This is a genomic window from Aquabacterium sp. (assembly GCF_036273115.1).
Lineage (GTDB): Bacteria > Pseudomonadota > Gammaproteobacteria > Burkholderiales > Burkholderiaceae_C > Aquabacterium.
The window spans coordinates 56,995-113,786 of record NZ_DASUIN010000002.1 but is presented as its reverse complement, the minus strand read 5'-3'; the positions used below and the strand labels follow the sequence as shown (position 1 = coordinate 113,786).

Below are 56,792 nucleotides of genomic sequence, written 5' to 3'. Positions count from 1 at the left end.
TGCGCTGCGTGGCGCTTTGTCCAATCAGACATCGACCTTCAGGAAGGTCTCATCTGCCACCAGCGCAGCCAGATCCAGCTCGTACCAGGCGCGCCCTTGAGAATCGACCAGTTGCTGGCCGACAAAATGGGGTTTGTCACCCGAAGCATTCGGGTTGGGCTGAAGGCTGGCGGGGTTACGCAAGCCTTGCAGTTTGTCGATCAGCAGCGCTGCATTCGATTGCAGGCCGGAGTTCAGGGAAACCAAGCGCCCAGCGTCCTTGACGCCGGCTTCAACTGGCCTGCGCCCTGCTCTCTCTGTCAGCCCAAGGAACGCCCCCAGGTCGACGACACCGTGCAATTGCCCCCGGAGATTGGCCACCCCTAAAAACCAGGGCTGGCTGTGCGGCGCCACCTGAATCACGCTCAGGGGAAAAATTTCGCCGATTTGGTCCAGAGGCAACAAAAAACCGTAACCGGCCACGTCAACAGCCAGCCAATTACGCGTTGGCGCCTGTTCGCGAACCTTTTGAAGCCGCTCAGCCAGACGCTGTTGCAACTCCCTCAGGGCTTCCTTGTTGGCCATCAGAGTGTGTGTTTGGTTGAACCCAACCTGCGCTCATGTCAGCACAGGCATCGACGTGACTGCCAAATTCAGGCTTCTTGAAACCCGAATCAGCCAAACGCCTTTATTTTCGACATCAATTCGTCAGGATTAACAGGTTTCACGACGTAATCTTTTGCGCCCTGTCGCATTCCCCATACGCGGTCGGTTTCCTGGTTCTTGCTGGTGCAAATGATCACAGGCACGTCGGCGAATTGAGGATCACGCGTAATGGCGCGCGTCAACTGGAAGCCATTTTGCCCCGGCATGACGACGTCCATCAGGATCAGATCCGGCTTTTCTTCCTGCAGGCGACGCCAGGCGTCTTCACCATTCTCGGCTGTGCGCACCTGATAGCCACGCTTGGTCAGCATCTCCGACAGAGCGTGCAACTCGGTTTTGGAATCGTCAACAAGCAGAATTTTCTGGATAGGCATATTGAACCTCGATGCGAACCGAATAGAGCCGCCTCAGCGCGACCCCCAGGTAATCCCTGACTGATTTATTTATTGACTGCCAAAGCGCTGTACTGCGCTACGGCTTGCAGCAACTGATCTTTGGTAAATGGCTTGGTGAGGTAATCCTGCGACCCCACCATGCGACCCCGAGCCTTGTCAAACAAACCGTCTTTGGAAGACAGCATGATGACGGGCGTGGTCGTGAATCTTGGATTGCGTTTGATGATGGCGCAAGTCTGATAACCATCGAGACGCGGCATCAATATGTCGCAAAAAATCACATCAGGATCATGATCATTGACTTTGGAGAGGGCATCAAACCCATCCTCGGCCAAAACAACCTCATATCCCCCCTGCTTCAGGAAGATTTCCGCGCTACGGCGAATGGTGTTGCTGTCATCGATGACCAGGACCTTTTTGGTCGCTGGATTGGCGGAAGCGTCAGCTGCAGTCACAGACCCGTCCCTTCAACAAAAAAGTCAGACTTGAACCATTTCAAAGTCTTCTTTGCGGGCACCACACTCTGGGCAAACCCAGTTCATGGGGACATCTTCCCAGCGGGTACCGGGAGGAATGCCCTCTTCCGGCAGTCCAGCTGCCTCGTCATATATCCAACCACAAATCAGGCACATCCAAGAGCGGAAAGTGTTCACGATGGTATCTAGCGAGCTTGAATACAATGGGGCGATTGTAGCCACCGCCCGATCGGCAAACCCGCGGGTTTGCAGGCAACGGCTGCCCCTTTTCACGGTTTCACCACATGAATCAGCCCGTCAAAGGCTTGTCGCCAGACCAAGCGACCCCAGAGGACCAGGAAGCCGCTTCGCCTGCCTGCGTGTTGAGTTTCAACACCAATGACCCCAGCGGCGCCAGTGGCATTGGTGCCGACATTGCCACGATTTCAGCCATGGGCGCACACGCCTTGCCCGTGGTCACCAGCCTGCTGATCCGCGACACCGCCGAGGTATTCGAGTCACACGAGATCGAGGCCGACGCCATTGCAGAGCAGGCGCGCTCCATTTTGGAAGACATCACCATCGCGGCCTGGAAGGTCGGTTTCCTGGGTGGCGCCGACGGTATCAGCGCCGTGGCAGAGATTCTGTCCGACTACCCCGATACCCCGCTGGTGTCGTATTTGCCCAATTTATCCTGGCTGGATGATGAAGCCCAGATGTCCTATTTGGATGCCTTCAAAGAGCTGATATTGCCAGCCACGTATTTGTTGGTCGGAAACCACAAAACACTGACCGATTTCCTTTTGCCGGATTGGGATTCGGAGCGCGCGCCCTCAGCCCGCGAATTGGCGATTGCCGCCAGTGAGGCCGGCGTGGAATATGTGCTGGTGACCAGCATGCCTCTGCCCGACCAGTTCATCGACAACGTGCTGGCCTCCCCCCAAGGCGCTGTGGCTGGGGAACGGTTCGAGCGATTTGAAGCCAGTTTCGTGGGGGCGGGCGACACCTTGTCAGCCTCCATCGCAGCCATTCTGGCCAGCGGCACCGCCATCGAGGTGGCCGTGACCGAAGCGCTGAGCTTCCTGGATCAGTCTCTCGACGCTGGTTTCCGGCCCGGCATGGGCAACGTGATCCCCGATCGCTTCTTCTGGGCCTTGCCCCCCGGTGAGCAACCAGAGGGAGGCGAAGAGGCCTCCGACAGCGCCGCCCCGTCTGACGACACCCCTCCTGCACCCACTTCTCGCCATGTCCACTAACGCAGCCCTGTTCGAGCGCGCTCAGCGCACCATCCCCGGCGGCGTGAACTCTCCGGTTCGCGCCTTCCGTGCCGTTGGCGGCACCCCCCGTTTCATCAGCAAGGCGCAAGGCGCCTACATCTGGGATGCCGAGGGCCAGCAATACATTGATTACATCGGTTCCTGGGGCCCGATGATCGTCGGCCACGGGCACCCCGAGGTGCTGGAAGCGGTGCAGAAGGCCGTGGTCGATGGCTTTTCGTTTGGCGCCCCCACCGAGCGCGAGGTCGAACTGGCCGAGGAAATTCTGAAGTTGGTGCCCAGCGCCGAGCAGGTTCGTCTGGTCAGCTCGGGCACGGAAGCCGGCATGAGCGCCATTCGCCTGGCTCGCGGCTACACCGGTCGCAGCAAACTGATCAAGTTCGAAGGCTGCTATCACGGCCACGCCGATGCCCTGCTGGTGAAAGCAGGCTCGGGTCTGGCCACCTTTGGCCACCCCACCAGCGCCGGCGTGCCCCCTGAGGTGGTGCAGCACACCATCGTGCTCGAATACAACAACATCGAGCAGCTGGAGCAGGCGTTCGTCGAGCACGGACACCATCTGGCCTGCGTGATGATTGAAGCCATTGCCGGCAACATGAACTTCGTGCGGGCCTCGGTGCCTTTCATGAAGCGCTTGCGCGAGCTGTGCACCGAATACGGCGCCTTGCTGGTGTTTGACGAGGTCATGACCGGCTTCCGCGTGGCCCTGGGCGGCGCACAAAGCCTGTTTGCGCAATGGATTCCAGGCTTCAAGCCCGACCTGAGCGTGTTCGGCAAGGTCATTGGCGGCGGCATGCCCCTGGCGGCTTTTGCCGGCCCGGCTGAGATCATGGCGCAGTTGGCGCCGCTAGGCCCGGTCTACCAGGCGGGTACCTTGTCGGGCAACCCGGTGGCCACCGCCTGCGGCTTGGCCACGCTGAAAATCATCCAACGCCCCGGTTTTTACGAGACCCTGGGCCAGCGCACCCAGTCGCTGATGAGCGGTCTGGTTGACACCGCCAAGGGTTGCGGTGTCGAGCTGTGTGCCGACAGCCTGGGCGGCATGTTCGGCTTTTTCTTTGCCGACCAACTGCCGCAGAACTACGGACAAGTCATGGCCAAGGGCAGTGAGCGTTTCAATCGGTTCTTCCACGCCATGCTGGATCGCGGCGTGTACCTGGCCCCAGCCATGTATGAAGCCGGCTTCGTCAGCGCGGCGCACACCGAGCAAGACATCGCCCGCACCCTCGAAGCCGCCAAACAGGCCTTCACCGAGCTGTAATCCAGGCGATCACCATGCACATTCACATTCTTGGCATTTGCGGCACCTTCATGGGTGGCGTGGCCGCTCTAGCTCGGGAAGCGGGCCACAAGGTCACCGGTTGCGACGCGGGCGTTTACCCCCCCATGAGCGACCAGTTGCGCGCTCTGGGCATTGAGCTCATCGAAGGCTATGACGCCGAGCAGATCCAGCTCAAACCCGATCTGTTCGTCGTGGGCAACGTCGTGTCTCGCGGCAACGCCCTGATGGAAGCGATTCTGGATGCAGGTCTGCCCTACACCAGCGGCCCCCAGTGGTTGAGCGAAAACGTGCTGCAGGGTCGTCATGTGCTGGCTGTAGCTGGCACCCACGGCAAAACCACCACCACCTCCATGCTGACCTGGATTCTCGAAGCCTGCGGTCTGGAGCCCGGCTTCCTGGTCGGAGGGGTGCCTCAGAACTTTGGTGTTTCAGCTCGATTGGGCCTGACCGCGGCCGAAGGTGCCCCGGCCTCAGGTCGCCCCTTCGTGATCGAAGCCGATGAGTACGACACCGCGTTTTTCGACAAGCGCAGCAAGTTCGTGCACTACCGCCCTCGCACGGCCGTGCTCAACAACCTCGAGTTCGACCATGCCGACATCTTTGTCGACCTGGCCGCCATCGAAACCCAGTTCCACCACTTGGTGCGCACCGTGCCCCGTTCGGGTCGACTGGTGATCAACGCCCGCGAAGACAGCCTGCAGCGCGTACTGGAGCGTGGCTGCTGGAGCGACACCGTGCGCTTTGGCGTGCGCGGCGACACCCCAGGCTTCCGTGCCCGAGGCGAACCCCACGCCTTTGACGTTTTGAAGGCTGGCGTGCTGGTGGGCCGTGTGGAGTGGAGCCTGCTGGGCGAACACAACCAGATGAACGCGCTGGCTGCCATTGCCGCAGCAGAACACGTGGGCGTGACGCCCCAGGCTGCCTGCGAGGCCCTGGGCCGCTTTGCCAACGTGAAGCGTCGCCTTGAATTACGCGGCGAGGTGCGAGGCATGACGGTGTACGACGATTTCGCCCACCACCCCACCGCCATTCGCACCACCGTGGACGGCCTGCGGCGCAAGGTGGGCCCCGAACACCGCATCCTGGCCGTGTTTGAACCACGCTCGAACACCATGAAGTTAGGGACCATGAAGGCGCAACTGCCTTGGTCTCTCGAGGAAGCCGATCTGGCCTTCTGCCACAGCGGCGGACTGGGCTGGGATGCCCACGAGGCCTTGCTGCCCATGGGTGATCGCGCGGTGGTGGCAGACAACATCGATGCGCTGGTCACCAAAGTGGTCAAGGCCGCTCGCCCAGGCGATCAGATCTTGTGCATGAGCAACGGCGGCTTTGGCGGCATTCACGACAAGCTGCTCAAGGCGCTGGCCTGACCCAACGTCACGGCCCGAGACGCTCTCGGGCCGCCCGCACGCTTTCCGCGCTATCGCTACTTACCTGACCTGCTCGCGCGCCGCCGCTCCGAACAGATCGACGCGATCAGTGATCAAGCCATCCAGCCCCGCAGCAGACAAGGCTTGAGCGCGATCAGAATCATTGACCGTGTAAGTCAAGGCCTTGAGCCCTTCTGCGTGAATGGCGGCAATGCGTTGGGCATCGAGATGAGTGTGGTTGACCACCAAGGCCACACACCCAAGATCCCTCGCCAGCGCCAAGCCGTTGTCGATCCAGCTGTCTAGCAACAAGGCTCGGGGCAAATCAGGCTGGGCCGACTGCGCGGCCCGAAGCGAGTCGACCTCGAATGAACTCAGCAAAGGCGGCACGGCCGCCCCCAACCACAGGCGCGCCGCCTCGTTGGCCACGACTTCGCCGCAGCGCACCGCATCTCCCGGCCCCGGCTTGATTTCCAGGTTGACAGTGCATCCGTTGGCCTGCAACCAAGCTGCCAGTGTGGCCAAACGCAACAAGGGCTCGCCGGTGTAGATGGGACTGTGCCAACCGCCGGCATCGAGTTGCGCCAATACGCTCCAGGGATGCTCAACCGCCACGCCCTGGCCATTGGTCGTTCGCTCCAACGTGGCGTCGTGCAACAGGTAGGCTTCCCCGTCGGCACTGAGGGTGGCGTCACACTCGAACATCACAAAACCTCGGGACGCCCCCTCCCGAAATGCCGCCAAAGTGTTTTCCGGCGCCAGCTTGCCGGCGCCGCGGTGGGCAATCCAGAAGGGATAGGGCCAGCCCTCGGCCCACGGATTGGTGTGCTGCGTCATGCCCATGAGCATAGGCCAGAACCAGCCGCGGGAACCCCCAGCCGCGATCAGGGCATCCCCCTGTTTGGTAACATCCCCCCTCAGGCGCGAAATACCAATCCCTGTCCGCGCCGGGCCCGTTTTGCACGAACCCGGCGCCATGACCATTTGTTCACCGGCCTTTTCGCGTCTGGCGCACTCATGAACGCACCCACCGAGCTGACTCACGTGACCGCCCAGGCCGCTGCCCATCTGCACGACGGCCAGCCCCGCCTGCGCGAGATTCCCTACAACTACACCTCGTTCTCAGACCGCGAAATCGTCCAGCGTCTGCTGGGCCAGCGCGCCTGGGAAGTGCTGAGCCTGCTGCGCACCGAGCGCCAAACCGGTCGCTCCGCCCGCATGTTGTACGAAGTACTGGGCGATGTCTGGGTTGTGCAGCGCAACCCCTACCTGCAAGACGACCTGCTCGACAACCCCAAGCGTCGTGCCATGTTGATCGACGCCCTGCACCATCGCCTGGGTGAAGTCGACAAACGCCGCACCCCAGGCAGCGACGCCTCTCGCGATTCCCTGGTGGGCGAGTTGCTGACCGCAGCCCGGGCCGCAGTCGACCGTTTTGCGAAGGCGTTTGACCAGATGGGCGCGCTGCGCGTGCGCACCACCAAGGTCTTGGGCAAGGTCACCAAGTCAGACAACATCAAGTTCGATGGCCTGAGCCGCGTGTCTCACGTCACCGACGCGACCGACTGGCGTGTCGAGTACCCCTTCGTGGTCCTGACCCCCGATACGGAAGAAGAAATGGCGGCCCTGGTCAAGGGTTGCGTCGAACTGGGCCTGACCATCATTCCCCGTGGGGGCGGAACCGGCTACACCGGTGGCGCCGTGCCGTTGACCTGGAAGAGCGCGGTGATCAACACCGAAAAGCTCGAACAGATGACCGAAGTCGAGATGGTGACGCTGCCCGGTGTGGACAAGCCCGTGGCCACCATCTGGACGGGTGCCGGCGTGGTCACCCAGCGGGTGGCCGATGCCGCTGAGCGCGGCGGTTTTGTGTTCGCGGTCGACCCCACCTCGGCAGAAGCCTCTTGCGTGGGTGGCAACATCGCCATGAACGCTGGCGGCAAGAAGGCAGTGCTGTGGGGCACGGCGCTTGACAACCTGGCTTCGTGGCGCATGGTCACCCCCAACGCCGAATGGCTGGAGGTGGTGCGCCTGAACCACAACCTGGGCAAGATCCACGACGTCGAGGTGGCCAGCTTTGAGTTGCGTTACTTCGCAGCCGATGGCAAGACACCGCTGCGCACCGAACGCCTGGACATCCCTGGCCGCACCTTCCGCAAAGAAGGCCTGGGCAAGGACGTGACCGACAAGTTCTTGGCTGGCCTGCCCGGCATCCAGAAAGAAGGCTGCGACGGCCTCATCACCAGCGCGCGTTGGGTGGTGCACCGCATGCCCAAGCACGTGCGCACCGTGTGTCTCGAGTTCTTTGGCAACCCAACCGAAGGCGTGCCTTCGATTGTGGAAATCAAGGACTTCATGTTCGAGGAAATGAAGCAACCAGGCGGCGCCATTCTGGCTGGCCTGGAGCACCTCGACGACCGCTACCTGCGCGCCGTGGGCTATGCCACCAAGAGCAAGCGTGGCACCCTGCCGAAGATGGTGCTGGTGGGCGACATCGTGGGCGATGACGAAGACCGTGTGGCCCGCGCCACCAGCGAAGTCATTCGTCTGGCCAATGGTCGCTCGGGTGAAGGCTTCGTTGCCGTGAGCGCCGACGCCCGTAAGAAGTTCTGGGCCGACCGCAAGCGCACTGCCGCGATTGCCAAGCACACCAACGCCTTCAAGGTGAACGAAGACGTGGTGATTCCGCTGCCGCGCATGGGTGAGTACACCCTGGGCATCGAGCGCATCAACATCGAACTGAGCCTGCGCAACAAACTGGCCTTGGTCGACGCGTTGCGCGCCTTTGTGGCCAGCGGCAACCTGCCCATGGGCAAAGTGGAAGACGCGGAAGACCTGCCCAGCCCAGAGCAACTCACCGAAAAGGTGAACGCGGCCCTGGCTCGCCTGGACACGGTACGCGGCCGCTGGCAGTTCCTGTACGACAACATCGACGTGCCTTTGACCTCGGTGTCGGACCAGCTGGCTGCATTGGGCTACGAACAGCATCGCAACGGCACCTATACGCCCGCTGAAGGCGACACGGTGTTCAACCTGCTGCAGACCTGGTCGATTCGGGCCAGCTGGAAGAGGGAAATCCGCGACGAGCTGGCCAAGATCTTCAACGGTGGCGCCCTCAGCCCCATCGTCGACGAACTCAAGCGCATCCACAAGCAAGTGCTGCGTGGCCGCGTGTGGGTGGCGCTGCACATGCACGCCGGCGACGGCAATGTGCACACCAACATCCCGGTCAACAGCGACAACTACGAGATGCTGCAAACGGCGCACGAAGCCGTGGCTCGCATCATGAAGCTGGCGCGCAGCCTGGACGGCGTGATCTCTGGCGAGCACGGCATCGGCATCACCAAGCTGGAATTTCTGTCAGACGACGAAATTGCCAACTTTGCGGCCTACAAGGCCAAGGTCGACCCAGAAGGCCGCTTCAACAAGGGCAAGCTGCTGCGCGGCGCCGCCCTGAAGGCACTGGGCGATGACGTCCACGCCGCCGACCTGACCGAAGCCTACACGCCTTCGTTCGGCCTGATGGGCCACGAATCGCTGATCATGCAGCAGTCGGACATTGGCGACATTGCTGCCTCGGTGAAAGACTGCTTGCGCTGCGGCAAGTGCAAACCGGTGTGCGCCACCCACGTGCCACGCGCCAACTTGCTGTACAGCCCTCGCAACAAAATTCTGGCCACCTCGTTGCTGGTCGAAGCCTTCCTGTACGAAGAGCAGACCCGCCGCGGCGTGTCGATCAAGCACTGGGAAGAGTTCGAGGACGTGGCCGACCACTGCACGGTCTGCCACAAGTGCCACACCCCCTGCCCGGTCAAGATTGACTTTGGCGACGTGTCGATGAACATGCGCAACTTGTTGACCAAGTTGGGCAAGAAGAGCTTCCGCCCAGCCGGTGCTGCCGGCATGGCCATGCTCAACACGAATAACCCGCAGACCATCAAACTCATCCGCTCCGCTCTGGTCGATGTGGCCATGCCGCTGCAGCGCTTGGGCAACGATGTGCTGAAGGTGGTGGCCCGCAAGCAAACCAGCGCACCGCCGGCCTCCGTGGGACGAGCCTCGTTGAAGGAAGAGGTGATCCACTTCGTCAACAAGAAGATGCCGGGTGGCCTGCCCAAGAAGACCGCCCGCGCCTTGCTGGACATCGAAGACAAGGACTACGTGCCCATCATCCGCGATCCGAAGAAGACCACGGCCGACACCGAAGCCGTCTTCTACTTCCCGGGTTGCGGCTCGGAACGCTTGTTCAGCCAGGTCGGTCTGGCTACCCAGGCCATGCTGTGGCATGCCGGCGTGCAAACCGTGCTGCCTCCGGGCTATCTGTGCTGCGGTTACCCACAGCGCGGCTCGGGCCAGTTCGACAAGGCCGAGAAGATGATCACCGACAACCGGGTGCTGTTCCACCGCGTGGCCAACACGCTGAATTACCTGGACATCAAGACGGTGGTGGTGAGCTGTGGCACCTGCTATGACCAGTTGCAGGGCTACCAGTTCGACAAGATCTTCCCGGGCTGCCGCATCATCGACATCCATGAGTACCTGCTGGAAAAGGGCATCACTCTGCCCAAGCAAGGCGCTTATCTGTATCACGACCCCTGCCATACGCCAATGAAGCAGCAGGATCCGATGAAGACCGTCAAAGCCCTGCTGGGCGATGCCGTGATGAAGTCGGACCGTTGCTGCGGCGAAGCCGGCACCCTGGCCGTGAGCCGCCCGGATGTCTCGACCCAGATCCGCTTCCGCAAGGAAGAGGAAATTCGCAAGGGTGAAGCCGCTTTGCGTGACCAGGGCCTGATCGGGGCCAAGGACAACGTGAAGATCCTGACGTCCTGCCCTGCCTGCTTGCAAGGCCTGAGCCGCTACGGCGAAGACTTGCAGAACGGCCTGCTCGAAGCCGACTACATCGTCATCGAGATGGCCAATCAGATCCTGGGTGAGAACTGGATGCGCGAGTACGTGGACCGTGCCAATGCCGGCGGCATTGAACGCGTACTGGTCTAAGCTGGTCTAAGCGGAACAGGAAACCCCCACATGGATCAGAACCAGACCACGCCCAGCAAGCAGCCTCACTGCGAGCTATGCCAGCAAGACGGTGGCATGTTGGTGGCACGCACCGACAAGCTGCGGGTCATCCGTGTCCTCGACGCGGATTACCCCGGCTTTTACCGTGTGATCTGGAATGACCATGTGGCCGAGTTCACCGACCTGGTTCCGACCGACCGCAGCCACCTGATGCAAACCGTGGCCAAGGTGGAAACTGTGGTGCGGGCCGCTCTGCAACCCACCAAAGTGAACCTGGCCACGTTGGGCAATGTGGTGCCCCACTTGCACTGGCATGTCATTGCCCGCTTTGCGGACGATCGCCACTTCCCGCAGCCCATCTGGGGGCAGCCCCAACGTGAAGTGGCCGCCGACCGCTGGCAGGCGCTGATCAGCCGCCTACCCGAAGTCGATCGCGCGATTGAACAGGCCTTGTCGGCCTGAGGACTCGGCTCTCAGCGACCTCACTGGGTCAGCTGAAAGCGCTCGACGACCTCGGCCAGCGTGCGTGCCTGTTGCTTGAGGCTTTCCGCAGCGGCGGCCGACTGTTCGACCAAGGCGGCGTTCTGTTGGGTCATCTGATCAAGTTGCGTCACAGCCAGGTTGATCTGGCCAATGCCATGCGACTCTTGCTCAGCGCCACGTGAAATCTCGCTGATGATTTGCGTGACATGCTCAACGCCATTGACGATGTCGCGCATCGACTCACCGGCCTCCTGAACCAGTCGCGTGCCAGCTTCCACTCGCTCGCTGGAGGCGCCGATCAGGGTCTTGATCTCTCGAGCAGCATTGGCGCTACGCTGCGCCAAAGAACGAACCTCACCCGCCACCACGGCAAAGCCTCGGCCCTGCTCGCCAGCACGCGCAGCCTCCACCGCCGCATTGAGCGCCAGAATATTGGTCTGGAAAGCAATGCCATCAATCACGCCAATGATTTCATTGATGCGACGTGAGGCGGAGTCGATTTCAGCCATGTTCGACACCACATGCTGCATGACCTCTCCGCCCTTGCGAGCCGATTCAGCGGCACTGGAGGCCAGGCTGTCAGCCGAACGGGCCGCATCGGCGGTATGCCGAACGGTGGTGGTCAGCTGAACCATCGACGAGGCTGTTTCCTGCAGACTGGAGGCCGTGCTCTCGGTGCGTTGGCTCAGGTCGTGATTGCCCGAAGCAATCTCCACCGAGGCAGTGCCGATGGACTGCGCGGCTTGTTTGACCGTGTTGATCGACTGAGACAGTTGTTGCGCCATGCGTGCCAGTGCATTGAGCAACTGGCCGACCTCGTCATTCTGATGCGAAGCATGCACCCGGTCAAAACGACCTTCTGCCACTTCGTTGGCCGCGTCAACGGCCTGAGCGATGTCAGCTACGACTCGTCGCTGCGTGATCCAGGCCAGGCCCAGGCCAGCGCCTGCTGCCAGCAGCCCCACCAAGGCCATGCCCGCCTGAGTCCAACGCGTATCGCGCTCCAGCTTATCCAGATCGGCGTCCACACCCTCCTGAATCATGCCAACCAGGGTGGTCAACTGACCTACCAGTTTGCGGTAGTTGTCATCCGCAGTCTGCAACGCGGCAATGCCGGTGTTGGGATCCATGGCAGCCATGTCCAGCGCATCGTCTGCGGACTTCACATAGGCCGCCAGGGACTGCGTGAATCCGGCCTTGATCGATTCTGACTTGTCCGCCTTGCTCAGGCTGGCGTCGAGCATTTGCCGAACTTTGGCCGCATCATTTTGCAGGCGCGTGCGTACGTCCTGGATTTGCTGCTCACTCATCGAGTTGATGATGGTGATCGACTTGTAGAGCGTCACGTGGGCATTCGAGATGTTTTCCCGAATGCCAGCAACCGCCAACTGAGTCATGCCACTGGTTTCGTTGGCCTGCTGCGTCCGATCACGGTACGCACTGAGGGTAAAAACAAAACCTGCCAGCGCTAAAAACAAAGCCGCGCAGGCAAAACCTGGTGCGGCCATCAGTTTGGTCCGTAGCTTCACGCCAAACTCCTCAGTGGGTCAACATCATTTGTAGATGCCACCGCAAACGACACTGTCATCCAGGCGTTCGCAGTACATGGACTTGGGCTCGATCTTCTTGTTCTCCGGATTGGTGAACTTGTAGTCTTGCCAGAACGAGGCGTTGGTCTTGGCCAGATCCACACGCTCTTTGACGAAAGCCTTGCCGTCCACGTCTTTGAGCTCGATGAGGTTCTTGCCAATCATCTTGGCGTTGGCGCCATGGGCCCGCACCGTGCCGTCCAGCCCATAGACGACCAGATAAAGATCCTGGTTGTGCCAGGCCTTGTTGTCCTTGTCACTGAACTCGGCATAGGCCTTGTCATGCGAGTTGGCCTTCACATAGGCCACACCCTTCTTCACCATGGCGACCGCGTCGTCTTTGGTCGCGCCACCCTCGGCCGCATAAGCCCAGGCAAAAGCGACCGACATGAACAAGGGTACTGCGTTGGCAAAACGAATCTTCATGGATCGCTCCTGTTGAGGTGTCAATCGATCAAGCACATTTCAGGGCTGAGCAGCAGGCTTTCGATGTCCAGCAGGATCACCATGCGCTCACCCACTTGCGCCAGCCCACGGATGTAGGTAGCGTCAATCGCCGAGTTCAGTTCCGGAGCAGGCCGAACGGCCTCAGCCGGAATTTCCATCACATCACTCACCGAGTCAACCACCGCGCCAATGGTGCGGGTACCAATGTGCAGCACGATGCTGACGGTGAAGGCGTTGTACTCGGACGAATCACAACCGAAGCGCAAGCGCAGATCCACGATCGGCACGATGGTGCCGCGCAGATTGATCACCCCCTTGAGGAAGTGAGGGGCGTTGGCGATGCGCGTGGGGTTCTCGTAGCCACGAATTTCCTGCACCTTCAGGATGTCGATGCCGTACTCTTCGTCGCCCAGGCGGAAGGTGAGGTACTCACGTGCCAGCGTGGTTTGCACGTCCAGCGTTTCCATCATGCCCATTGCTTTGCTCTCCTAGTTTTCCTGGCCGGCTCAGTGGCGCGAACGACGCACCAGGCTGCCGACGTCCAGAATCAGCGCGACGCGGCCATCACCCATGATGGTGGCACCCGATACGTCGCTGACCTTGCGGTAGTTGCTTTCCAGGTTCTTGACCACAACCTGTTGTTGGCCCAGCAGTTCGTCGACAAGCATGGCCACTCGGCCCACTTCAGACTCGACCACCACCATGATTCCGGAGTTGTGCTCCCAGTCGAATCGCGGCACCTGGAAGACCTTCTCCAGCTCGATGACCGGCATGTATTCGTCGCGCACCTCGACCACCCGGCCAGAGCCACCGACGGTCTTGATCATGTCGGGGCTGACCTGGAAGGACTCGACCACCGACGACAGCGGCAGGATGTAGACCTCTTCGCCCACGCCCACACTCATGCCGTCCATGATGGCCAGGGTCAGCGGCAATCGAACTGCCACACGCATGCCGTAGCCTTCGGCCGAATCGATTTCGACCGTGCCACCCAGCGAGGTGATGTTCTTCTTGACCACGTCCATGCCCACGCCACGACCCGACACGTCTGTGATGGTCTCGGCGGTGGAGAAGCCGGGGGCAAAGATCAGGTTCCAGCATTCGGAATCGGTCATCGAGTCGGGCGCATCAATGCCACGCTCGCGAGCCTTCTTGATCAGCTTTTCACGCGACAGGCCACGGCCGTCGTCGCGCACTTCGATCACGATCGAGCCACCTTGGTGCGAAGCAGCCAGGGTGATGGTGCCGGTTTCGGGCTTGCCCTTGGCAATGCGATCGGCAGGCATTTCGACGCCGTGGTCGCAAGAGTTGCGCACCAGGTGGGTCAGTGGGTCGGTGATCTTTTCAACCAGACCCTTGTCCAGCTCGGTGGCTTCACCTTGCGTGACCAGTTCGACCTTCTTGCCCAGCTTGTTGGCCAAGTCGCGCAACATGCGGGGGAAGCGGCTGAACACGGTCGACATTGGAATCATCCGGATCGACATCACCGCTTCTTGCAGATCGCGGGTGTTGCGGTCCAGATCGGTCAAGCCGGTGACCAGTTGCTGGTAGACCACGGGGTCCAGCCCACGGCTGTTTTGCGCCAGCATGGCCTGGGTGATCACCAGTTCGCCCACCAGGTTGATGAGCTGGTCGACCTTTTCCACCGACACACGGATGGTGGAAGCTTCCAGCGTCGCTGCCTGAGGCTTTTCCGCCCGTGCGGCAGCAGGCTTTGCAGCCGCTGGTTTAGCAGCGACAGGCGCTGGGGTCGCAGCAACGGCCTCTGCCGCCTTGGCTGCAGGCGCACCAGGTGCATCATCAAAGAAGCCGTAGCCAGATGCCTTTTCAGCAGGGGCAGCAGCCGCCGGGGCAGGTGCCTGAGGCGCAGCTTGAGCTGCTGCTTCGGGTGCGCCAGGGGCATCATCAAAGAAGCCAAAGCCGGCATCTGCCGCAGGCGCAGCCGCCGCCACGGGGGTAGCCGGTTGCGCGGCAGCCGCGGGGGCTTCCAGAGAGAAGAAAGCGACTTGTTCACGCGCCACATGGAAGGTGAACAGATCCAGCAGTTCGGACTCGGCTGTCGCGGTGGTGACCTTGAAGCGGCGCACGCCAGCGAGGGAAGGATGATCCGGCAAGGCCTCGATGGTGCCCAGATCGGTGATTTCCTTGAACAACTCGGCCAGGTTGTCTGCCACAGCGGGGTCATTCAGTGGCCCCACCCGCAGTTCAACCACCCGTTGACCCGAAGTCGGTGCCACGGTCGTTGACAGTGCCCCTGCATCGCTTGCACCCGCTGCTGCGGGGGCAGCAACGGGCTGCGCGGCAGGTTCGGGTGCAGCCATCACAGGCTGAGCGGCGGCCACAGCACCCTCGCCTGCGACAAAAGCACGAATGTTGAACAAGAGTTCGGTGGTGTCGACTTCGTCACCACCCGCGCCAGCATGACGCGCTAACATGGCTTTGAGCGAATCGCCCGAAGACAACAGCACATCGACCATCGGTGCGGTGGGCTGCAACTCGTGTCGACGCAGCTTGTCCAGCAGCGTCTCCATCTGGTGGGTCAGTTCGGCCACATCGCTGAAGCCGAACGTCGCTGCCCCACCCTTGATCGAGTGAGCACAACGGAAGATCGCATTGAGCTCTTCGTCGTCAGCCGCCTCGATATCCAGCTTCATCAGAAGCTGTTCCATGTTCTCCAGATTCTCACCAGCTTCTTCAAAGAAGACCTGGTAGAACTGACTGAGGTCAATGCCTGCGGATTGGCTGTTGTCTGTGCTTGTCTCTGCCATGACTGGCTCCCGAATCTTGTCGTGAGGGAGGTGTCGGAAAGTTCCGAACTGAAATCAGCGGATCACTTTCTGAATCACTTCGATCAGCTTGTTGGGGTCGAAGGGCTTGACCAACCAACCCGTGGCGCCAGCAGCGCGGCCGGCCTGCTTCATCTGGTCACTGGACTCGGTGGTCAGAATCAGGATCGGTGTGGACTTGAACTGAGGGTTCTCGCGCAGCTTCTTGGTCAGGCTGATACCGTCCATGCGGGGCATGTTCTGGTCGGTCAGAACCAGGTCAAAACTGCGGCCACCGGCCTTTTCCCAGGCGTCTTGGCCATCAACGGCTTCGACGACGTTGTAGCCAGCACTCTTGAGAGTGAAGGCCACCATTTGACGCATGGATGCAGAATCGTCGACGGCAAGGATCGAATGCATGTCGCTCTCCGGGCTTAAAAACAGGGCTAGTTAGCAGGCAATGAAAAAAGTACCAATCGCAGGCGAACGGTATTTCGGCTGATGGAACATAAGCTTTAGAACAACTCCACCGAGCCGGCGTCCACCTCGTCCTGGGTCACAGGGTTGGGCTTCATCGGACCGTCTTCGACCACGGCCGCACCGTCCGGATCGTCGTCCCCGAGGGCATCTCGGGCGATCTGGTCGGCGCAGTTACGCAACCGTTTGTTCGTGTGAGCTATCAACTGGGTCGCCATGTCCTGGAATTGCAGGGCAGTGACGGCCTGGTACAGAGTCTTGAGGGTTTCCTGCAGATGGGGCGACAACTCGTGCCCGCCATCAATCGCGTCCCCCAGTTGGGCGGCAGCGCCATGAAATCCGCCCATGAGCACCTCACAGGCATGATCGAGCAGACGCTGCAAGCGCTCGAGATCGTTGGTCGCTGTCATCAGGTGATCTTGCAGCTCTGCAGCCAGAAGCAGCGGCATTTCGCTTCCGGGGAATTTGGAGTACGGGTCTCCATTCATCTCCGGAACCGGAACATCGCCGGGCGGCGGTGCGACGGGATCGTCGTTGGTCAGCATCGTGGCTCCACTCAACCTAGTTTCACAGGCCCCGGACAGCAGGGGCGCGTTGGCAAACAAATTCGCCATTTACACAGTTCAGTTGTGTCATTCGGCATTTCCTTCAAACTGTGTAGGCGGTTGATAGAATTTTTCTCGTTTCCCGTGCCAGAGTGAGCACAATCACACAGGTAAACGTGGTGTAAATCGTTCGATTGAAAGTGGCATGTGACCGATCCAGCCCTGCAAAGTGACTCCGTTGACTGCGGCAAAGCGACCGAAACAGCCGTTCGGCTGCGAGTCCTGCATATCGAAGACAGTGAAGAAGATCACGCATTGGTGTCCATCCATTTGCGGCGGGGCGGCATTGACGCCGACATCTACCGTATCGACACTGAGGATGCTTTGATTGAGGCATTAGATGAGGATTGGGACCTCATCTTGTCGGACTACAACATTCCCGGCTTTGGCGGCCTGCAGGCCCTGGAGAAGGTGCGCGGCTCAGGCAAGCTGGTGCCGTTCATCCTGGTTTCGGGCGAAATCGGGGAAGACATCGCGGTGCAGGCCATGCGCAATGGCGCCAACGACTACCTGCTCAAAAGCAATCTGGCCCGTCTGGCACCTGCGGCCATGCTGGCCATGGAAGCCAACCGCACCCGCATTGAAAAGCGCAAGGCCGATCTGGCTTTGAGCCGCTCCCGCCAGCAATTGCGCGAACTGGCGCAGCACCTTCAGGCCAGCATCGAGCGCGAGCGCGCAGCCATTGCCCGCGAAGTGCACGACGACGTGGGGGGCTCGCTGACGGCCGTGAAGCTCGATCTGGCGTGGATTGCACGCCACACCGACAACACCAAGATTGCTGAACGCGTGCAGCAGGCGCTGGAAACCGTTCAGCACGCCCACGAGGCCAGCCAGCGCATCATGCACAACCTGCGTCCTGCCATTCTGGAGCAGGGGCTGGTACCGGCACTGCACTGGATGACCGACCGCTTCGGCAAGCGCACTGGCATCGAGGCCACATTCCGCACCAGCCAGGAGTCGTATGACCTGCCTGCTGGCGTGCCCTTGGTGGCCTACCGTTTTGCCCAGGAAGCGCTCACCAATGTCTCCAAACACGCACAGGCCAGCAAGGTGTCGGTCGACATCACCCAGGCTGGCGGCGTGTTGTCCATCGAAGTCACCGACAATGGCAAAGGGCTGAGTCCAGAAGACTTGGCCAAGGCCCGCTCGTTCGGCATTCGCGGCCTGCATGAGCGCGCCGAAACGGCTGGCGGCTGGGTGGACATCAGCAGCAACCCTGACGGCACCACCCTGATCCTGTCGGTACCCTTGTCGGGCCCGGAAAATGGTTTCATTGACCCGCTCATGCCCTTGACGGGCGAGCCCGCAGCCGAGACAGACCCAGACGACCCCACCAAATGGGGCACCCTATGATCAAAGTCATTCTTTGCGACGACCACGCCCTGATTCGCCGGGGCATTCGAGACACACTGGCCGATGCGGCCGATATCGAAGTCATTGGCGAGGCAGGCGACTACGGCGAGCTGCGCTCCCTGCTGCGCGACCGCACACCCGACGTGCTGGTGCTCGACATCAACCTGCCCGGCCGCAGCGGTCTGGACGTGCTGCACGTACTGAAGGAAGAAGGTGCCACGTTCAAGGTGCTGGTGGTCTCGATGTACCCAGAAGACCAGTACGCCATGCGAGCCCTGAAAGCTGGCGCGTCGGGCTACCTGAACAAGGGCAGCGATGCCGCCCAAATCGTGGCCGCCGTTCGCACGGTGTCGCAAGGCAAAAAGTACGTGACTCCGGAGACGGCGCAGATGCTGGTCGACAACCTGACGGCCCCGGCCCAGGAAGACGCCCACCAGAAACTGTCAGACCGCGAACTGCAGACCCTGGTGATGATCGCGTCAGGCAAACGCCTCTCGGACATTGCCGAGCAATTGCTGCTCAGCCCCAAGACCGTGAGCGTGTACCGTGCCCGGGTGCTGGAAAAACTGGGCCTGACGAACAACTCGGAATTGACCGTTTACGCCATTCGCAACGGTCTGGTTTGACCCAGGTGCCGCCAAGAGGGCACCCGCGCGTCATTCGATGGGCGTGAGCTTGGCCACGCTCAGCATGAGCCACTTGGTGCCATGGCGCCCGAAGTTCACTTGCACGCGGGCGTCAGGCCCATTGCCCTCCAGGGTCAGCACCACGCCCTCGCCAAACTTGTTGTGAAACACGCTTTGGCCCACGCGCAGGCCACCTTCGGTCTTGGCTTGGGCCATGGCCTTCGGAATTGGCGCGGTCAGGTCCTTGAAGGACTCTTCCTTACGACCGCCGCCGTAGTACTGCCCTGAACCACGTTGGCCATGGCCGCCACTGGCGCCACCGTAGCCCGAACCACCTTGGGAACGATAAGGCTGAGCCCCAGCGCCCACCATCGATCCCATGCCCTTGCCGCTGGCCCAACTGTCCTGGTAAGCCTTGGCAAAACCCGAGCCAAAACCCTGGTTCTGAGGTGTCAGCCATTTCAAGCACGACTCGGGCAGCTCTTCCAGGAAACGGCTCTTGATGTTGTAGCGGGTCTGGCCGTGCAACATGCGAGTCTGGCTGAAGGTCAAATGCAGGCGCTTGCGAGCACGGGTGATGGCCACATACATCAGGCGGCGCTCTTCTTCCAGGCCCTCGGTGTCGGTCAGGGAGTTTTCATGGGGGAACAGCCCCTCTTCCAGCCCCGTGATGAACACGTTATTGAATTCCAGCCCCTTGGCCGCGTGGATGGTCATCAACTGCACGGCGTCCTGGCCAGCCTGGGCCTGGTTGTCGCCGGCCTCGAGCGAAGCGTGGGTCAAAAAAGCCAGCAGAGGCGAGATGATTTCACCCGTCTCGGCATCGGGCAGCGTGTCGACCCGGGCCACCGCCGCAGGCAAGCCCTCCGCCAAGGACCCAGCCAACTCATCGACCGGCAAGGCCACAGCGTCTTTGCCAAAGCCTTCCTGAGTCACAAAGGCTTCGGCGGCGTTCACCAATTCAGCCAAGTTCTCCAGCCGCTCCTGGCCTTCTTTTTCAGTGCGATAGAAATCAGCCAGACCTGAGGCCTCCACCACGTGCTCGATGATCTCGCGCAAGGTCAGGCCGCGGGTGGCCTCGCGCATGGCATCAACCAAGGCGTTGAAGGCCTGCAAATTGCTGCCCGCCTTGCCAGGCACCGCCGTCACACTTTGCGACAGGCTGCGGCCGCTCGCTCGCGCGGCGTCCTGCAACTGTTCGATGGTGCGAGCTCCAATGCCGCGGGCCGGAAAGTTCACCACCCGCAGGAAGCTGGTGTCGTCGTTGGGGTTCTCGATCAGGCGCAAATAGGCCAGCGCGTGTTTCACTTCAGCGCGCTCGAAAAAGCGCAGGCCGCCATACACCTTGTAAGGCACCCCAGCATTGAACAAAGCCGATTCGATCACCCGCGACTGCGCATTGCTGCGGTACAGCACGGCCACTTCGCGCAACTCCTGCCCGTCGCGGCGGAACTGCTTGGTTTCGTCCACGATCCATTGGGCTTCGGCGTAATCGCTGCTGGCTTCATACACACGAATGGGCTCGCCCTGACCCGCGTCGGTGCGCAAGTTCTTGCCCAGTCGTTTGCTGTTCTGGGCGATCAAGGTGTTGGCCGCATCCAGGATGTTGCCAAAGCTGCGGTAGTTCTGCTCCAACTTGATGACTTTCTGAACACGAAACTCGCGTTCGAAATCAGCCATGTTGCCCACCTGGGCCCCCCGGAAGGCATAGATACTCTGGTCATCGTCGCCCACCGCAAACACGCTGTGCCCGGGCTGGTGGGGGTTGCCCACGAACATCTTCAACCAGGCGTATTGCAAGCGGTTGGTGTCCTGGAATTCGTCAACCAGAATGTGCTGGAAGCGGCGCTGATAGTGATCACGCACCTCAGGGTGGTCACGCAAGATTTCGTAGGTGCGCAGCATCAGCTCGGCAAAGTCGACCACGCCTTCGCGCTGGCACTGGTCTTCATAGGCCTGGTAGACCGCCAATTGCATGCGGCCCAGCTCGTCGCGCGGCTGCAGGTCTTGCGGGCGCTGGCCATTTTCCTTGGCGTTGGCAATGAACCAGGTGGTCTGCTTGGGCACGCACTTTTCTTCGTCGAACTTCAGCGCCTTGATGACGCGCTTGACGGCTGACAACTGGTCTTGCGTATCCAGAATCTGGAAGGCCTGCGGCAAACCTGCGACCTTGTAATGGGCGCGAAGGAAACGGTTGCACAAACCGTGGAAAGTGCCAATCCACATCGAGCGCGTGTTCACCGGCAGCATGGCCGACAAACGCGCCTGCATTTCCTTGGCAGCCTTGTTGGTGAAGGTGACCGCCATGATGCCGGCGGGCGAGGCCTGACCGGTCTGCAACAACCACGCGATCCGGGTGGTCAACACGCGGGTCTTGCCCGACCCTGCTCCCGCCAGAACCAATGACGGGCCATCAGGCGCCGTCACAGCAGCCAGCTGCTCGGGGTTGAGCCCCACCAGCATGGGGGAATTGCCGGCAGAGGACGATTGGGAGAACAATTCCGGAGTTGCAGAGTAAGCAGTCATTGAAAAATTGTAGGGCTCCTGGCGGCTCTCGCCCCGGGCCCGGCCTGCGGCACCCCTAAAAAGTCGCTCAATAAAAAAACCCAAGCAGGGAGCTTGTCATCATGTCCGCTCACAAAGCGGCGCACCCGGAACTGGGGGCACCTACCGTGCCCTCGGTGTCTCGGCTATTGCACCACCCCAGCCACGCCCACCCTTCTGGCGCCAGAGTCACGCGCCACAAGGTGGTGTTCACTACCAGCCTGCGCGAGTACTACCCAATCTGGTTGAGAGGGCTGCTGCTGTGTGTGTTCACCTGTGGGCTGTACTACCCCTGGGCCCGCGCCCACAGGTTGCGGTACCTGCTTGGTCACACGGTCATCGCCGGCGGCTCGCTGATCCTGCACCTGGGCACGCCCGCCATGGCGCGCCTGCGTCTGATGCAAACCCTCTTGGCCGGGCTGGCGTTGGGCTCGGTCGGGCTGCATGGCCTGTCGCGTCTGGTTGCGCTGGCGGTGCTGCTGGTTTTGCTTCCTGTCATCTTGTTCCTGAGTCAACAAACCCGGCTGGCGCACACGTCGTGGCAAGGGCATGCGCTGCGATTCACCGGAACACTGGGACAGGCTGCACGCCTGATCTGGGCACCTCTGGGAGGGCTCGCTACGGTGGCGGGCCTCAGCCTCTCAGCTGCCAGGCACTGGGGGGCAGGCCATCCGCGCATCGCGGGCATGATCGCCACCATTCCTGTCGCGGTGGCACTGTATGCCTTGCTGCCCTATGTATGGTGGCGTCTGCGGCGCTATCAACAAGGCCATCTGGCCTGGGGAGCACTGCACGCGCGCTTCAGAGTCAGCCCTTTGGCCGCGGGCACCCTGTTTGTCAAAACGGGCTTGGTTGCAGTAGCCAGCATGACGCTGGCCTCGGGCCTGTTTCTGGTTCTGCTGCTGTTGGCGATCAGCAGCCTACCCGCCGGCAGCCCCATGAGCACGCGCCAGGTCTATCAAGGACTCTGGCCAGCACTGGCTTTGTTTGTCGGCCTGTCAGGGCTGATTCCTCATGCTTATTTCGTCTCGCGCGCGCAGAATCTGGTCTGGACGGAAACGGGCAATGAGTGGCTTCGGTTCAAAAGCGCTCTGGGTGTGAAACCCCTTCTCGCCCTGTCGCTGAAGAACACGGTGTTGACGGCGCTCACCCTGGGGCTTTACTGGCCCGCAGCACAGCTGGCCTGGTGGCAACTCAGGCTGTCCACTGTGCAGGTTCACACACGGCTGGCGCCGCCGCAATGGCAGCCAGCAGCCGAGATCATGGCGAAGGCGGCCTGAGGCCGCCGTAGCTCAAGCAGCCAAGCCTTCAGGCTCACCACTGAGCAAACGATCCATCAAGTCACGAACGCTGCGAATCTGATCACCAAATGGCAAGGCGCCTACCCCACGGAAGAACAGACCTTTCTTCAGGTCACCTCGCATGGCGGCCGCCAACTGATTGTCGATACAGAACTGCCCCCAACCCGCCAGGCCATCACGCAAACCACACTGCGCCAGGCAATCAAATGCCTTGGTGCAACGGTTCTTCACGTGAGCCACAGCCTGCAGCTTTTGCTCGATCTTCAAGTACGCCTTCAGCCAAGGCGTCGCAACGGCACGGGCAGGCAAACCCGCCACGCTGGTGAACTCGACCATGTCTTCGTCACGAGCTGAGGCCAGTACGCGCTTGAATTCGGGGTGGGCATCGCCCTCTTCGGTCACGGCAAAGGGCGTACCCAGTTGCACGCCAGCTGCGCCGAGGCTCTGCACACGCTGAATGTCGGCATGACTGCGAATGCCACCCGCAGCAATCAGGGGAATCTCTTTTTCGATCCCGGCTGAACGCAGAAACGCCAGCGATTCGGGAATGACACGCTCAAAATCAAAACGCGGATCGTTGAGATCGGCGATCTTGGCGGCTCCCAAGTGTCCCCCGGCCAAACGGGGATGTTCGATCACGATGGCATCAGGCAAGCGCTTCTTGCGTTCCCACTTGCGCACGATGAGCTGCACGCCGCGTGCGTCCGACAGAATGGGCACCAGCAAAGCTCGGGGATGGTCTTGGGCCAGATCAGGCAGATCCAGAGGCAGCCCCGCCCCCACGACCACCGCGTCGATGCCGGCTTCCAACGAGCGCTTCACATAACCAGCGTAGTCGCTGACAGCGCGCATCACATTCATGGCCAGCAGACCACGCCCCCCCGACAGCTGACGTGCTGCTTGAATCTCACGAGCCACGGCTTCCAGGTTGGCCGCGTCGATGGCTGCGCGCGTGTCGGCATCCTGACCCACGCGAGACGCCAAACCCTGGGTGCGCGCCATCAAGTCTGGATGATGGCGGCGCAGGTCGACCGCAGACAAGGTCCCGACCCCGCCAGTAGCCGCCACAGCCCCCGCCAGTCGATGCGCCGACACCCCAATGCCCATGCCGCCTTGAACAATGGGCAGCAACTGACGCCCGCCCAGGTTCAATGGCTTCAGCCCGCTGCGCTGCAGTTTGCTGGCGAGTGCGGCATCAACGTGAGAGGCATCAACGTGAGAAGAATCAGGCGAGGAAGCAGACATGAACAGGATCCACGAAAACGAGAATCCCGACGGTAACGGCCTGACGTCTGCAGGGCTTTGCGTCAGATCAAGCGCTGCCCAGCTTGAAGGTTTCGCGGTAGTCAGGCACTCGTGCCTTCCACCCCCACCGTTCCTGAACACGCAACCGCAAGGTGTCAGCCGCTTGTGGCTCGCCATGCGTCACAAACACCTGAGACGGCGGCTGGCCCAAAGCACCCAGCCAGTCGAGCAAGCCCGTTTGGTCGGCGTGAGCCGACAGTCCATCGATCTGCACCACCTCGGCACGAATCGGCACGTACTCGCCAAACATCTTCAGAGAGGTCGCCCCAGCCGCGAGCGACGCGCCCCGAGTCCCCCCCGCCTGGAACCCGCTCAGCACAATCGAATGCCGGGCATGGGGCCCAAAGTGCGCGATATGGTGCAAGACACGCCCACCGGTCACCATGCCACTGCCGGCCACAACGACCATGGGATAGCGTTGTTGCATCAGGGCTTTCGAGTCTTCTACGTCGCGCACGAAACGGGTCATGCCGTGAATGCCACGGCACTCTTCGTCAGTCAGGCGGTGCTCGCTTCGATAGCGGTCGTAGATCCCTGACGCCGCCACAGCCATGGGGCTGTCAAGAACCACAGGCAGATCAGGAATGGCCCCTGCTTTCTTGAGCCGATACAGGGCATACAGCAAAGCCTGTGTCCGGCCCACGGCAAATGCTGGGATCACCACCGTACCGCCACGTGCTGCGGTTCGACGAATGACATCGCCCAAGCGCTCGATCGGGTCCAGATCGGGGTGAAGTCGGTCGCCATAGGTGGACTCGACGACCACCCAGTCGGCCTTCTGCCCGGTGACAGGCGGGTACATCACCAGATCGTCCGACCGCCCCAGATCGCCCGAGAACAACACCGACTTGCCGGCATGCTCAATGTGCACACTGGCCGCCCCCAAAATGTGTCCGGCCCCGGTGAAGCGCGCTCGAACCCCATGGCCCAGTTCGATCACCCCGTCCGCAGGAACGCGGTGCATCTGGCTCACACAAGCCTGCACGTCGTGCACGGTGTACAGGGGCTCGGCCGGATCATGACGCGTGGCGCGGTGTCGATTGCGGTAGCGCGCCTCTTCCTCCTGCAGGTGAGCCGTGTCCTGCAAGAGCACTTCGCATAGGTCAAGGGAAGCCGCCGTGGTCCAGACCTTGCCCTTGAAGCCCTGACGAGTCAGCAAAGGCAGTGCACCACTGTGATCAATGTGTGCATGGGTCAGCAGCACTGCATCCAGACTGGCGGGGTCGAACGGCAAAGGCGCCCAGTTGCGCTCGCGCAAAGCCTTGAAACCCTGAAACAGGCCGCAGTCGACCAACAGGCGCAAGCCCCCTACTTCGACCAGCGTTTTCGAACCGGTCACGGTTCCGGTGGCGCCGTAAAACGTCAGCTCCATGGTTCACCTCGTACTTCTATGGGCTATCGACCCTTGGACGGTGCGGACTTCTCTGTTGGTTCAGCGGAGGGCATCGATTCGGTCTCTGAATCAGAGCCTGCGCCAGAAGCGCTGCGCGCCTCAGCCTGCGCCATCCACCGCGACACCAAGGGCGCGACGCGTTGCCAGGTCCTCCACAAACCCCAGCCTCGGCTCAACAGAGAGACAGCCCCCTGTGGCCGCCACACCAGCAAAGCGGCGGCCGCCAGGCCCACCAAAATGGGATGCTTGCGCAACCAGCGCCCACCCTCTTGTGCCTTGTTGGCCGCCTGATTCACTGGAGCCAAGGTTCTTTCCAGTTGAACGGCCAACACTTCTCGCAGCACCGCACTGCGCTGTTGCAACAACAGCTTGCGGGTGCGCAGATCAACTTCTGGGGGCAAAGGCTTCATGCCTTGCTCCTGGGCATCATGGCCTCCCGATCGGCTTCCAGCTCCGCCAAAGTCGCCGCCAGCAAGCCATCCGAAGCGCGCGACAAGCGCCGCATTTGCCAGATGGACCCCGCACTCAATGCCGCGAACAGCAACGTCAGGCAACTCAGCACCAAGAGGCGGTGGGAATCCCAGAACACCACGGCCACCAGCACGGCAGCCGAAGCCAGAGCAAAAATGCCCAGCAAAATGGCCAGCGCCCCCCAGGCCATGGTGGCCAAAAGGCGCTGCTTTTCCTCTTCCAGTTCGGTTGCGGCCAGCGCCAACCGGGTTTGGAAAATCGCCATCAGGGTGGCCAGCAAAGCCCTCAATGAGGCCTGCATGCCAGCCAGTCCCGATGGCGGCGACGATGCAGCCTTGTCGCTCGTGTCAGTCATGCGCGAAAAAGATGATCATCGACGGCCAATGAGCATGCCCAGCAGCAAGCCCACCCCGGCGGCGATGCCGACCGATTTCCAGGGGTTCTCATGCACATAGCCATCGGTGGCCTTGGCAGCCGCTTTGGCACGGTCAATCACGGCTGCCTGGGTTTCCAGCAAACCGTTTTTGGCTCGCGACAGGCTGGCCGCCACACGATGGCGCAACTCCGAAACACCGGCGGAGGCGTCGTCGGCTGTGGCAGACAGCAACGCTTCGGCATCGGCCATCACCAACTGGAGATCGGCCATCAGCTTGTCCTTTTGGGCAGAAGTCAGCTCGCTCATGTCTCTTCCTTTCAACGTGGGTCAGTGAACAATCAGCAAGGGCAACTGGCTGTGCGCCAGCACGCTCTTGGTCAGGGAACCGTGAATCAGGGCGTCCAGACCATGGCGACCATGGGTGGCCATCACAATCAGGTCGCACTTCTGTCTTTGGGCCACATCGACAATCGACTGCTGAATGTTGTCGGTGATCATGAACTGCCCATCAAAGGTCACACCCGCCTGGGTGGCCTGCTGAGCGAACTTCTCCAGCACGGCACGGGCATGCTGTTCGCAACGCTTTTCGTGGTCTCGGAAGGTTTCCACATCGTACGCCACAGCAGCCTGATCCACCACCAGAACCGGCAGCGGAGGTTCGGCCATGAACCCGGTAATGGACGCCCCCAACATCTTGGCCAGACCAATGCTGTGGGTCATGGCGCGGTCAGACAACTCGCTGCCATCCACCGGCACCAGCAAATGTTCGTACATGGTCTCCGTCTCCTGAAAAGTCAATTGACTAAGTTCATCCTAGGCTTGGTGCGCCCCCCTTACAAGCCCCACATTCACAAAATTTGATCCACCGCAGGCTTTGAACAAGTGCAGATTCCTGTCTGCCACAGTGCCGACGCCCTCTAAAATCGAGGGTTCACGCTGAAATGACTGCGCACAGGGCGCGGCCAGAACGCCACACCATGACCGAACTCGCCAAATCTTTCGAACCCGGCCCCATTGAAGCCAAATATGGCCCCCAGTGGGAGCAACGTGGCCTGTACAAGCCCACGCTCGACGAGTCCAAGCCCTCTTTCTGCATCCAGCTGCCGCCACCCAACGTGACCGGCACGCTGCACATGGGCCACGCCTTCAACCAGACCATCATGGACTCGTTGACGCGCTACCACCGCATGAAGGGCCACAACACGCTGTGGATTCCGGGCACTGACCACGCCGGCATCGCCACCCAGATCGTGGTGGAACGCCAGCTGCAGGAAAAGGGCCAAACCCGCCATGACCTGGGCCGCAAGAATTTCGTGGCCAAGATCTGGGAATGGAAAGAGCAATCCGGCTCCACCATCACCCAACAGATGCGCCGCATGGGTGACTCGGTTTCGTGGGAGCACGAGTACTTCACCATGGACGACAAGCTGTCCAAGGTCGTGTCCGAAACCTTCGTGCGCCTGTACGAAGAAGGCCTGATCTACCGCGGCAAGCGCCTGGTGAGCTGGGACCCGATCCTCAAATCCGCCGTGTCTGACCTCGAAGTCGAAAGCGAGGAAGAAGACGGCTCGATGTGGCACATCCGTTACCCCATCGAAGGCAGCGATGAGACCTTGGTCGTGGCCACCACCCGGCCCGAGACCATGCTGGGCGACACCGCCGTCATGGTCCACCCCGAAGACGAACGCTACAAGCATTTGATCGGCAAGCTGGTCAAGCTGCCCATCACCGGCCGCCTGGTGCCTGTGATCGCTGACGAACATGTCGACAAGGAATTCGGCACCGGCGTCGTGAAGGTCACCCCGGCCCACGACACCAACGACTATCAGGTCGGCCAACGCCACAGCCTGCCCATGATCACCATCTTCACGCTGGAAGCGAAGGTGGTATCGCACTTGACCGAGATCCCCGAGGCCTACCGTGGTCTGGACCGCTTCGTGGCTCGCAAGGCCCTGGTGGCCCAACTGGAAGCAGAAGGCCTGCTGGTCGAGGTCAAGAAGCACAAGCTGATGGTGCCCCGTTGCGCCCGCACCGGCCAGATCATCGAGCCCATGCTGACCGACCAATGGTTCGTCGCCATGACCAAGCCTGGCGCGCAAGGCAAGTCCATTGCCGAGCAAGCCATTGAAGCCGTGGAATCGGGCGATGTGAAGTTCGTGCCCGAGAACTGGGTCAACACCTACAACCAGTGGATGAAGAACATCCAGGACTGGTGCATCAGCCGTCAACTGTGGTGGGGTCATCAGATTCCCGCTTGGTACGGCAGCAACGGCGAAATCTTCGTTGCTCGCAATGAAGACGAAGCCCGCACCCGCGCCAAGGCCGCCGGTTACGAGGGCGAGCTGACCCGCGACGAAGATGTGCTGGACACCTGGTACTCGTCGGCACTGGTGCCCTTCTCCACCCTGGGCTGGCCTGAGCAGACCAAGGAAATGGACTTGTTCCTGCCTTCGTCCGTGCTGGTCACCGGCTACGACATCATCTTCTTCTGGGTCGCCCGGATGATCATGATGACCAAGCACTTCACCGGCAAGGTGCCGTTCAAGCACGTCTACATCCACGGCCTGGTGCGCGATGCGCAAGGCAACAAGATGTCGAAGTCCGAAGGCAATGTGCTGGACCCAGTTGACCTGATCGACGGCATTGCCCTGGCCCCGCTGCTGGACAAGCGCACCACCGGCCTGCGCAAGCCCGAAACCGCACCCAAGGTGCGCAAGGCCACTGAAAAGGAATTCCCAGAAGGCATTCCTGGCTACGGCGCCGATGCCCTGCGCTTTACATTTGCGGCGCTGGCCAGCCTGGGCCGCGCGGTGAACTTCGACAGCAAGCGCTGCGAGGGCTACCGCAACTTCTGCAACAAGCTTTGGAACGCCACCAAGTTCGTGCTGATGAACACTGAAGGTCAGGACTGTGGCCTGGATTCGCACGTGCCCGGCCAATGCGCCGCCAATGGCTATCTGGACTTCAGCCCCGCTGACCGCTGGATCGTGTCGGAACTGCAGCGCGTGGAAGCCGCCGTGGAACAGGGCTTTGCCGAGTTCCGCCTGGACAACGTGGCCAACAGCATCTACCAGTTCGTGTGGGACGAGTACTGCGACTGGTACATCGAAATCGCCAAGGCCCAGATCAATGCGGCCAAGGACACCGGCAACGAAGCGGCTGCCCGTGCCACCCGCCGTACCCTGATCCGCGTGCTGGAAACCGTGCTGCGCCTGCTGCACCCCATCACCCCCTTCATCACCGAAGAGCTGTGGCAGGTCGTGGCGCCTGTGGCGGGCCGCAAGGCAGCCGGATCTGACGACACCATCGTGGTGGCGGCCTACCCTCAAGCCGACCTGAGCAAGGTCTGCGCCGAGTCGGATGCCTGGATGGCCAAGCTCAAGGCCATGGTGGGCACTGCACGTAACCTGCGTGCAGAGATGAGCTTGTCACCCGCCGAACGCGTGCCTTTGCTGACCACCGGTGACGCGGAGTTCGTCACCAAGGCGGCTCCCATCCTGAAGGCGCTGGGCAAGCTCAGCGAGGTCAAGGTGTTGGATGAGGCCGCCTTCGCAGAAGCCACCGCCATGGCTCCTGTGGCCGTGCAAGGCGATGCCCGCTTGGCCCTGCACGTCGAGATCGACGTGGAAGCCGAGAAGGCCCGCCTGAGCAAGGAAGTGGCCCGCCTGGAGGGCGAGATCGCCAAAGCCAATGCCAAGCTGGGCAACGAGAGCTTCGTGGCCCGCGCACCGGCCGCCGTGGTCGAACAAGAGAAGGCCCGCGTGGCCGACTTTGGTGCCACGCTGGCTCGCGTGAAGGAACAACTTCAGCGTCTGGGCTAAGGCACCGATGGGCCCAACATCGGTTGGGCCGCGAACAAAAAAGGGGATTCAACGAATCCCCTTTTTTTTACGCCTCAGCGGTCATTCCTCAGTGGCTATCCTCAGCGGTCATTCGCTGGCACCGCCATTGAATGGAGCCCCACCGCCAGATGGGCGCATAGCCGGCACCAAGCCCGCCATTTCGAGCTGCATCAAAATCATGTTGACCAAGGTTCCCACCGACGGGCGCCCCGTATCGACACTGTAGTGTGCCGTTTCCTCGTAAAGCGGATGGCGCTGCTGATACAGCTCTCGCAGCTTCGCCAAGGGGTCTGCCACCTGCAGTAAGGGACGCTGCGTGTCATGCCGCAAACGACGGTACAACTCATCGGGCGTCGAGCGCAAATAGACCACTGTGGTCCGGTCTTTCAGATGCCGACGGTTATTGGGTCGCAACACAGCGCCACCGCCGGTGGCCAATACGATCAACCCACCCGTGTGTGCCGTGAGTTCGTCGATCACGGCTTCTTCGTGGTCACGAAAGGCCGCCTCACCAAACTGCTCGAAATACGCGCGAATGGGCATGCCCAATCGCTCTTCCAGCACGGTGTCGGAATCAATGAAACGCGCGCTCAGGCGCTTGGCAAGCTGACGCCCGACGGTGGATTTTCCACCGCCGGGCAGTCCGACTAAAGCAACAACAGATGGCAAAGGTCTCTTACCCCATCAACGCAGGGCAGCTTTTTCAGATACCACCTTCGGCGTCAGGAAAATCAGCAACTCGGAACGCTTCGAGCTACGGATGTTGTTCTTGAACAAGTGCCCCATGACCGGGATGTCACCCAGCAAGGGAATCTTCTGCTCGGTCTGGTTTTCAGACTGCTGGAAGATACCACCAATGACCACGGTACCGCCGTTCTCCACCAGCACCTGGGTCTTCACGTGCTTGGTATCGATGGCGTAACCGGCAGTGGTCACCTGGCCGACACTGTCCTTGTTCACATCCACATCCAGAATGATGCTGCCCTCTGGCGTGATCTGAGGCGTGACTTCCAGCTTCAGGTTGGCCTTGCGGAAGGCAATCGAGGTCGCACCACTGGAGGTGGCCACCTGGTAGGGCAATTCGGTACCTTGTTCGATCAGCGCCTTGATCTGGTCAGCCGTGATCACACGAGGGCTGGAGACGATCTTGCCTCGGCCATCGGCTTCCAGAGCAGACAGTTCCAGGTTCAGTGCGTGGTTCACGCTGGACGTGAACAGCGAAATGCCCACGGTGGCCGGGTTGTAACCATTCAGGTTCGAGCCTGGCAGGTTCACGAAGTAGCTGTTGGGCACGTTGGCCGTGGCACCACTCAAAGGCTGACCGGTTTGCGCCACCACGCCTTCGTAGTTCCCACTGACACCCAGGTTCAGCTTGCCAGCGCCGCCGACCGAAGTCGCATTCGATGCCCCCAGGCGCACACCCAGAGTGCGACCGAAGGAATCTTCAGCCTCGACGATGCGCGCTTCGATCATGACCTGACGCGCAGCGATGTCGATCTTGGCGATCATCTGCTGGATTTCCTCCAGCTTGGAGGGGATGTCGTTGACGAACAGCTGATTGGTACGGGTTTCGTAGATCACGCTGCCACGCGGCGACAAAATGCGAGCATTCTGACCACCACCGCCACCGCCACCAGTTGTCGTCCCAGTGAGCCCCTTGGCAATTTCTTCGGCCTTGGTGTAGTTCAACTGGAAGGACTGGGTGCGCAAAGGCTCCAGCGAAGCCACCTGAGCCTTGGCTTCCAGATCGATCTTTTCCTTGGCGTTGATTTCATCCTTGGGCGCAATCCACAGCACGTTGCCGGACTTGCGCACGCCCAGACCCTTGGCCTGCAAGATGATGTCCAGTGCCTGATCCCATGGCACATCTTTCAAGCGCAGCGTGACGTTGCCCGTCACGGTATCGCTGGTCACCACGTTGAAGTTGGTGAAGTCTGCGATGACCTGCAGCAGCGCACGCACTTCGATATTCTGGAAGTTCAGCGACAACTTCTCGCCAGCGTAGCCTGGGCCTTGGGTCAGCTTGTTGGGGTCGACCTTGCGGGCGCGCAGTTCGAGCACGAACTGGTTATCACTCTGATAGGCCGAGTGCTCCCACTCACCATGGGGGTCCACCACCAGGCGAACGCGGTCGCCACTCTGGCTGACGGACACGGTATCGACCGGGGTACCAAAATCGGTCACGTCGAAGCGACGACGCAGGCGCTCGGGCAGAGTGGCGCGCACAAACTCAACCACCAGATTCTGGCCCTGCTGCTTGATGTCCACGCCGACCTGATTGTTGGGCAGATCGACGACGATGCGACCAGCCCCGTCTTGACCGCGACGGAAATCAATGTCTTTCAGCGCCAGGGGGTTGACATTCTGGTTCTCAGCGAACCGCACCGTGTTGTCGGCTGGCGCGGGCGACACCGCCGGCGCAGGAGCGGGAGCCGGCGCAGCGGCTGCTTTGGGCATCACAACCCCACCTGTGGAGGGAGCCACAACGCCACCACCGGCCACCACGCCACCGGTCGCGGCGGGAGCAGGCTGCGGCGCGGGCGCTGCCACACTGGGCATGGCCTTGGACGGCGACACCGCGGGGTCGAGCACAAGCAACAGTGCCTTGCCTTGCAGCTGAGCTTTGTAGTTGGTGGCTTGCCGCAAGTTCAACACCAGACGCGTCCGATCTCCGGCCTGCACCACATTCACGCTGCGCAGATTGCCTTGGTTGATCTCGACCGCAGGCTTTTTCAGCTGGCTGGTCACGCCGGGCAGATCAATGGCGATACGCGGGGGCGCTTGCACCACAAACCCAGCAGGAACGACTGGCAGAGCCTCACTGAGGTCAATGCGAATCACGTCCGACCCAGCCTGTTGTGAGCTGGTGATCGATTGGATGGCGGCAGCTGCCCAGGTCAGCGGCGATACCAACGACAAGGACAGGCCGGCCAAGGCAACTCGCCATACGTTCTTCATGCTGTACTCCTGCTTGATATTCATCGACCACTCTCCTGCAGCTGCAACGTGGTCGGGCGCTCGATCCATTCACCTGAAGCGTCCTGCACGATCTCGCGCAAAGTAATTTCCGTCTCGGAGATCTTCATGATCTTCCCGTAGTTCTGACCCAGATACTCGCCAGCCTTGACCTGATACAACAGGCCATCGACCTTGAGCAGCGCGTACTGAGTGCCCTGCTTGGACACACTGCCCACCATCGACATGCTGTCGAGGGGGAAAGCTTCCAACGGCTCTTTGCGCCGATTCAGCTCGCTGGCTACAGCAGAATTCGGCTGCCTGGCCTCTTGCTTGAGGGCTCCAGCCAATTTTTGTGAGCTGAAAGGCTCAACGCCATCCATGCCGGTATAGGCCTGAGGGTTGAACTTCAGGGGCAAAGACAAGGGGGTCACACTGGGTTGAACCTCATGCCGTTGCTGCTCCATCCAGGCGCGCAGCTCTTCCTGCTCGCCACCACAACCTGCCAGCGCCATGGTCGCCAGGGCGGCCACCAGCCAACGAGAACCATTGAGGGATTTCATCATTTGCTATCCCCTTTCTTCTTCTTGGCCTTCTCGGCTCGCATGGCATCGACTTCGGACTGATCCAGATACCGGTAGGTCCGCGCCGTGGCCTCCATGAACAGAACCCCGGTCGGGCCTGCATCCTTGCCCGACACATTGCCAACAACCAGGTTGTGCAAGGTCACGATACGTGACAGGTTTGCAATATCGGCTGTGAAGGCACCGATGTCGTGATACCGACCAGTGACGCGCACCGCGATGGGAAGCTCGGCGTAGTAGTCCTTGACCGACACCGACCCCGGACGGAACAACTCGAAATCCAGTCCTCGGCCCAAGCCTGCCTGGTTGATGTCGGACAGCAGCGCATCCATTTCGGCCTTGCCTGGCAACTGCTTCTCGAGTTGCTTGACGTACTCTTCGACCTGAATGCGTTGTTTGCGCAACTCACCCAGGTTGACGGCCTGGGCCACCTTGCTGCGATATTCTTCCTTGAGCTGTGGCTCACGGTCACGCTGCGCTTGCAGTTCGTCGTTCTGACCGGAAAGAAGCAGGAACCAGCCGGCCGCCACCACAGCAACCGCTGTGAAGAAGAAAGCTGTCAGCTTGGGCAGGATCGGCCATTGGCCGGGCTCGTTCGGGTTCAGCCCTCTGAACTGGTCCTGTGCCTCTGCGGCCCAGGCGTTCAAATCGAAGTTGATGTTCTTCATTGCCATGTCCGCCCCCTCAGGACTTCACCGCAGACGCGGCAGGGTTGGGTCCAGACGCAGCGCCTGCAGGACCGGACGCGGCCTTGCCGGGCGCCGACAGCTCCTGAGGACGCTTCAAGCTCAGACGCACGGAGAAGTCGAACAGACGTTTGGGGTCTCGCGCATCTTTGGACTGCAATGCTCGGGCCTTGATTTCCTGCAACTCAGGGCGTTCCAGCCACTCCGACTTGTATGCCGTGTTGCGGAGGAACTCAGACACGCGCTCGTTGGTCTGCGCTACCCCCGACACGAACACCGACTGGCCTTCTTGGCGAATCGAGCTCAGGTACATGCCCTCAGGCGTCTGGCGAACCAGTTCGTTGAGCAGGTAGACCGGCATATTGCGATCGGTTTGCAGGTCTTCCACCGAACGCTGACGAGCCTTCAAGGATTCGATTTCCGCCTTCAGAGACGACACGTCCTTGATCTGGTCTTCCAGCTTGTGGATTTCACCGCTCAGGAACTCGTTGCGCTCCGTTTGCGACGAAATCATCTGTTGCTGGACCATGTAACCCAGCGCCAGCACCACGACACCCACGGCCGCCGACGCACCCAAGCCAACAAAGAAGGCCTGCTTGCGCAGTCGGCGCTTTTCCTCGCGGTGAGGTAAGAGGTTGATCAAAATCATGCGAGGAACCTCCGCATGGCCAGACCGCAGGCCGTCAGGTAGGACGGCGCCTCACGGCGCAGCTTGCTTTCACGCACGGCAGAACCCAGCTTCATGCCGTCAAAGGGATTGACCACCATCGCTGCAAATCCAGTCAATTCGGTCACGCGGTCTTTCAACCCCGGCAACGTAGCGGTACCACCTGCCAGCATCACGTAGTGCACCTTGTGGTGAGGGGTACTGGTGAAGAAGTACTGCAGCGCACGGCCAATTTCCTGCGAGAGGCTGTCTACGAACGGCCCCAGGATGGTTTCCTGGAAGTCTTCGGGCAAGTCGCCTGCCAGCTTCTTCGTCTCAGCTTCCTCGAACGAGAAACCATACTGACGGGAAATCAGCTGGGTCAATTGCGCTCCACCGAAGGCCTGATCGCGGTCGTACAACAGCTCATTGTCGCGAAGCACCTTCAAGCTGGTCGTCTCAGCCCCGATTTCAAACAAGGCGATCAGCGCATCTTTGCCCTCGCCCGGCAAGCCCTGAACCAGGCGCTCCACGGCCAATCGAGACGCATACGATTCGATGTCCAGGATGGCAGGCTTGAGCCCGGCCGCTTCAGCCAAGCCCTGGCGATCTTGTACGCGGTCCTTGCGAGACGCAGCGATCATGACCTCGACATCCCCTGCCGAAGTGGTGCTGGGGCCAATCACGCAAAAGTCCAGGCTCACCTCGTCCAGAGAGAACGGAATGTACTGGTTGGCCTCCGCCTCCACCTGCATTTCCATTTCCTCTTCACGCAAGCCGGCCGGCAGCATGATCTTTTTGGTGATCACCGCAGACTGAGGCATCGCCATGGCGACGTGCTTAGTCCGGGTTCCGCTCTTTTGAACCACCTTGCGAACGGCCTCGGCCACTTCATCGAACTTTTCGATCTGGCCCTCCACAATCCAGCCCTTTTCAAAGGGCTCGGACGCAAAACGGTCCACCACGTATTCGCCAGACGCCGTCTGACTGAGTTCGACCAGCTTCACGCTCGATGAACTGATATCCAGTCCAATCATCGGCGGATGCCCTCGGCCCAAAAGCGTGTCAATAAAGCTCACACCATCCTCCATGCGCCCCACAAGACGCAGGAACGTTAATAAATCGGTTCAATGCTATCAGCAAAGGTTTTGTGTCAGAAGCCGAGTAAAGCCGGATAAATCCAGCCTACGTTGCGCCTTCCACACGGGTTACAAGGAGTTTCAATACAACCCGCCAAGACCTCAGGCACGTCACCACTCCACGTATTGCGACGTAGATTCAGGCAGTATCGGCACTTGGGTTTCTATAATTAACCCTTCATTTTTCCCGACCCCTCATGAGCGACGCCAACCCAGCCCACAGCACCAAGAAGTCCTCCCGCTTTGCTGCCTGGGGAGCCCAGCACTGGTGGATGCGATGGGTGGTCAAACCCCTGATCGTCCTCATGGGGCTTGCCGTCGCTGGCGCAGCCGCGATTGTGCTGATTGCCGGCATTGGACTGTCTGTGGCGTACCCCAACCTGCCTGAGGTCAACGGACTGACAGACTATCAACCGAAAATGCCGCTGCGGGTTTACTCGGCAGATCAGGTATTAATTGGCGAATTTGGGGAAGAAAAACGTCAGTTTTTACCCATTCGACAGATCCCGAAAGTGATGCGGGATGCCGTTCTGGCGATTGAAGACGCCCGTTTTTACAAGCACGGCGGGGTTGACTACATCGGGGTGCTGCGCGCCGGGCTGGCCAACTTTGGCGAGTCGCGCAGCCAGGGTGCCTCCACCATCACCATGCAGGTGGCGCGCAATTTCTATTTGCCAACCGAGAAAACATTTACCCGCAAGATCTACGAGATCCTGCTGGCCATGAAGATCGAGAGCCTGCTGAGCAAGGACCAGATTCTCGAGCTTTACATGAACCAGATTTACCTGGGGCAACGCGCCTACGGGTTTGCAGCCGCAGCAGACACCTACTTTGGCAAACCACTGAAAGACATCAGCGTGGCGGAAGCCGCGATGCTCGCCGGCTTGCCAAAGGCGCCATCTGCCTACAACCCGATTCGCAACCCCAAGCGGGCCACCGTTCGTCAGCAGTACATCATCGACCGGATGTTCGAAAACGGCTTCATCACGGCCGAGCAGCGTGATGCAGCGAAAGCCGAGCAATTGAGCTATCGAACCAAGGCCCCCATCCCCATTCACGCCGAATATGCCGCCGAAGCCGCCCGTTTGCTGATGCACGAGCAGTATGGCGCTGACGCCTACACCCGCGGCATCAACGCCTACACCTCGATCAACATGACCGAGCAAATGGCTGCTTACAAAGCCTTGCGCAAAGGCCTGCTCGACTTCGATCGTCGCCAGGCCTGGCGCGGACCGGAAGCCTACATCGACCTGCCGACCGATGCCCGTCAGATGGACATCCGCATCGCGGAAGCCCTCGAAGACCACCCCGACAGCGACAACATCATTGCTGCCGTGGTAATCGACACCGACCCGAAAAGGCTGGTGGCCACACTGCAATCGGGCGAGCAGATCGTGCTGACCGGCGACGGCCTCAAGGCCGTTGGCAATGCGCTGACCGACAAGGCACCACCGAAGCAGCAGATCCGCCGCGGAGCCATCATCCGCGTCATGCTCGACAAGGAAAAAGGCAAATGGCAGGTCGTGCAGATGCCTGAAGTCGAGGGGGCGTTCGTGTCGATGGACCCCCGCACTGGCTTGATCCGTGCCATGGTGGGTGGGTTTGATTTCTATCGAAACAAGTTCAACCATGTGACGCAAGCCTGGCGTCAACCCGGTTCGAGCTTCAAGCCATTCATTTACTCGGCTGCGCTCGAAAAAGGCTTCACTCCTGCCACCGTGGTCAACGATGCTCCCCTGTTTTTTGATGCCGGCACCACGGGCGGACAACCTTGGGAGCCCAAGAACTACGATGGCAAGTTCGAGGGCCCCATGCCTCTTCGCAAGGCCCTGGCCAAATCAAAGAACATGATCTCGATCCGAATCCTGCGCTCGATCGGCGCAAAGTATGGCCAGGAGTGGATCACGCACTTTGGCTTCGAAGCAGATAAGCACCCCGCCTACCTGCCCATGGCCCTGGGTGCCGGCTCGGTCACCCCCCTGCAAATGGCCGATGCCTACGCCGTGTTTGCCAACGGGGGCTATCGAGTCAACCCCATGCTGGTGACCCGCGTCACCGATACGCGTGGACACTTGCTGGCTCAGTACCGCCCCACTCCGCTGGATGAATCCATGCGCACCATTGACGCGCGCAATGCCTTCGTGATGAGTAGCCTGCTACAGGAGGTGACCCGCTCGGGTACCGCTGCACGCGCCCAAGCCACCCTCAAACGCCCTGACCTGTACGGCAAAACCGGCACGACGAATGACTCGATGGATGCCTGGTTTGCCGGCTACACCGCCCACAATGTGGCGGTGGTGTGGGTGGGCCACGACCAACCCCGCAAACTGGGCGACCGCGAAACCGGTGGCGGGCTGGCTTTGCCCATCTGGATCGACTTCATGGGCGTGGCCCTGCGCAATGCACCGATCGAAGAACCGGTTCCACCCGAAGGGGTGGTCAACATTGGCGGCGAATGGTTCTACGAGGAATACACCTCGGGCACCGGTGTTCGCGAACTGGGGCCGGACTCTGACGGAGCCTCGGGCCACCCACCCGCACCGAGCAGCGAGGAAGAAAAGAAGGGCATCCTCGATCTGTTTGGCGGTGGCAAGCCAAACTGATCAACGCCGCACCGCTCGGTGCGGCGCTCAGCACTCAGAACTGAACAGGCTTGCCCAACTGTTCCGATGCACAGGCTGACAGAAGGGCAAAGAACTCTTCGCCCGACTTTGTGTCAATCCAGCTTCCTTGGGCTGAATACTTGAAGTGGAAACCACCTCGTTTGGCGGCCAACCACAGTTCATGCAAAGGCGGTTGAGCATTGACGATCAACTGACTGCGATTGGGCAAAGCCAGGGTCAGCATGCCCCCGGTACGGGCGGCATCGATGTCGGCCACATCGTCTTCCAGCCAACGGTCCACCGTGGCTTCGATTCGTGCCAGGGTCTCGCGAATGATCTGGTCGTACTGGGCATCGGTCAGGCCCGACGGCGTGTCCTGGGAACTCATGAAGCAGGGTCCTTAGAATATCGGCATGAAACAAACAGCCCAGATTTTAGGCACGACCACCGCCTCACCACGATTGCGCTCGGTATATCCGACACGGCGTGCGGGTGCCGTGGGCGCCGCTCTGGCCCTTGGTCTGGCTTTCAGCCTGACTTTAGGCGGCTGCGGCCTCAAGGGCCCGCTGTACCTTCCCGCGCCCGCCGCCTCCTCTGCAACCCCACCCCATTCCACCGCGTCTGCGCCCACCGCACCATGACCCTGCCTGGCTCCCCCTTTCTCGCCTACCGTGGCGACGACCTTTACCTCGACGACATCAAGCTGCGCGACCTGACGCAACAGCACGGCACCCCGCTGTACGTGTACTCCAAGCGCGCCATGCTCGCGGCGCTGGCGCCTTATCAGAAAGCCCTGCAAGGTCGGACCCATCTGGTTTGTTATGCCGTGAAGGCGAACTCAAATCTGGCCGTGTTGCAAACGTTCGCCCAGGCAGGCTGTGGCTTTGACATCGTTTCCGCAGGCGAACTGTCGCGCGTACTGGCCGCAGGCGGCTCCGCATCCAAGGTCGTGTTCTCTGGCGTGGGCAAGACCCGCGCTGAAATGGCCCTGGCCATGAAGGCCGGCGTGAAGTGCTTCAACGTGGAAAGCACCGCCGAACTGGAAGTGCTGTCGCAGGTGGCCGTTGAAACTGGCATGACGGCCCATATCAGCCTGCGCGTGAACCCCGATGTGGATGCAGGCACCCACCCCTACATCTCCACAGGCCTGAAGGGCAACAAGTTCGGTGTCGCCCACGAAGAAGCCCTGGCCACGTATCGCCGTGCGGCTGCACTGCCCGGCATCCATGTGGCCGGCATCGACTGCCACATCGGCTCGCAAATCACGGAAGTGTCGCCCTACCTCGATGCCCTGGACCGCGTTCTCGATCTGGTCGAATCGATCGAAGCAGCAGGCATCCCCATCCATCACATGGACCTCGGTGGCGGCCTGGGCATCACCTACACCGACGAAACCCCGCCTGCCGCTGACGAACTGATCGCACAACTGCTCAAGAAGATCGACGCACGAGGCCATGGCCACCGCGAAATCCTGTTCGAACCCGGCCGCTCCTTGGTGGGCAACGCTGGCGTCTTGCTGACCGAAGTCATGTTCCTCAAGCCCGGCTCGCAAAAGAACTTCTGCGTGGTCGACGCCGCCATGAACGACCTGATGCGCCCCGCTCTGTATGAGGCCTATATGGGCATCGTCAACACCCACAAGCGAGCCGAAGCCCCCACGGTCTGGGACGTGGTGGGCCCGGTGTGCGAATCGGGCGACTGGCTCGGACGTGAGCGTGCGCTCGCTGTTCAACCCGGCGACGTGCTGGCGGTCCTTTCGGCCGGCGCCTATGGCATGACCATGTCGAGCAACTACAACACGCGCGGGCGTGCAGCAGAACTCATGGTTGATGGCTCGACCGTTCACGTCATCCGCGTTCGGGAATCGGTGGAAGACCTTTACCGTCACGAGAAACTGTTGGGCTGATGGAGCCCGCCTCACGCCGCTGACGGCGACATAAAAAAACCGCTTCAGTTGAAGCGGTTTTTTGTTGGGGCCTGCTCGAATCAGAACTCGTGGCGCACGCCAATCGAGAAGACCCGGCTGGTGGAATCGATGTTCGCGCCGCCACCTGCAAAGAATGGCAACTCGGTCGAACCAAAGCCCGTCAGGATAGGCACGGGGCCACCCGTCACAGCAGGCGTCACGGCACCCACCACCGGCAGCGTGGTGGTGTCAAGGTTCGCAGGCTTGCCACGCAGATCCTTCAACATGCCAAAGCGTGTGTAAAGACGAGTGCGCTTCGAGAAGTTGTAGTCACCGGAGAACATCAGAGCAAAGTCCTTGCCTTTGGTGAAGTTGGTGAACTGCGAGTAAGCCCCCTCAAAGCCGACAGCATACTGATTGATCGGATGCTTGACACCAAAAGCCACCGTGTTCATTTGAATCGAATCGACGTTGCTGGTCGCATCGTTCTTGAACTTGCTGTAGAGGTAGTTGATACCGAAGACCGTGCCTGTCGAAGGCGCCTTGTACTTGCTACCCAAGGCAATCGAGTAATAGCGATCCAAAGCCACCAGAGGCAGCGCCGTGCTGGCATCGACCACCGAGGCGTCACCAAATTTGTTGGTGTGATAGGCGCCAGTCAGGTTCAGGCTCGAATCGACGGCGTAATTGGCAAAGAAGCCCAGCGATTGGCCACGCCCCTGAGCCCCGGTTGTTTCTGCACCCGCGTTGATCGCGCCAATGATCTGGCCGTTGGCGTTACCCGAAGCCACGCCATTGCGGGCCGAGCTGATGTATTTGTCGACACCAGCGTTGGGCGAGTAAGCCACGGATGCGGTCAAGCCACCATTTCGGATCCAGTAGCTGATCTGGTTGTCTTGGCGATTCTGCAGCGAGTTCACGACCAGACCGAAACCCATCAGGTCAGAGGCGCCCAGGATTTCAACCGTCGTCAACGCGAAGGTGTAGAACATCGGGGCGTATTGGCGGCCCGCGCGGATTTCACCGAACGGCGTGGTCAGCCCAGCGTAGGCCTGACGGCCCCACATGCGGTTGTCTTGTCCACTTTGGGCGCCAGTGTCAGAGGCAAACTGCCCCTCCAGCACAAAGTTACCCTTGTAGCCGCCACCCATGTCTTCAACACCCTTGACGCCGATGGCGTTCTGGGAAGAGATGCTCTGGGTGACGCGGTTCAGCGTCGAAGGGTTGGCATAGGCTGCACGCAATTTCGCGGCAGCAGCAGCCTGCGCAGCGACGGCATCAGTCAGAGAGCCGCCTGCCTTCAAGACACCCAAACCGGCCAGGGTCGGAATGGTCTGAGTCAGGTAGCTGTTGTCGTCGATATAGCCTTGACCCTTATGAACGTTGTCGATGGCAACGTCGAAATTTCCGTACAGGGTGAGACTGGACTGCGCAAATGCCATACCGGCACTGGCGGCAAAGCCCAAGGCGATCATCTTGGCAAGGGTGCTCTTGTTCATTTACATATCTCCTCTCGGGGGCTCAATCCCACGTCAAGAAATATTGTTGCGCAGTTGCACCACCGCCCCCCTAGGGTTGACCGCAAGTGTGGCAATGCACCAACAAGATGCATCACGATGGTGCGCAAAAAAAAGGGCCCCGAAGGGCCCTTTGGCTTGACGCAGCGAGTGCGTCAGCTCGATCAGAAGGCGTGAGCCACACCCACTGCCACACCACCGGCCAGCTTGTCGCCACTGGTGGGGGCCAGCATGCCAACGGTAGCGCCAGACTCGTTGTTCACGAGGGTAGCCAGACCGTACACGGAAGTGCGCTTGGACAGCTTGTAGTTGGCCTTGATGGCGGTGATGACGGCGTCATCGTTACCCACCTTCGAACCAGCAATGTTCTTGGCCTTCGACACACCAGCCGACACGGTCAACTCAGCGGACACGGGCACGATGGCCTTCACGCCGTACACCGACAGACGCTTCTTGCCAGCTTCAGCAGCGGCAACCTTACCGGTTTCGTTGTCCATGTAAGCGATGACCTTGGCTGCACCCAGGTCATAGCCAGCGTACACCAGAGTGGCGTTGGCGCGTTGGTTACCGGGAACAGCAGAGTTGTCATCGGTCACGTTCAAATAGCCCAGACCTGCCAACACGGGGCCTTCGGCGTACTTGACGCTCAGACCGTAGGACTTGTTGAAGTTGCTGCCGTAGGCTTCGCTACCCAGAGCACCGGTGGAAGCGCTGGAGCCCGAAGCAGTCGAGTACTGCAGCTGTGCGCTCAGGCCAGGCATGACTTGAGGCAGCACGTAGGTGACAGCGTTGTCCAGACGACGGTAGTACTCGGCGGCACGGGTCTTGACGATCTTCAGATCGTCGTAAGCCTGACCACCCAGGATGGAGGTGTCGCCAGCCAGGGCGCCGATGGCGGAGTCTTGACGACCCAGACGCAGTTCGCCAGCGCCACCAGCCAGACCAGCCCAAGCGGCACGGTCGAACAGACGGTTGCTGTTGCCTTGAGCGCCGGTGTCAGCGTTCACAGCCGATTCCAGCACGAAGTTGGCCTTCAGACCACCACCGATGTCTTCGGTGCCCTTGAAACCCAGGCGCGAAGTGGCCAAGTTGCCAGAGGAAACGCGGGTGACCTGGTGATCGCCCTTCACGCGCTCCACGGAGACGTCGACGACACCGTACAGGGTGACGAACGATTGAGCGAAAGCGGCGGACGAAGCGGCCAGAGCGGCCAGAGCCAGCAGAGTCTTTTTCATTGACTTCTCCAAAGTTGTGTCAAGGATCAGCGGGGTTGGGCTGACGGGTGTCAACTTGCGTCCGACTTCAAACCTCGTCGGATCCCGCTGAATCTCGGCAAATTGCACCAGAGTTCGCCCGTCGCCTTGATGACAAGGTTGTCATAAAGCGAAGTCCAAAAGAACTACTGTTGCCAACTCACAACAAGCCTATCGAGCATCGGGCCACGCCTGCGGGTGGGATTCGAGTTGGATAATCCACTGTATGAGTATCCAGACTGACGACTTTGGCGACCTGCCTCGAGCGCGGAAATCTGCGGCGCCTTCGGCGCCTGATCAAGGCAGCCGGATTGTGGGCGGCAGCGCCTCTTCCCCAGGGGAAGAGGCCCTGGAGCGAGCCCTTCGCCCGAAAGATCTCGACGAATACGTTGGGCAGACCAAAGCGCGTGAACAGCTGGAAATTTTCATTGGCGCCGCGCGCAAGCGGGGCGAGGCGCTCGATCACGTTTTGCTGTTCGGCCCCCCAGGACTGGGCAAAACAACACTGAGCCACATCATCGCGACGGAATTAGGCGTGAACCTGCGCCAGACCTCGGGGCCGGTGCTTGAAAAGCCCAAAGACCTGGCTGCCATCCTGACCAATCTGGAGCGGCACGACGTGCTGTTCATTGATGAAATTCACCGTCTGAGCCCGGTGGTCGAGGAAATTCTGTATCCCGCTCTGGAGGACTACCAGATCGACATCATGATCGGTGAGGGCCCTGCGGCACGATCAATCAAGCTGGATCTACAGCCCTTCACCCTGGTGGGAGCCACCACACGTGCGGGGATGCTGACCAACCCCTTGCGGGACCGTTTTGGCATCGTCGCCCGCCTGGAGTTCTACACCGCACAAGAGCTGCAAAAGATCGTGACGCGCTCGGCCGGATTGTTGGGCGCCCCCATTGACCCTGACGGCGCCATGGAAGTGGCGCGCCGGTCACGGGGCACCCCTCGCATTGCCAACCGATTGCTACGCCGCGTGCGCGACTATGCCGAGGTCAAAGGATCAGGCCGCATCACTCGAGAGATGGCCGACAAAGCCCTGGCCATGCTCGACGTCGACCCATTGGGCTTTGATGTCATGGACCGCAAGTTGCTGGAAGCGGTGATTCACCGCTTCGATGGCGGCCCGGTTGGGCTTGATAACCTGGCAGCAGCCATCGGCGAAGAACGGGAAACGATCGAAGACGTGATCGAGCCTTATCTGATTCAGCAAGGCTTCCTGCAACGCACCCCGCGCGGCCGCATTGCCACCGCGGCAGCCTTCCGACATCTGGGGCTGCAAGCCCCGCAGGGCGATGACCTGTTGAGTTGAGCCCTGGCGACTTTCAGCGGCGGCGCAAAAAGTGCACGAACTCTTCGCGCCCGTCGCCTGGCAAGGTTTGCTGCTCCAGCAAATCGTTGCCGGTTTGGCGCGCAAAGGCCTGGAAATCACGAATCGAGCCCGGATCGGTGGCGACAACCTTCAGCACCTCCCCGCTGTGCATGTCAGACAAGGCTTTCTTGGCCCGCAAGATGGGCAGCGGGCATGTCAGTCCGCGAGCGTCGAGTTCTTTGTGAATTTCCATGGCTGTTTGAGCACTAGACAAGGCCGGAGCAAGCTCAGGCGGGGAAGACGCCGGTGGAGAGATAGCGATCGCCCCGATCGCACACGATGAAGACGATCGTGGCGTTAGTCAGATTCTGCGCCAATTGCAAGGCCGCCCAGCATGCGCCGGCTGCAGAAATGCCGCAGAACAGACCCTCCTCGCGCGCCAGTCGACGCGCCATGTCTTCGGCATCGGCTTGCGAGACGTAGATCATGTCGTCCACGCAACTGGGGTCGTAGATCTTGGGCAAGTAGGCCTCAGGCCATTTACGAATACCAGGAATGCGCGAACCTTCAGTGGGCTGCGCGCCAACGATGCGAACCTGCGGGTTGACTTCCTTGAGGAAGCGCGAGGTGCCGGTAATGGTGCCGGTGGTACCCATCGCACTCACAAAATGGGTGACTCGCCCTTGGGTATCGGCCCAGATTTCAGGGCCGGTGGTTTCATAGTGAATGCGCGGGTTGTCAGGGTTGGCGAACTGATCGAGCACCACACCCTTGCCTTCGCGCACCATTTGGTCGGCCAGGTCGCGAGCGTACTCCATGCCTCCACTCTTGGGCGTGAGGATGAGTTCGGCACCATAGGCCTTCATGGTCTGGGCGCGCTCGATGCTGAGGTCTTCCGGCATGATCAACACCATGCGATAGCCACGAATGGCCGCAGCCATGGCCAGCGCAATGCCGGTGTTGCCCGAAGTGGCTTCGATGAGGGTGTCACCAGGTTTGATGTCGCCACGCTCTTCGGCGCGACGAATCATGCTGATGGCCGGTCGGTCTTTGACGGATCCGCCTGGGTTGTTGCCCTCCAGCTTGGCCAGGATGACGTTGCCACGGGCGTCTTGTTCGGCGCCGGGAACGCGCTGCAGTCGAATCATTGGCGACTTGCCAATGACATCTTCAAGCGTGGGGTATGACATGGAATCCAGCAGATCAGCTTTGTTCGAAAGCGCTATTGTCTCAGGACGAGACGCTGGAATTTGGTGCCCCAGGTCGGAATCGAACCGACACTCCTCGCGGAACGGGATTTTGAATCCCGCGCGTCTACCAATTTCGCCACCGGGGCTCCGATGTGAAGAGCGCTACTGTAGCACAAACTCAATCAAGTAAATCGGCTGCGAGTGCGCGGTTGTGGGTCGCAACCGACAACGGCACATGAGGGGCGGCATTGAAGAGATAGCCCTGCCCCCGAACCGAGTGAATCAAGCTTGGTTCACGGGGGTCGTCACCCAGTTTGCAGCGCAAACGTGTGACCAGCAAAGCCATGCTGGAGTCTGCGACGTCCAGGCCGCGCTGGCGGGTTTCATGCATCAGGTGATTCGGTGCAATCACCTGATAGGGATGACTCAGGAAGGTCAGCAGCAACTGGTACTCGGCTTGAGCGAGCTTGACCCATGAGTCATTGGCTGCGCGTATCGTGCATTGCCGAGTGTCGAGCTCCCATTGCGCAAAGCGAATTCGGTGAAGTGGTGCGGGCTCGGCCAGGCGACGACGGCGCAAGGCATGCAGGCGCGCTGCAAGCTCACGCCAGTCGCAAGGCAAGGACAGGCATTCATCGGCCCCGAGGTCCAGCATGGCGACGCGAGACGCAACGTCCGGAGCCGACAACAAGACGACCACAGGCACTCCTGCCTGACGCGCCTGCCGGAAATGCTCAACCTGGCAAACCTCCAAGGCGCGGTCGGCCGCAATCACAAGCATGTCGGCCAGGTCGGGCTCGAGATCGTCCGACACACCGAACCCGAAACGCACCAGTGCAACGCCCAGTGCGGGCAACAGATCCGCCTGCTCGCTGGAGCGTGCATCGTGCCAGAGAACGCTGGTGTGTACTGCAATGGCCATTGCCGCTCCAGCTTAGAAGGTTTCCCAGTCGTGCTCGTTATGTCCGGCAGGTTCGGCCGTTCGCACAGGTGCGGGCAATTCGGGGGCGCTTGGCTTGGCCATAGCCGGCTTGGGCACGGTCACAGGGCGCTCGCGGTTGACAAATGGTTTACGTGTCACCACCGTGGCGGTCTCTGCAACTAGGGAGGGCGAACCCTCGAGCGTTCTGAACACGGTAACGGCCTGTGCCAACTTGTTGGCCTGGCTGCGCAAGCTTTCTGCCGCTGCCATGCTTTCTTCCACCAGTGCCGCGTTTTGCTGAGTGCTCTGATCCAGTTGCGCGACGGCCTGATTGATCTGGCCAATGCCTTGACTTTGCTCGGCGCTGGCGTGCGCAATCTCCCCCACCAGATCGGTCACTTTGCGGACCTGATGCACCACATCCTGCATGGTGCTGCCCGCCGTGCTGACCAGGCTGCTGCCAGCGTTGACCTTTTCCACGCTGTCGTTGATGAGGGTTTTGATCTCACGGGCAGCCTGTGCACTGCGCTGCGCCAACGATCGAACTTCGCCTGCCACCACTGCAAATCCACGGCCCTGCTCGCCTGCACGAGCGGCTTCAACCGCGGCATTCAAGGCCAGGATGTTGGTCTGGAAGGCAATGCCGTCAATGACACCGATGATGTCGGAGATCTTCTGACTGGCGGTCTGAATGTCGTTCATGGTGTCGACCACCTGACCGACCACTTCTCCGCCGCGCGCGGCCACTTCGGAGGCTGCGCTGGCCAACTGGTTGGCCTGTCGAGCATTGTCGGCATTCGTGCGAACGGTGCCGGCCATCTCTTCCACTGCCGCGGCGGTTTCCTGCAGACTGGAGGCCTGATCCTCGGTGCGTGCGCTGAGATCGGTGTTGCCCTGAGCAATCTGAGACGATGCGGTGGCCACCGAGTCAGCGCCCGAGCGCACTTGGTTGACCGTGTCAGCCAAGCTCTTGACCATCTGACCAATGGCGCGCTGCATGTCGCCAATTTCGTCGCGGCGCTGGCTGTGAACCTGTTGGGTCAAGTCGCCTTCCGCTACGGCCTTGAGCACGGCAACGGCCTCTTCCATGGGCTTGGACATCATGCCCGACAGGACCACGGCGATGGCCATGCCCACCGCAACCACCAAAGCCAATGAGCTCCAGACCGCCCAACGTGCGGTGTTATAGGTTTGTTCCGACTGGCGCTCGGAGTCCTTCCCACCCTTCACGTTGAGCGCGATGAGCGCATCCAGGTCGGCGCTGACTTGAAGGAACGCGGAAGACAGCTTGCCGTTGACCAATTCGGTCGCCTGCTGGACGTTGCCCCCTTGCGAAGCCGCCATCACCTGGGCCTGAATGTTCAGGTAGTCTGCCCACTTCTTTTTGAGGTCATCCCAGGTGGCCTTTTCTTCCGGCGAGGCAATCAGCACAGCGTAGTCCTGATCGGCCTTGCTGAAGGCGTCTTGCGCCTTCTGGATGTCTTGCTCCAGGGCGCGTTTGGCTCCCGCATCGGTCGCGAGGATGTGGCGCAGGGTGAATCGCTGCAGATCACTGGTCACATTATTGATTTCACCCAACACCACGACACTGGGCATCCAGTTGTCGGCCAGGTCCTGGGTTCGCTCATGAACGCTGCTCAGCCTGGAGTTCGCAAAAATGCCCAGAAAGAGCGTCATGGCCAGTACAACAGAAATGGCTGAGATCAGCTTTGTACGCAAACGCAAATCGGCTAACCAATGCATGGTGACATCCTCGTTGAACGAGTGGGAAGGTTGTCATCTCTCCAGCAGCAATCGGGCAAGAGAGTCCAGTTCCAGTGTGCGCACACCTGCGAATCTGCAATGTCCGAATTCACGTGGCAAATTGCCGCTATTTCGAGCTGTGGCGATCGCCCCTCAGTCGCCACCCGATGCAGTCGACTGCCCTATGATTTGGTTTCCCAATAAATGAGATGGTTGAATCAGCATGCCTCCATTGCCGCCGGTAACCCAAGCCTTCATTCTCATCAACGTGGCTTTGTACTGCCTCGACTTCGCGGCGGGGGGCCTGTTGTTTCAATGGCTGGCGCTGTGGCCCCTTCAAAGCCCGTGGTTCTTCCCTTGGCAACTGGTGACCTATGCCTTCCTGCACGGGTCGATGGGCCACATCTTCTTCAACATGCTGGGCTTGTGGATGTTTGGCAGCGAGCTGGAACGCATCTGGGGCGGACGCCGCTATGCGCAATTCCTGCTGGCCAGCATTCTGGCTGCAGCACTGTGCCAGCTGGCATTCAATCTGATTGGGGGATTTGGCGCCCCCACCGTAGGGGCCTCGGGTGGTCTGTTCGGGCTGCTGCTGGCTTTCGCGATGATGTTTCCTAATCGCACCATCGTGCCGCTCATTCCGCCCATCCCCATGAAGGCCAAGGTGTTCGTGGGCATTTACGGGGCGCTGGAGCTTTTCCTGGGCGTAACGGGAACCCAGTCAGGCGTGGCCCACTTTGCCCACTTGGGCGGCATGCTGGGTGGCTGGCTGATGATTCGCTACTGGCGCGGCCAGCCGCCCTTCAGCAGAGGCGGCAAGGGGGGGCCCCGCCCCGGGCGTCGTTTCTGATCGTCACTGGCCCGCGTCGACCAACGACAGCACCTGTCGGTAGGCATGCCAGGAGGCATGCCCCAACACCGGCCCCACCACGATCAGGCCCACAAACCCGGGCAGCATGGCCAGCAGCACCAGTGCGCTGATCAGGACACCCCACCAGACCATGACGGGGGTTTGCGTTAGAACCAGACGCATGCTGGTCAGACCAGCCGTCACGGCATCCACCGCTCGGTCCATCATCAAGGGCATGCTGATGACACTGACTGCGTAGATCAGACCGGCAAACACGGCACCCACCGCGCTGTAGGTGATCAGGAATGTCAGGTTGTCACCGTGCAGCAAGTCGGACACGGTGCCGTCCCAATGCGGCACCCCATCGAAGCTGATCGCAAAAACGATCATGGCCGCCCGCCCCCAAAGCATTTCGAGCACCAGCAGCACGCCAGCAAAAATGCTGATCTGCCCGGTGGCCGATCGCCACGCCATCAAGGAGCGCACGAAGTTCGGCCTCACCCCCTGCCCCAGGTCTCGGCTGACCTGATACAGGCCGAGGCACAGAAACGGCCCAAGCAGCAGAAACCCCGCTGACAACGCCAGGGTGTATTCCGGCGCAGCTTTGAACACGGCCAGCAGCAGCCAGCCCATGCCCACAAAACAGGCACCGTAGAACAAGCCGATCAGGGGAGCACTTTGGAAATCTCGCCACCCAGCGGCCAACCAACGGAGAGGATCGCCAAAGCGAACAGGGGCCAAGGGCCAGTCGAGCGCACTGGGCGGATGGGTGTGTGCCTGCAATCCACCGAGCGGATCGAGCGCTGGCTCGGGTGCAACAGGAGCCGAGACCTGAACAGGCGGGTGAGGCACGTGATGCTGTGCCTCGGACCACAAACGTGAGCGCCGAAATACCGGACGCGTCCGGTGCCGACGCCGACGAGAGACTGCAACGTGATTCGAAAGTCGACCGACCGATCCCATGCGTTCCTCATGCTCTGAGCCACGATGGACTAAAACTAAGTCAAGTTTGGGTCAGGCCGTATCGGGAAAACCGCGCGGTATCAAACGTCAGATATCAAAAACCGCCTCTTTCAGGCGGTTTTGTTAACTTTTTCGGACACGAATCAGTTCATCAAGGATCAGCAAGCCAGCTCCGATCGTGATGCCGCAGTCGGCCACGTTGAACGCCGGGAAGTGCCCCCCTGGGAACAAGGGCGACAGGAACGACCAATGGAAGTCCAGAAAGTCGATCACATAACCGTGAATCAAGCGGTCGAGCACATTGCCAATGGCGCCCCCCAGAATGAGCGACAAAGCCCAGGCAAAGCGCTTTTGCCCACCATGCTCGCGCAGCATGTAGATGATGAAGGCCGTGGCGGCAAAGCCCAAGCCCACGAAGAACCACCGCTGCCAGCCCCCCGCATGCGCCAGGAAGGAAAAGGCCGCACCGGTGTTGTGGGCCCGCACCACGTTGAAAAAGGACAGCACCGTGCGGCTGTCGCCGTACTGGAAGAAGCCCAGGATCAGGGTCTTGGTGAACTGATCGAGCAGGATGATGATGAGCGCAATGCCCAGCCAGGGCAGCAAGCCCTGACTGGATGCGGCAGCCTTCTTGGTAGCCATCAGGCGTGCTCGCGGTGTTCGCCCGCACCGTGCAGGTTGCTGTCGCAACGACCGCAGATGGTGGGGTGCTCGGGGTTGATGCCGACATCGTCGCGGTAGTGCCAGCAACGCTCGCACTTCACAGCCTTGGCCGGATTGACTTCGATTTGGGTGGAGTGCCCCTCGGCCAGTTCGACCGAGGACACGATCAGCACGAACTTGAGGTCATCGCCCAGGCTGCGCAGGTCGGCCAGCAGGCGCTGGTCATCGGCGCTGATGGTGACGAACAGATTGGCCTGCAGCGAGGCGCCCACCTCACCCCGGGTGCGCACCTCTTCAATCTGGCGGTTGCACTCTTCGCGGAAGGCGCGGATGCGCGACCACTTGGCCAGCAGTTCGGTGTCCTTGTCGGCCTCGTGGAAGTCCCAGTAGGTTTCGGTGAAGATCGTGTCGCCACCGTTGAAGACCTTCCAGGCCTCCTCGGCGGTGAAGCTCAGGAATGGGGCCATCCAACGCAGCATGCCATTCGTGATGTGCCACAGGGCCGTTTGCGCGGCACGGCGGGCATGGCTCTTGGTGGCGCTGGTATAGAGGCGATCCTTGAGCACATCGAGGTAGAAGGCGCCCAGGTCTTCCGAGCAGTAGACCTGCAGCTTGGCCACGACCGGGTGGAACTCATAACGCTCGTAGTGGGCCAGAATGTCTTCCTGCAATTGCGAGGCACGGGCCAGTGCGTAGCGGTCGATTTCCAGCAGCTCGTTCAGCGGCACCGCATCGGTGGCGGGGTTGAAGTCCGAGGTGTTGGCCAGCAAGAAGCGCAGGGTGTTGCGAATGCGGCGGTAGCCGTCGACCACACGCGCCAGGATCTTGTCGTCAATGCCCAGGTCGCCCGAGTAGTCGGTCGATGCAGCCCACAAGCGGATGATTTCCGCGCCCATCTTGGAGCTGATTTCCTGCGGCGCCACCACATTGCCGACCGACTTGGACATCTTGCGGCCTTGGCCGTCCACGGTGAAGCCGTGGGTCAACAGGCCCTTGTAGGGCGCACGGCCATAAATGGCGCAAGCAGCCAGCAAGGAGCTGTGGAACCAGCCACGATGCTGGTCATGGCCTTCGAGGTACAGGTCAGCCTCTTGGCCTTCGTGGTGCCCGGCTTGGGTGTGGCTGCCGTTTTGGGCATTGAGCACATGGAAGAAGGTGGTGCCCGAGTCGAACCACACGTCCAGAATGTCGGTGGACTTGCTGTACTCAGCGGCCTGCGCACCCAGCCATTCGGCCGGGTCCAGACGCGACCAAGCCTCGACACCGCCCTGCTCCACCAGGTCGGCGGCCTTGTCCATCAAGCCCATCGTGTCGGGGTGCAGTTCGCCGGTGACCTTGTGCAGGAAGAAAGGCAGCGGCACGCCCCAGTTGCGCTGACGGCTGATGCACCAGTCAGGGCGGTTGGCGATCATGTCGCGCAGGCGAGCACGGCCGTTTTCTGGATAGAAGGTGGTTTGGTCGATGGCATCCAGTGCGGTTTGGCGCAGGGTCTTCTCGGCCTTGTTGACGGTGAACACACCCTCGCCTTCGTCCATGCGCACGAACCATTGGGCTGCCGCACGGAAGATGACCGGGGTCTTGTGACGCCAGCAATGCGGGTAGCTGTGCTCGATCGTCTTGGTGGACAGCAGGCGACCGTGTTCGTTCAGGGTCTCCAGAACGACGGGCGCCGCCTTCCAGATGTGCTGGCCGCCAAACAAGGGCAAATCGGCTTCGTAGACGCCATTGCCTTGCACGGGGTTCAGGATGTCGTCGAACTTCAGGCCATGGGCAATGCAGGAGTTGAAGTCGTCCACACCGTAGGCGGGTGCGGCGTGCACGATGCCGGTGCCGTCTTCAGCGCTGACGTAATCCGCCAGGTAAACAGGGCTGACGCGGTTGTAGCCTTCGTGAACATGCGCCAGGGGGTGCTTGAAGGTCATGCCTTCCAGCTTGGCACCCGTGGTGGTGGCCACCACCTTGCAAGCCTCGGCATCGAAGCCGTAGCGTGCGCAGGCCTTTTCTACCAAGGACTCGGCCAACACCAGCAGGCCCTTGGGCGTGTCAACGAGCGCGTAAGTCAGCTCGGGGTGCATGTTGAGCGCCTGGTTGGCCGGAATGGTCCACGCGGTGGTGGTCCAGATCACGGCGAAGGCGTCTTTGCTCAGGGCAGACAAACCGAAGGCGGCTGCCAGCTTGGCGGGGTCGGCGCTCAGGAAGGCCACATCAAGCGTTTGAGACTTCTTGTCGGCGTATTCGATTTCGAACTCTGCCAGCGACGAGCCGCAGTCAAAGCACCAGTACACGGGCTTGAGGCCGCGGTACACGTAGCCACGTTCCATGATCTTCTTCAAGGCACGGATTTCGTTGGCCTCGTTGCCGAAGTTCATGGTCAGGTAAGGGTGAGACCAATCGCCCAGCACGCCCAGGCGCTTGAAGTCCGTACGCTGACCATCGATTTGCTCAGCGGCGTAGACGCGTGCCTTGGCTTGCACGTCGTCGCGGCTCAGATTGCGGCCATGCGTCTTCTCAATCTGGTTTTCGATGGGCAGACCGTGGCAGTCCCAACCCGGCACGTAGATGGCGTCCATGCCCTTGAGCTGGCGCGCCTTGACGATCATGTCCTTGAGGATCTTGTTGACGGCGTGGCCAATGTGGATGTTGCCGTTGGCATAAGGTGGGCCGTCGTGCAGCACGAACTTGGGCGCACCTTGACGGGCGGCGCGCAGCTTGCCGTAGATGTCGTTCTTTTCCCATTCGGCCACCCAGGCAGGTTCGCGCTTGGGCAGATCCCCCCGCATCGGGAAGGGGGTGTCGGGCATGTTCAGCGTGGCGCGGTACTGGCTTTCGGGGGCACCCTTGTTATCGGACCCTTTTGTGGGCTTGGCAGATTTGTCTTGGCTCATGGCAGAAATTCTTCAGCAAGGGGCCAGCGGTGGGTCTTGTCGCCACCGCCATCCCGGGTATCAGGTGAGCCGCATCACCCCAAAGGGCCGCGGCCAGGCATCAGCAGGTTGTGGGTGCGAGCGTCAAATTCGATCGCGGGTGGTCTGCCGACCCTGGGCTTCAAAGAACTCGCGCGCATCGGCGATGTCTTTGTGTATGGCCGCCTGCAGTGCCTCCAGCCCGTCATAACGGGCTTCGTCTCGGAGTTTGTGCAGCAGTTCCACGCGGACGATTTTACCGTAGCCCCCCTCGCTGCCGAGTTGGGCCGGCCAATCGAAGCAATGCACCTCCAGTAGGACGCGGCCAGCTTCTTCCACCGTGGGGCGCACCCCCAGGCTGGCCACGCCGTCCAGAGGGTGATCGGCCAGGCCGTGGGTGCGCACCACAAAAATGCCCATGGTGGCCGGCTTGGGGTGCCCGAAACGCACATTGAGCGTGCGGCAATCGAGGCTGCGCCCCAGCTTCTGGCCATGCACCACGTGACCACTGACGGTATAGGGGCGGCCCAGCATGGTCGCCACGGCCTTCATGTCACCACGCTCCAGGGCCTCACGCACCAGCGAGGACGACACACGTTCGCCATGCACCTCGTAGCTGTTCATGCGCGCCACGTCAAAGCCCTTGGCGCTGCCCATGGCATCGAGCAAGGCATAGTCGCCCGCCCGCTTGGCGCCAAAACGGAAGTCGTCGCCCACCAGCACGTATTTGGCCTTCAGACCGTGGACCAGGATGCGGTCCACAAACGCCTCAGGCGTCAAACTGGCCAAAGCCTTGTCGAAGGGCAAGACCACCACCTGGTCCACGCCACAGTTTTCGAGTTCCGACAGCTTGTCGCGCAAGGTGGCCACGCGGCTGGGCGCCAGTTCGGGCTTGCCCATGAGGGTAGCAAAGTAGTCGCGTGGATGAGGCTCGAACGTCAGCACCGTGCTGGGCAGGCCGCGGTGGCGTGCCTCGTTGCGCAGCAAGGCGAGCATGGCTTGATGGCCCCGGTGCACGCCGTCGAAATTGCCGATGGTCAGGGCACAGGCCGGCGCCAGTGCCGCGTGTTGAATGCCTCGAAATACTTGCATGACTGCCGATTATCCGCGTTTGGGCAGCACCACCGCTGGATCGTCAATCCAGCGCCATTGGCCAGGCGCCAGATCAGCGGGAATGGTCAACTCACCAATCTGGCTGCGGTGCAAGGCTTCCACCCGGTTGCTCACTGCAGCCACCATGCGCTTGACCTGGTGATACTTGCCTTCGGTCAGAGTCAGGCGCAGCAGGTGTTCCCCGGCGATTTCAGCCCCTTCCGCCTTCACGGGCTTGGGATCGTCGTCGAGCACCACCCCCGCCAGCAGCTTGTCGCACTGGGCTTGAGTGATCGGGTGCTTGGTGGTGGCTTCGTAGATCTTGGGCACGTGGTGCTTGGGCGAGGTCAGCTTGTGCAGCAGCGGCCCGTCATCGGTCATCAACAGCAAGCCAGTGGTGTCTTGGTCGAGACGCCCCACTGGCTGCAGGCCACGGCGACGCAAAGGCAGAGGCAGCAGGTTGTGCACGCCAGGCCAGGCCCCCGGCTTGAGCGAACACTCATAGCCTGTGGGCTTGTTCAGCACGATCAGGGCCTTGGCGTGGTAAATCCACTCCTGCCCCTCCACCGTGAAGCGCAGGCCTTCGGTGGGCCACTCACTGTCGGGGTCATCTACCACCGCACCATTGATGCACACGCGTCCTGAAAGGATGAGCCCTTCACATTCACGTCGCGCGCCAAACCCCTGAGAGAAAAGAATCTGGTCGAGAGTGTCGTGTCCTGCGGGAATACGATGGCGTGGCGGCATGTCGGGAGTGGTTTAAATACTTGATGGGACGCAATTGTCTCGTCATGATGCCAGTCGGCGGCACAAGGAGAGCTCGGGCATGCGGATTCACCATCTGAATTGCGGGTCGATGTGTCCATTAGGACGCCGCTTGCTCAATGGCGAAGGCGGCTGGACGGCCCCCGCACACCTGTGTTGCCACTGCTTGCTGATCGAAAGCCGCCACGGTCTGATTCTCGTGGATACGGGCCTGGGCACCCGCGACGTGACCCACCCCAAGTCGCTCGGCCGACTCTTCAACGGCCTGGTGCGTCCCCGCCTGCAGATGTCAGAAACCGCCGTGCACCAGATTCGCGAGCTCGGGCTGGATCCCAGAGAGGTTCGCCACATTGTGCCGACTCACCTCGATCTGGATCATGTGGGCGGCATGGCCGACTTTCCTCAAGCCCAGGTGCATGTGTACGGTATGGAGCTGGATGCGGCCCTGTCACGCACGAGCCTGCATGAGAAATCGCGCTACATCCCCCAACAATGGGCGCATGGCCCTCAATGGGTCCGACACGACCTGAATGGCGAAAAATGGTTTGGCATGGACAGCGTGCAAGCCGTGCCAGACAGCGACGACGAAGTCTTGCTGGTGCCTTTGGCAGGGCACACGCAAGGTCATTGCGGAGTGGCTGTGCGCACCGATTCAGGCTGGCTGCTGCATTGCGGCGATGCTTATTTCTACCGCGGCGAGCTGGACGACGAGCCCAACTGCCCGATCGGACTGCGGTTTTTCCAGTGGCTGGTGGCCATGGACAACGGCAAGCGGCTGGCCAATCAGCGCAGGCTGCGGCGACTGAAAGACCGCTTCGGCGACGACATCACCATGACCTCTTCGCACGACCCCGTTGAGCTGGCACTGATGAGCTCCGCAGCCAACTACCGAGCCCAACATGCCTGGGACGAGCCAGACCTGCTGGAACGCTCCGTGGCCTGATTTAGAAACGCTTGGTCAGGGTCAGCGTGTCGTTCTCGCGCTTCATTTGAAATCGCGTCAGAAACGAATTCCCCAGCAAAAGGTAGGGCATGCCTTGAGGCACCACGGTTGCGTCCACATTGAAGACC

At 60.9% G+C, this 56,792-nt stretch carries 52 protein-coding genes and 1 tRNA gene (1 of these 53 running past the window's edge); 15 read left to right on the top strand and 38 right to left on the bottom strand.

Annotated features, from left to right (window positions below; all coding sequences use genetic code 11):
* Window positions 1-24 precede the first annotated feature (24 nt).
* The 4 genes from VFW72_RS01290 to VFW72_RS01275 form a co-directional block, all read right to left on the bottom strand.
* Complete coding sequence (locus VFW72_RS01290; RefSeq protein WP_329672449.1) at window positions 25-564, bottom strand: chemotaxis protein CheW; 540 nt, start codon at window positions 562-564, stop codon at window positions 25-27.
* Window positions 565-653: 89 nt separating this feature from the next.
* Window positions 654-1,019, bottom strand: coding sequence for a response regulator (locus VFW72_RS01285; RefSeq protein WP_329672448.1), 366 nt, complete (start codon window positions 1,017-1,019; stop codon window positions 654-656).
* Between the two features lie 65 nt (window positions 1,020-1,084).
* Entirely contained in the window at window positions 1,085-1,495 is a 411-nt protein-coding gene (locus VFW72_RS01280) for a response regulator (protein WP_329672447.1), read from the bottom strand.
* A gap of 24 nt (window positions 1,496-1,519) precedes the next feature.
* A complete protein-coding gene (locus VFW72_RS01275; protein ID WP_329672784.1) occupies window positions 1,520-1,672 on the bottom strand; it encodes a rubredoxin in 153 nt (50 codons plus the stop codon).
* 128 nt (window positions 1,673-1,800) lie between these two features.
* Between VFW72_RS01275 and VFW72_RS01270 the strand changes: the two genes are divergently transcribed.
* Genes VFW72_RS01270 through mpl form a run of 3 tightly spaced genes read left to right on the top strand, consistent with a single transcriptional unit; the run spans window position 1,801 to window position 5,424 of the window.
* The gene (locus VFW72_RS01270) at window positions 1,801-2,751 is read left to right on the top strand and encodes a hydroxymethylpyrimidine/phosphomethylpyrimidine kinase (protein WP_329672446.1); all 951 of its coding nucleotides are present in this window, start codon (window positions 1,801-1,803) and stop codon (window positions 2,749-2,751) included.
* Entirely contained in the window at window positions 2,741-4,033 is a 1,293-nt protein-coding gene (gene hemL, locus VFW72_RS01265; RefSeq protein WP_329672445.1) for a glutamate-1-semialdehyde 2,1-aminomutase, read from the top strand. The genes VFW72_RS01270 and hemL overlap by 11 nt, the downstream gene beginning before the upstream one ends.
* Before the next feature lie 14 nt (window positions 4,034-4,047).
* Complete coding sequence (gene mpl / locus VFW72_RS01260) at window positions 4,048-5,424, top strand: UDP-N-acetylmuramate:L-alanyl-gamma-D-glutamyl-meso-diaminopimelate ligase (protein WP_329672444.1); 1,377 nt, start codon at window positions 4,048-4,050, stop codon at window positions 5,422-5,424.
* Window positions 5,425-5,484: 60 nt separating this feature from the next.
* Here mpl and ugpQ read toward each other — a convergent pair whose 3' ends face one another.
* The gene (ugpQ, locus tag VFW72_RS01255; protein ID WP_329672443.1) at window positions 5,485-6,261 is read right to left on the bottom strand and encodes a glycerophosphodiester phosphodiesterase; all 777 of its coding nucleotides are present in this window, start codon (window positions 6,259-6,261) and stop codon (window positions 5,485-5,487) included.
* A 180-nt stretch (window positions 6,262-6,441) separates the two neighbouring features.
* Between ugpQ and VFW72_RS01250 the strand changes: the two genes are divergently transcribed.
* Entirely contained in the window at window positions 6,442-10,425 is a 3,984-nt protein-coding gene (locus VFW72_RS01250; RefSeq protein ID WP_329672442.1) for an FAD/FMN-binding oxidoreductase, read from the top strand.
* Window positions 10,426-10,455: 30 nt separating this feature from the next.
* On the top strand, window positions 10,456-10,908 hold the full coding sequence (locus VFW72_RS01245) for an HIT family protein (protein WP_329672441.1): 453 nt from the start codon (window positions 10,456-10,458) through the stop codon (window positions 10,906-10,908).
* Window positions 10,909-10,928: 20 nt separating this feature from the next.
* Here VFW72_RS01245 and VFW72_RS01240 read toward each other — a convergent pair whose 3' ends face one another.
* From VFW72_RS01240 to VFW72_RS01215, 6 genes are all read right to left on the bottom strand, one after another.
* Window positions 10,929-12,458, bottom strand: a complete 1,530-nt coding sequence (locus VFW72_RS01240; protein ID WP_329672440.1) for a methyl-accepting chemotaxis protein — start codon at window positions 12,456-12,458, stop codon at window positions 10,929-10,931.
* A gap of 24 nt (window positions 12,459-12,482) precedes the next feature.
* On the bottom strand, window positions 12,483-12,944 hold the full coding sequence (locus tag VFW72_RS01235) for a cache domain-containing protein (protein WP_329672439.1): 462 nt from the start codon (window positions 12,942-12,944) through the stop codon (window positions 12,483-12,485).
* Window positions 12,945-12,964: 20 nt separating this feature from the next.
* The gene (locus VFW72_RS01230) at window positions 12,965-13,441 is read right to left on the bottom strand and encodes a chemotaxis protein CheW (protein ID WP_414638760.1); all 477 of its coding nucleotides are present in this window, start codon (window positions 13,439-13,441) and stop codon (window positions 12,965-12,967) included.
* Between the two features lie 30 nt (window positions 13,442-13,471).
* On the bottom strand, window positions 13,472-15,733 hold the full coding sequence (locus tag VFW72_RS01225; RefSeq protein WP_329672438.1) for a chemotaxis protein CheA: 2,262 nt from the start codon (window positions 15,731-15,733) through the stop codon (window positions 13,472-13,474).
* Between the two features lie 54 nt (window positions 15,734-15,787).
* Window positions 15,788-16,150 carry a response regulator gene (locus tag VFW72_RS01220; protein WP_329672437.1) on the bottom strand — a complete coding sequence of 121 codons (363 nt, stop codon included), beginning with the start codon at window positions 16,148-16,150 and terminating at the stop codon, window positions 15,788-15,790.
* Between the two features lie 95 nt (window positions 16,151-16,245).
* On the bottom strand, window positions 16,246-16,752 hold the full coding sequence (locus VFW72_RS01215; protein ID WP_329672436.1) for a hypothetical protein: 507 nt from the start codon (window positions 16,750-16,752) through the stop codon (window positions 16,246-16,248).
* A gap of 273 nt (window positions 16,753-17,025) precedes the next feature.
* Here VFW72_RS01215 and VFW72_RS01210 point away from each other — a divergent pair, with 273 nt between their 5' ends.
* Window positions 17,026-18,165: a hybrid sensor histidine kinase/response regulator gene (locus VFW72_RS01210; protein ID WP_414638765.1), complete on the top strand. Its 1,140-nt coding sequence runs from the start codon at window positions 17,026-17,028 to the stop codon at window positions 18,163-18,165.
* Window positions 18,162-18,791: a response regulator transcription factor gene (locus tag VFW72_RS01205; protein WP_329672434.1), complete on the top strand. Its 630-nt coding sequence runs from the start codon at window positions 18,162-18,164 to the stop codon at window positions 18,789-18,791. Before VFW72_RS01210 ends, VFW72_RS01205 begins: the two co-directional genes overlap by 4 nt.
* A 30-nt stretch (window positions 18,792-18,821) precedes the next feature.
* Here the strand turns inward: VFW72_RS01205 and VFW72_RS01200 are convergent, their stop codons facing one another.
* Entirely contained in the window at window positions 18,822-21,254 is a 2,433-nt protein-coding gene (locus VFW72_RS01200; RefSeq protein ID WP_414638764.1) for a UvrD-helicase domain-containing protein, read from the bottom strand.
* Between the two features lie 164 nt (window positions 21,255-21,418).
* On the opposite strand from VFW72_RS01200, the gene VFW72_RS01195 reads away from it, so the two are divergent.
* On the top strand, window positions 21,419-22,615 hold the full coding sequence (locus tag VFW72_RS01195) for a DUF898 family protein (protein WP_329672432.1): 1,197 nt from the start codon (window positions 21,419-21,421) through the stop codon (window positions 22,613-22,615).
* 12 nt (window positions 22,616-22,627) lie between these two features.
* Here the strand turns inward: VFW72_RS01195 and VFW72_RS01190 are convergent, their stop codons facing one another.
* The 6 genes from VFW72_RS01190 to VFW72_RS01165 form a co-directional block, all read right to left on the bottom strand.
* On the bottom strand, window positions 22,628-23,881 hold the full coding sequence (locus VFW72_RS01190) for a nitronate monooxygenase family protein (protein WP_329672431.1): 1,254 nt from the start codon (window positions 23,879-23,881) through the stop codon (window positions 22,628-22,630).
* Between the two features lie 67 nt (window positions 23,882-23,948).
* Window positions 23,949-25,313 (bottom strand): MBL fold metallo-hydrolase, encoded by a 1,365-nt coding sequence (locus tag VFW72_RS01185; RefSeq protein ID WP_329672430.1) that lies wholly within the window; start codon window positions 25,311-25,313, stop codon window positions 23,949-23,951.
* Between the two features lie 23 nt (window positions 25,314-25,336).
* Window positions 25,337-25,744, bottom strand: a complete 408-nt coding sequence (locus VFW72_RS01180; RefSeq protein WP_329672429.1) for a YqjK family protein — start codon at window positions 25,742-25,744, stop codon at window positions 25,337-25,339.
* Window positions 25,741-26,160, bottom strand: a complete 420-nt coding sequence (locus tag VFW72_RS01175) for a phage holin family protein (protein WP_329672428.1) — start codon at window positions 26,158-26,160, stop codon at window positions 25,741-25,743. The genes VFW72_RS01180 and VFW72_RS01175 overlap by 4 nt, the downstream gene beginning before the upstream one ends.
* A 15-nt stretch (window positions 26,161-26,175) precedes the next feature.
* The gene (locus tag VFW72_RS01170) at window positions 26,176-26,487 is read right to left on the bottom strand and encodes a DUF883 family protein (protein ID WP_329672427.1); all 312 of its coding nucleotides are present in this window, start codon (window positions 26,485-26,487) and stop codon (window positions 26,176-26,178) included.
* A gap of 21 nt (window positions 26,488-26,508) precedes the next feature.
* Window positions 26,509-26,955 (bottom strand): universal stress protein, encoded by a 447-nt coding sequence (locus VFW72_RS01165; RefSeq protein ID WP_329672426.1) that lies wholly within the window; start codon window positions 26,953-26,955, stop codon window positions 26,509-26,511.
* Between the two features lie 203 nt (window positions 26,956-27,158).
* On the opposite strand from VFW72_RS01165, the gene VFW72_RS01160 reads away from it, so the two are divergent.
* Window positions 27,159-30,002 carry a valine--tRNA ligase gene (locus VFW72_RS01160; RefSeq protein WP_329672425.1) on the top strand — a complete coding sequence of 948 codons (2,844 nt, stop codon included), beginning with the start codon at window positions 27,159-27,161 and terminating at the stop codon, window positions 30,000-30,002.
* 108 nt (window positions 30,003-30,110) lie between these two features.
* On the opposite strand, the gene VFW72_RS01155 is transcribed toward VFW72_RS01160, so the two are convergent.
* Genes VFW72_RS01155 through VFW72_RS01130 form a run of 6 tightly spaced genes read right to left on the bottom strand, consistent with a single transcriptional unit; the run spans window position 30,111 to window position 35,931 of the window.
* Window positions 30,111-30,692, bottom strand: coding sequence for a shikimate kinase (locus VFW72_RS01155; protein WP_329672424.1), 582 nt, complete (start codon window positions 30,690-30,692; stop codon window positions 30,111-30,113).
* A 15-nt stretch (window positions 30,693-30,707) separates the two neighbouring features.
* Window positions 30,708-33,005: a type IV pilus secretin PilQ gene (gene pilQ / locus VFW72_RS01150; RefSeq protein WP_329672423.1), complete on the bottom strand. Its 2,298-nt coding sequence runs from the start codon at window positions 33,003-33,005 to the stop codon at window positions 30,708-30,710.
* Entirely contained in the window at window positions 33,002-33,541 is a 540-nt protein-coding gene (locus tag VFW72_RS01145; protein WP_329672782.1) for a pilus assembly protein PilP, read from the bottom strand. The genes pilQ and VFW72_RS01145 overlap by 4 nt, the downstream gene beginning before the upstream one ends.
* Window positions 33,541-34,236 carry a type 4a pilus biogenesis protein PilO gene (locus VFW72_RS01140; RefSeq protein ID WP_329672422.1) on the bottom strand — a complete coding sequence of 232 codons (696 nt, stop codon included), beginning with the start codon at window positions 34,234-34,236 and terminating at the stop codon, window positions 33,541-33,543. The genes VFW72_RS01145 and VFW72_RS01140 overlap by 1 nt, the downstream gene beginning before the upstream one ends.
* A gap of 10 nt (window positions 34,237-34,246) precedes the next feature.
* Window positions 34,247-34,897, bottom strand: a complete 651-nt coding sequence (locus VFW72_RS01135; protein WP_329672421.1) for a PilN domain-containing protein — start codon at window positions 34,895-34,897, stop codon at window positions 34,247-34,249.
* Window positions 34,894-35,931, bottom strand: a complete 1,038-nt coding sequence (locus VFW72_RS01130) for a pilus assembly protein PilM (RefSeq protein ID WP_414638759.1) — start codon at window positions 35,929-35,931, stop codon at window positions 34,894-34,896. Before VFW72_RS01130 ends, VFW72_RS01135 begins: the two co-directional genes overlap by 4 nt.
* Window positions 35,932-36,230: 299 nt before the next feature.
* Between VFW72_RS01130 and VFW72_RS01125 the strand changes: the two genes are divergently transcribed.
* Window positions 36,231-38,636: a penicillin-binding protein 1A gene (locus VFW72_RS01125; RefSeq protein ID WP_414638758.1), complete on the top strand. Its 2,406-nt coding sequence runs from the start codon at window positions 36,231-36,233 to the stop codon at window positions 38,634-38,636.
* A 34-nt stretch (window positions 38,637-38,670) separates the two neighbouring features.
* Here VFW72_RS01125 and cyaY read toward each other — a convergent pair whose 3' ends face one another.
* Window positions 38,671-39,024, bottom strand: a complete 354-nt coding sequence (gene cyaY, locus VFW72_RS01120) for an iron donor protein CyaY (RefSeq protein ID WP_329672419.1) — start codon at window positions 39,022-39,024, stop codon at window positions 38,671-38,673.
* A 25-nt stretch (window positions 39,025-39,049) separates the two neighbouring features.
* On the opposite strand from cyaY, the gene lptM reads away from it, so the two are divergent.
* The gene (lptM, locus tag VFW72_RS15910; protein ID WP_414638757.1) at window positions 39,050-39,277 is read left to right on the top strand and encodes an LPS translocon maturation chaperone LptM; all 228 of its coding nucleotides are present in this window, start codon (window positions 39,050-39,052) and stop codon (window positions 39,275-39,277) included.
* Window positions 39,274-40,542 (top strand): diaminopimelate decarboxylase, encoded by a 1,269-nt coding sequence (gene lysA / locus VFW72_RS01115; protein WP_329672418.1) that lies wholly within the window; start codon window positions 39,274-39,276, stop codon window positions 40,540-40,542. The genes lptM and lysA overlap by 4 nt, the downstream gene beginning before the upstream one ends.
* Window positions 40,543-40,622: 80 nt before the next feature.
* Here the strand turns inward: lysA and VFW72_RS01110 are convergent, their stop codons facing one another.
* Window positions 40,623-42,041, bottom strand: a complete 1,419-nt coding sequence (locus VFW72_RS01110; RefSeq protein ID WP_329672417.1) for a porin — start codon at window positions 42,039-42,041, stop codon at window positions 40,623-40,625.
* 182 nt (window positions 42,042-42,223) lie between these two features.
* Entirely contained in the window at window positions 42,224-43,294 is a 1,071-nt protein-coding gene (locus tag VFW72_RS01105) for a porin (RefSeq protein ID WP_329672416.1), read from the bottom strand.
* A 244-nt stretch (window positions 43,295-43,538) separates the two neighbouring features.
* Between VFW72_RS01105 and ruvB the strand changes: the two genes are divergently transcribed.
* Window positions 43,539-44,630, top strand: coding sequence for a Holliday junction branch migration DNA helicase RuvB (gene ruvB, locus VFW72_RS01100; RefSeq protein ID WP_329672415.1), 1,092 nt, complete (start codon window positions 43,539-43,541; stop codon window positions 44,628-44,630).
* Window positions 44,631-44,643: 13 nt separating this feature from the next.
* On the opposite strand, the gene VFW72_RS01095 is transcribed toward ruvB, so the two are convergent.
* The 5 genes from VFW72_RS01095 to VFW72_RS01075 all read right to left on the bottom strand — a co-directional run bounded on the left by VFW72_RS01095 (window position 44,644) and on the right by VFW72_RS01075 (window position 48,485).
* Window positions 44,644-44,883 (bottom strand): sulfurtransferase TusA family protein, encoded by a 240-nt coding sequence (locus VFW72_RS01095; protein WP_329672414.1) that lies wholly within the window; start codon window positions 44,881-44,883, stop codon window positions 44,644-44,646.
* A gap of 34 nt (window positions 44,884-44,917) precedes the next feature.
* Window positions 44,918-45,820 carry a cysteine synthase CysM gene (gene cysM, locus VFW72_RS01090; protein WP_329672413.1) on the bottom strand — a complete coding sequence of 301 codons (903 nt, stop codon included), beginning with the start codon at window positions 45,818-45,820 and terminating at the stop codon, window positions 44,918-44,920.
* 61 nt (window positions 45,821-45,881) lie between these two features.
* Window positions 45,882-45,966, bottom strand: a tRNA-Leu gene (locus VFW72_RS01085).
* 32 nt (window positions 45,967-45,998) lie between these two features.
* The gene (locus VFW72_RS01080; RefSeq protein WP_329672412.1) at window positions 45,999-46,742 is read right to left on the bottom strand and encodes a winged helix-turn-helix domain-containing protein; all 744 of its coding nucleotides are present in this window, start codon (window positions 46,740-46,742) and stop codon (window positions 45,999-46,001) included.
* A gap of 12 nt (window positions 46,743-46,754) precedes the next feature.
* Complete coding sequence (locus VFW72_RS01075) at window positions 46,755-48,485, bottom strand: methyl-accepting chemotaxis protein (RefSeq protein WP_329672411.1); 1,731 nt, start codon at window positions 48,483-48,485, stop codon at window positions 46,755-46,757.
* 223 nt (window positions 48,486-48,708) lie between these two features.
* Here VFW72_RS01075 and VFW72_RS01070 point away from each other — a divergent pair, with 223 nt between their 5' ends.
* Complete coding sequence (locus tag VFW72_RS01070) at window positions 48,709-49,335, top strand: rhomboid family intramembrane serine protease (protein ID WP_329672410.1); 627 nt, start codon at window positions 48,709-48,711, stop codon at window positions 49,333-49,335.
* Window positions 49,336-49,338: 3 nt separating this feature from the next.
* Here VFW72_RS01070 and VFW72_RS01065 read toward each other — a convergent pair whose 3' ends face one another.
* From VFW72_RS01065 to VFW72_RS01045, 5 genes are all read right to left on the bottom strand, one after another.
* Window positions 49,339-50,187, bottom strand: coding sequence for a DUF2189 domain-containing protein (locus tag VFW72_RS01065; protein ID WP_329672409.1), 849 nt, complete (start codon window positions 50,185-50,187; stop codon window positions 49,339-49,341).
* Between the two features lie 234 nt (window positions 50,188-50,421).
* On the bottom strand, window positions 50,422-50,940 hold the full coding sequence (gene lspA / locus VFW72_RS01060) for a signal peptidase II (protein ID WP_329672408.1): 519 nt from the start codon (window positions 50,938-50,940) through the stop codon (window positions 50,422-50,424).
* Complete coding sequence (gene ileS, locus VFW72_RS01055; protein WP_329672407.1) at window positions 50,940-53,846, bottom strand: isoleucine--tRNA ligase; 2,907 nt, start codon at window positions 53,844-53,846, stop codon at window positions 50,940-50,942. The genes lspA and ileS overlap by 1 nt, the downstream gene beginning before the upstream one ends.
* Before the next feature lie 123 nt (window positions 53,847-53,969).
* Window positions 53,970-54,956 (bottom strand): bifunctional riboflavin kinase/FAD synthetase, encoded by a 987-nt coding sequence (locus VFW72_RS01050; protein WP_329672406.1) that lies wholly within the window; start codon window positions 54,954-54,956, stop codon window positions 53,970-53,972.
* Window positions 54,957-54,965: 9 nt separating this feature from the next.
* Window positions 54,966-55,703 (bottom strand): 16S rRNA pseudouridine(516) synthase, encoded by a 738-nt coding sequence (locus tag VFW72_RS01045; protein ID WP_329672405.1) that lies wholly within the window; start codon window positions 55,701-55,703, stop codon window positions 54,966-54,968.
* Between the two features lie 109 nt (window positions 55,704-55,812).
* Between VFW72_RS01045 and VFW72_RS01040 the strand changes: the two genes are divergently transcribed.
* Window positions 55,813-56,664 carry an MBL fold metallo-hydrolase gene (locus tag VFW72_RS01040; RefSeq protein ID WP_329672404.1) on the top strand — a complete coding sequence of 284 codons (852 nt, stop codon included), beginning with the start codon at window positions 55,813-55,815 and terminating at the stop codon, window positions 56,662-56,664.
* Window position 56,665: 1 nt separating this feature from the next.
* Here VFW72_RS01040 and VFW72_RS01035 read toward each other — a convergent pair whose 3' ends face one another.
* Window positions 56,666-56,792 carry the final stretch of a retropepsin-like aspartic protease family protein gene (locus VFW72_RS01035; RefSeq protein WP_329672403.1) on the bottom strand. 530 nt of this gene lie beyond the right edge of the window, so the window shows 127 of its 657 coding nt (coding positions 531-657); its start codon lies off the right edge, out of view; its stop codon occupies window positions 56,666-56,668.

Coding starts and splice junctions, on each gene's coding strand:
- VFW72_RS01075 (WP_329672411.1), bottom strand. CDS start 48,485: ATGCATTGGTTAGCCGATTTGCGTTTGCGTACAAAGCTGATCTCAGCC.
- VFW72_RS01110 (WP_329672417.1), bottom strand. CDS start 42,041: ATGAACAAGAGCACCCTTGCCAAGATGATCGCCTTGGGCTTTGCCGCC.
- VFW72_RS01045 (WP_329672405.1), bottom strand. CDS start 55,703: ATGCCGCCACGCCATCGTATTCCCGCAGGACACGACACTCTCGACCAG.
- VFW72_RS01040 (WP_329672404.1), top strand. CDS start 55,813: ATGTGTCCATTAGGACGCCGCTTGCTCAATGGCGAAGGCGGCTGGACG.
- VFW72_RS01215 (WP_329672436.1), bottom strand. CDS start 16,752: ATGCTGACCAACGACGATCCCGTCGCACCGCCGCCCGGCGATGTTCCG.
- VFW72_RS01245 (WP_329672441.1), top strand. CDS start 10,456: ATGGATCAGAACCAGACCACGCCCAGCAAGCAGCCTCACTGCGAGCTA.
- VFW72_RS01235 (WP_329672439.1), bottom strand. CDS start 12,944: ATGAAGATTCGTTTTGCCAACGCAGTACCCTTGTTCATGTCGGTCGCT.
- VFW72_RS01225 (WP_329672438.1), bottom strand. CDS start 15,733: ATGGCAGAGACAAGCACAGACAACAGCCAATCCGCAGGCATTGACCTC.
- VFW72_RS01290 (WP_329672449.1), bottom strand. CDS start 564: ATGGCCAACAAGGAAGCCCTGAGGGAGTTGCAACAGCGTCTGGCTGAG.
- VFW72_RS01140 (WP_329672422.1), bottom strand. CDS start 34,236: ATGGCAATGAAGAACATCAACTTCGATTTGAACGCCTGGGCCGCAGAG.
- VFW72_RS01205 (WP_329672434.1), top strand. CDS start 18,162: ATGATCAAAGTCATTCTTTGCGACGACCACGCCCTGATTCGCCGGGGC.
- VFW72_RS01195 (WP_329672432.1), top strand. CDS start 21,419: ATGTCCGCTCACAAAGCGGCGCACCCGGAACTGGGGGCACCTACCGTG.
- hemL (WP_329672445.1), top strand. CDS start 2,741: ATGTCCACTAACGCAGCCCTGTTCGAGCGCGCTCAGCGCACCATCCCC.
- VFW72_RS01190 (WP_329672431.1), bottom strand. CDS start 23,881: ATGTCTGCTTCCTCGCCTGATTCTTCTCACGTTGATGCCTCTCACGTT.
- VFW72_RS01125 (WP_414638758.1), top strand. CDS start 36,231: ATGAGCGACGCCAACCCAGCCCACAGCACCAAGAAGTCCTCCCGCTTT.
- VFW72_RS01285 (WP_329672448.1), bottom strand. CDS start 1,019: ATGCCTATCCAGAAAATTCTGCTTGTTGACGATTCCAAAACCGAGTTG.
- VFW72_RS01185 (WP_329672430.1), bottom strand. CDS start 25,313: ATGGAGCTGACGTTTTACGGCGCCACCGGAACCGTGACCGGTTCGAAA.
- VFW72_RS01070 (WP_329672410.1), top strand. CDS start 48,709: ATGCCTCCATTGCCGCCGGTAACCCAAGCCTTCATTCTCATCAACGTG.
- VFW72_RS01175 (WP_329672428.1), bottom strand. CDS start 26,160: ATGACTGACACGAGCGACAAGGCTGCATCGTCGCCGCCATCGGGACTG.
- cyaY (WP_329672419.1), bottom strand. CDS start 39,024: ATGAGTTCCCAGGACACGCCGTCGGGCCTGACCGATGCCCAGTACGAC.
- VFW72_RS01050 (WP_329672406.1), bottom strand. CDS start 54,956: ATGCAAGTATTTCGAGGCATTCAACACGCGGCACTGGCGCCGGCCTGT.
- VFW72_RS01145 (WP_329672782.1), bottom strand. CDS start 33,541: ATGAAATCCCTCAATGGTTCTCGTTGGCTGGTGGCCGCCCTGGCGACC.
- VFW72_RS01180 (WP_329672429.1), bottom strand. CDS start 25,744: ATGAAGCCTTTGCCCCCAGAAGTTGATCTGCGCACCCGCAAGCTGTTG.
- pilQ (WP_329672423.1), bottom strand. CDS start 33,005: ATGAATATCAAGCAGGAGTACAGCATGAAGAACGTATGGCGAGTTGCC.
- mpl (WP_329672444.1), top strand. CDS start 4,048: ATGCACATTCACATTCTTGGCATTTGCGGCACCTTCATGGGTGGCGTG.
- lptM (WP_414638757.1), top strand. CDS start 39,050: ATGAAACAAACAGCCCAGATTTTAGGCACGACCACCGCCTCACCACGA.
- VFW72_RS01170 (WP_329672427.1), bottom strand. CDS start 26,487: ATGAGCGAGCTGACTTCTGCCCAAAAGGACAAGCTGATGGCCGATCTC.
- VFW72_RS01250 (WP_329672442.1), top strand. CDS start 6,442: ATGAACGCACCCACCGAGCTGACTCACGTGACCGCCCAGGCCGCTGCC.
- VFW72_RS01220 (WP_329672437.1), bottom strand. CDS start 16,150: ATGCATTCGATCCTTGCCGTCGACGATTCTGCATCCATGCGTCAAATG.
- VFW72_RS01200 (WP_414638764.1), bottom strand. CDS start 21,254: ATGCTGGTGGGGCTCAACCCCGAGCAGCTGGCTGCTGTGACGGCGCCT.
- VFW72_RS01095 (WP_329672414.1), bottom strand. CDS start 44,883: ATGGAAATTCACAAAGAACTCGACGCTCGCGGACTGACATGCCCGCTG.
- VFW72_RS01135 (WP_329672421.1), bottom strand. CDS start 34,897: ATGATTTTGATCAACCTCTTACCTCACCGCGAGGAAAAGCGCCGACTG.
- VFW72_RS01160 (WP_329672425.1), top strand. CDS start 27,159: ATGACCGAACTCGCCAAATCTTTCGAACCCGGCCCCATTGAAGCCAAA.
- VFW72_RS01275 (WP_329672784.1), bottom strand. CDS start 1,672: ATGTGCCTGATTTGTGGTTGGATATATGACGAGGCAGCTGGACTGCCG.
- VFW72_RS01230 (WP_414638760.1), bottom strand. CDS start 13,441: ATGGGCATGATGGAAACGCTGGACGTGCAAACCACGCTGGCACGTGAG.
- cysM (WP_329672413.1), bottom strand. CDS start 45,820: ATGTCATACCCCACGCTTGAAGATGTCATTGGCAAGTCGCCAATGATT.
- lspA (WP_329672408.1), bottom strand. CDS start 50,940: ATGGCTACCAAGAAGGCTGCCGCATCCAGTCAGGGCTTGCTGCCCTGG.
- ugpQ (WP_329672443.1), bottom strand. CDS start 6,261: ATGACGCAGCACACCAATCCGTGGGCCGAGGGCTGGCCCTATCCCTTC.
- VFW72_RS01165 (WP_329672426.1), bottom strand. CDS start 26,955: ATGTACGAACATTTGCTGGTGCCGGTGGATGGCAGCGAGTTGTCTGAC.
- ruvB (WP_329672415.1), top strand. CDS start 43,539: ATGAGTATCCAGACTGACGACTTTGGCGACCTGCCTCGAGCGCGGAAA.
- VFW72_RS01270 (WP_329672446.1), top strand. CDS start 1,801: ATGAATCAGCCCGTCAAAGGCTTGTCGCCAGACCAAGCGACCCCAGAG.
- lysA (WP_329672418.1), top strand. CDS start 39,274: ATGACCCTGCCTGGCTCCCCCTTTCTCGCCTACCGTGGCGACGACCTT.
- VFW72_RS01080 (WP_329672412.1), bottom strand. CDS start 46,742: ATGGCCATTGCAGTACACACCAGCGTTCTCTGGCACGATGCACGCTCC.
- VFW72_RS01105 (WP_329672416.1), bottom strand. CDS start 43,294: ATGAAAAAGACTCTGCTGGCTCTGGCCGCTCTGGCCGCTTCGTCCGCC.
- VFW72_RS01130 (WP_414638759.1), bottom strand. CDS start 35,931: ATGATTGGACTGGATATCAGTTCATCGAGCGTGAAGCTGGTCGAACTC.
- ileS (WP_329672407.1), bottom strand. CDS start 53,846: ATGAGCCAAGACAAATCTGCCAAGCCCACAAAAGGGTCCGATAACAAG.